The organism is Opitutales bacterium, from assembly GCA_013215165.1.
Classification (GTDB): Bacteria; Verrucomicrobiota; Verrucomicrobiia; order Opitutales; family JABSRG01; genus JABSRG01.
The window spans coordinates 1-56,703 of the sequence record JABSRG010000015.1 but is presented as its reverse complement, the minus strand read 5'-3'; the positions used below and the strand labels follow the sequence as shown (position 1 = coordinate 56,703).

Annotated in this window: 54 protein-coding genes; 31 read left to right on the top strand and 23 right to left on the bottom strand. The window is 51.8% G+C overall.

Annotation, left to right across the window (positions count from 1 at the left end):
• Nucleotides 1-134: 134 nt before the first annotated feature.
• The 3 genes from HRU10_04915 to HRU10_04905 form a co-directional block, all read right to left on the bottom strand.
• The gene (locus HRU10_04915) at nucleotides 135-971 is read right to left on the bottom strand and encodes an amidohydrolase (GenBank protein ID NRA26573.1); all 837 of its coding nucleotides are present in this window, start codon (nucleotides 969-971) and stop codon (nucleotides 135-137) included.
• Between the two features lie 16 nt (nucleotides 972-987).
• Nucleotides 988-1,905 carry a TraB/GumN family protein gene (locus tag HRU10_04910; protein ID NRA26572.1) on the bottom strand — a complete coding sequence of 306 codons (918 nt, stop codon included), beginning with the start codon at nucleotides 1,903-1,905 and terminating at the stop codon, nucleotides 988-990.
• Between the two features lie 224 nt (nucleotides 1,906-2,129).
• The gene (locus HRU10_04905; protein NRA26571.1) at nucleotides 2,130-3,185 is read right to left on the bottom strand and encodes an SAM-dependent chlorinase/fluorinase; all 1,056 of its coding nucleotides are present in this window, start codon (nucleotides 3,183-3,185) and stop codon (nucleotides 2,130-2,132) included.
• 76 nt (nucleotides 3,186-3,261) lie between these two features.
• Between HRU10_04905 and HRU10_04900 the strand changes: the two genes are divergently transcribed.
• Together HRU10_04900 and mutL are read left to right on the top strand one after the other, a co-directional pair.
• Nucleotides 3,262-4,191, top strand: coding sequence for an acetamidase/formamidase family protein (locus HRU10_04900; protein ID NRA26570.1), 930 nt, complete (start codon nucleotides 3,262-3,264; stop codon nucleotides 4,189-4,191).
• Between the two features lie 23 nt (nucleotides 4,192-4,214).
• Nucleotides 4,215-6,020, top strand: coding sequence for a DNA mismatch repair endonuclease MutL (gene mutL, locus HRU10_04895; protein NRA26569.1), 1,806 nt, complete (start codon nucleotides 4,215-4,217; stop codon nucleotides 6,018-6,020).
• Nucleotides 6,021-6,213: 193 nt separating this feature from the next.
• Here mutL and HRU10_04890 read toward each other — a convergent pair whose 3' ends face one another.
• Nucleotides 6,214-7,218, bottom strand: coding sequence for an aldo/keto reductase (locus HRU10_04890; protein NRA26568.1), 1,005 nt, complete (start codon nucleotides 7,216-7,218; stop codon nucleotides 6,214-6,216).
• 54 nt (nucleotides 7,219-7,272) lie between these two features.
• Between HRU10_04890 and HRU10_04885 the strand changes: the two genes are divergently transcribed.
• The 3 genes from HRU10_04885 (at nucleotide 7,273) to HRU10_04875 (ending at nucleotide 9,232) form a co-directional block, all read left to right on the top strand.
• Nucleotides 7,273-8,280, top strand: coding sequence for a DUF1152 domain-containing protein (locus HRU10_04885; GenBank protein ID NRA26567.1), 1,008 nt, complete (start codon nucleotides 7,273-7,275; stop codon nucleotides 8,278-8,280).
• A gap of 33 nt (nucleotides 8,281-8,313) precedes the next feature.
• On the top strand, nucleotides 8,314-8,544 hold the full coding sequence (locus HRU10_04880) for a DUF4926 domain-containing protein (protein ID NRA26566.1): 231 nt from the start codon (nucleotides 8,314-8,316) through the stop codon (nucleotides 8,542-8,544).
• Nucleotides 8,545-8,683: 139 nt separating this feature from the next.
• Entirely contained in the window at nucleotides 8,684-9,232 is a 549-nt protein-coding gene (locus tag HRU10_04875) for a GNAT family N-acetyltransferase (protein ID NRA26565.1), read from the top strand.
• A gap of 47 nt (nucleotides 9,233-9,279) precedes the next feature.
• On the opposite strand, the gene HRU10_04870 is transcribed toward HRU10_04875, so the two are convergent.
• Nucleotides 9,280-9,822, bottom strand: a complete 543-nt coding sequence (locus tag HRU10_04870) for a uridine kinase (GenBank protein NRA26564.1) — start codon at nucleotides 9,820-9,822, stop codon at nucleotides 9,280-9,282.
• Between the two features lie 95 nt (nucleotides 9,823-9,917).
• Here HRU10_04870 and HRU10_04865 point away from each other — a divergent pair, with 95 nt between their 5' ends.
• The 5 genes from HRU10_04865 to HRU10_04845 all read left to right on the top strand — a co-directional run bounded on the left by HRU10_04865 (nucleotide 9,918) and on the right by HRU10_04845 (nucleotide 14,410).
• On the top strand, nucleotides 9,918-11,144 hold the full coding sequence (locus HRU10_04865) for a pyrophosphate--fructose-6-phosphate 1-phosphotransferase (protein ID NRA26563.1): 1,227 nt from the start codon (nucleotides 9,918-9,920) through the stop codon (nucleotides 11,142-11,144).
• Nucleotides 11,145-11,218: 74 nt separating this feature from the next.
• Nucleotides 11,219-12,172, top strand: a complete 954-nt coding sequence (locus HRU10_04860) for a sugar nucleotide-binding protein (protein ID NRA26562.1) — start codon at nucleotides 11,219-11,221, stop codon at nucleotides 12,170-12,172.
• A 25-nt stretch (nucleotides 12,173-12,197) separates the two neighbouring features.
• On the top strand, nucleotides 12,198-13,259 hold the full coding sequence (gene rfbB, locus HRU10_04855) for a dTDP-glucose 4,6-dehydratase (GenBank protein NRA26561.1): 1,062 nt from the start codon (nucleotides 12,198-12,200) through the stop codon (nucleotides 13,257-13,259).
• Nucleotides 13,260-13,316: 57 nt separating this feature from the next.
• The gene (rpiB, locus tag HRU10_04850) at nucleotides 13,317-13,757 is read left to right on the top strand and encodes a ribose 5-phosphate isomerase B (GenBank protein NRA26560.1); all 441 of its coding nucleotides are present in this window, start codon (nucleotides 13,317-13,319) and stop codon (nucleotides 13,755-13,757) included.
• 62 nt (nucleotides 13,758-13,819) lie between these two features.
• Nucleotides 13,820-14,410, top strand: coding sequence for an ATP-dependent Clp protease proteolytic subunit (locus HRU10_04845; GenBank protein ID NRA26559.1), 591 nt, complete (start codon nucleotides 13,820-13,822; stop codon nucleotides 14,408-14,410).
• Here the strand turns inward: HRU10_04845 and HRU10_04840 are convergent.
• From HRU10_04840 to HRU10_04825, 4 genes are all read right to left on the bottom strand, one after another.
• The gene (locus HRU10_04840; protein ID NRA26558.1) at nucleotides 14,407-15,609 is read right to left on the bottom strand and encodes a glycosyltransferase family 4 protein; all 1,203 of its coding nucleotides are present in this window, start codon (nucleotides 15,607-15,609) and stop codon (nucleotides 14,407-14,409) included. The two genes, HRU10_04845 and HRU10_04840, sit on opposite strands and share 4 nt — an antisense overlap.
• 16 nt (nucleotides 15,610-15,625) lie before the next feature.
• Nucleotides 15,626-16,267 carry a phosphoribosylanthranilate isomerase gene (locus tag HRU10_04835; protein NRA26557.1) on the bottom strand — a complete coding sequence of 214 codons (642 nt, stop codon included), beginning with the start codon at nucleotides 16,265-16,267 and terminating at the stop codon, nucleotides 15,626-15,628.
• Nucleotides 16,264-17,817, bottom strand: coding sequence for a uroporphyrinogen-III C-methyltransferase (gene cobA / locus HRU10_04830; GenBank protein ID NRA26556.1), 1,554 nt, complete (start codon nucleotides 17,815-17,817; stop codon nucleotides 16,264-16,266). Before cobA ends, HRU10_04835 begins: the two co-directional genes overlap by 4 nt.
• Before the next feature lie 85 nt (nucleotides 17,818-17,902).
• Nucleotides 17,903-18,781 (bottom strand): AraC family transcriptional regulator, encoded by an 879-nt coding sequence (locus HRU10_04825; protein NRA26555.1) that lies wholly within the window; start codon nucleotides 18,779-18,781, stop codon nucleotides 17,903-17,905.
• 96 nt (nucleotides 18,782-18,877) lie between these two features.
• Between HRU10_04825 and HRU10_04820 the strand changes: the two genes are divergently transcribed.
• Complete coding sequence (locus HRU10_04820; protein NRA26554.1) at nucleotides 18,878-19,693, top strand: phytanoyl-CoA dioxygenase family protein; 816 nt, start codon at nucleotides 18,878-18,880, stop codon at nucleotides 19,691-19,693.
• Nucleotides 19,694-19,756: 63 nt separating this feature from the next.
• Here the strand turns inward: HRU10_04820 and sufT are convergent, their stop codons facing one another.
• From sufT to HRU10_04795, 5 genes are read right to left on the bottom strand one after another with little or no spacing between them, the layout of a single operon-like run.
• Entirely contained in the window at nucleotides 19,757-20,293 is a 537-nt protein-coding gene (gene sufT, locus HRU10_04815; GenBank protein ID NRA26553.1) for a putative Fe-S cluster assembly protein SufT, read from the bottom strand.
• A gap of 6 nt (nucleotides 20,294-20,299) precedes the next feature.
• Entirely contained in the window at nucleotides 20,300-21,631 is a 1,332-nt protein-coding gene (gene sufD, locus HRU10_04810; GenBank protein ID NRA26552.1) for a Fe-S cluster assembly protein SufD, read from the bottom strand.
• Nucleotides 21,632-21,652: 21 nt separating this feature from the next.
• On the bottom strand, nucleotides 21,653-23,065 hold the full coding sequence (sufB, locus tag HRU10_04805; protein NRA26551.1) for a Fe-S cluster assembly protein SufB: 1,413 nt from the start codon (nucleotides 23,063-23,065) through the stop codon (nucleotides 21,653-21,655).
• 39 nt (nucleotides 23,066-23,104) lie between these two features.
• Nucleotides 23,105-23,869, bottom strand: coding sequence for a Fe-S cluster assembly ATPase SufC (sufC, locus tag HRU10_04800; protein ID NRA26550.1), 765 nt, complete (start codon nucleotides 23,867-23,869; stop codon nucleotides 23,105-23,107).
• Between the two features lie 5 nt (nucleotides 23,870-23,874).
• Complete coding sequence (locus HRU10_04795; protein ID NRA26549.1) at nucleotides 23,875-24,342, bottom strand: transcriptional repressor; 468 nt, start codon at nucleotides 24,340-24,342, stop codon at nucleotides 23,875-23,877.
• Between the two features lie 157 nt (nucleotides 24,343-24,499).
• Between HRU10_04795 and HRU10_04790 the strand changes: the two genes are divergently transcribed.
• The 3 genes from HRU10_04790 (at nucleotide 24,500) to HRU10_04780 (ending at nucleotide 27,480) form a co-directional block, all read left to right on the top strand.
• Nucleotides 24,500-25,756, top strand: a complete 1,257-nt coding sequence (locus HRU10_04790; GenBank protein NRA26548.1) for a diaminopimelate decarboxylase — start codon at nucleotides 24,500-24,502, stop codon at nucleotides 25,754-25,756.
• A gap of 104 nt (nucleotides 25,757-25,860) precedes the next feature.
• A complete protein-coding gene (locus HRU10_04785) occupies nucleotides 25,861-26,079 on the top strand; it encodes a hypothetical protein (protein ID NRA26547.1) in 219 nt (72 codons plus the stop codon).
• 495 nt (nucleotides 26,080-26,574) lie between these two features.
• The gene (locus HRU10_04780) at nucleotides 26,575-27,480 is read left to right on the top strand and encodes a LysR family transcriptional regulator (GenBank protein NRA26546.1); all 906 of its coding nucleotides are present in this window, start codon (nucleotides 26,575-26,577) and stop codon (nucleotides 27,478-27,480) included.
• Between the two features lie 279 nt (nucleotides 27,481-27,759).
• Here the strand turns inward: HRU10_04780 and HRU10_04775 are convergent, their stop codons facing one another.
• Together HRU10_04775 and HRU10_04770 are read right to left on the bottom strand one after the other, a co-directional pair.
• Nucleotides 27,760-31,014 carry a ribonucleoside-diphosphate reductase subunit alpha gene (locus HRU10_04775; protein NRA26545.1) on the bottom strand — a complete coding sequence of 1,085 codons (3,255 nt, stop codon included), beginning with the start codon at nucleotides 31,012-31,014 and terminating at the stop codon, nucleotides 27,760-27,762.
• 119 nt (nucleotides 31,015-31,133) lie between these two features.
• A complete protein-coding gene (locus HRU10_04770; protein ID NRA26544.1) occupies nucleotides 31,134-32,219 on the bottom strand; it encodes a ribonucleotide-diphosphate reductase subunit beta in 1,086 nt (361 codons plus the stop codon).
• A gap of 418 nt (nucleotides 32,220-32,637) precedes the next feature.
• Here HRU10_04770 and HRU10_04765 point away from each other — a divergent pair, with 418 nt between their 5' ends.
• A complete protein-coding gene (locus HRU10_04765) occupies nucleotides 32,638-33,285 on the top strand; it encodes an RNA polymerase sigma factor (GenBank protein NRA26543.1) in 648 nt (215 codons plus the stop codon).
• A complete protein-coding gene (locus tag HRU10_04760) occupies nucleotides 33,282-33,710 on the top strand; it encodes a hypothetical protein (protein ID NRA26542.1) in 429 nt (142 codons plus the stop codon). Before HRU10_04765 ends, HRU10_04760 begins: the two co-directional genes overlap by 4 nt.
• Nucleotides 33,711-33,776: 66 nt before the next feature.
• Here HRU10_04760 and HRU10_04755 read toward each other — a convergent pair whose 3' ends face one another.
• Nucleotides 33,777-34,004, bottom strand: coding sequence for a hypothetical protein (locus HRU10_04755; protein ID NRA26541.1), 228 nt, complete (start codon nucleotides 34,002-34,004; stop codon nucleotides 33,777-33,779).
• Between HRU10_04755 and HRU10_04750 the strand changes: the two genes are divergently transcribed.
• Together HRU10_04750 and HRU10_04745 are read left to right on the top strand one after the other, a co-directional pair.
• Complete coding sequence (locus tag HRU10_04750; GenBank protein ID NRA26540.1) at nucleotides 34,003-34,422, top strand: hypothetical protein; 420 nt, start codon at nucleotides 34,003-34,005, stop codon at nucleotides 34,420-34,422. The genes HRU10_04755 and HRU10_04750 overlap by 2 nt on opposite strands.
• Before the next feature lie 152 nt (nucleotides 34,423-34,574).
• Nucleotides 34,575-35,642: a glycosidase gene (locus tag HRU10_04745; GenBank protein NRA26539.1), complete on the top strand. Its 1,068-nt coding sequence runs from the start codon at nucleotides 34,575-34,577 to the stop codon at nucleotides 35,640-35,642.
• Here HRU10_04745 and HRU10_04740 read toward each other — a convergent pair.
• On the bottom strand, nucleotides 35,639-36,004 hold the full coding sequence (locus HRU10_04740; protein NRA26538.1) for a septal ring lytic transglycosylase RlpA family protein: 366 nt from the start codon (nucleotides 36,002-36,004) through the stop codon (nucleotides 35,639-35,641). The two genes, HRU10_04745 and HRU10_04740, sit on opposite strands and share 4 nt — an antisense overlap.
• Nucleotides 36,005-36,078: 74 nt before the next feature.
• Here HRU10_04740 and ffh point away from each other — a divergent pair, with 74 nt between their 5' ends.
• Both ffh and HRU10_04730 read left to right on the top strand, forming a co-directional pair.
• Entirely contained in the window at nucleotides 36,079-37,422 is a 1,344-nt protein-coding gene (ffh, locus tag HRU10_04735) for a signal recognition particle protein (GenBank protein NRA26537.1), read from the top strand.
• Nucleotides 37,423-37,489: 67 nt separating this feature from the next.
• Complete coding sequence (locus HRU10_04730) at nucleotides 37,490-39,106, top strand: TIGR03790 family protein (protein NRA26536.1); 1,617 nt, start codon at nucleotides 37,490-37,492, stop codon at nucleotides 39,104-39,106.
• 82 nt (nucleotides 39,107-39,188) lie between these two features.
• On the opposite strand, the gene HRU10_04725 is transcribed toward HRU10_04730, so the two are convergent.
• From HRU10_04725 to HRU10_04715, 3 genes are all read right to left on the bottom strand, one after another.
• Entirely contained in the window at nucleotides 39,189-39,779 is a 591-nt protein-coding gene (locus HRU10_04725; protein NRA26535.1) for a peroxiredoxin, read from the bottom strand.
• A gap of 98 nt (nucleotides 39,780-39,877) precedes the next feature.
• The gene (locus HRU10_04720) at nucleotides 39,878-40,948 is read right to left on the bottom strand and encodes a hypothetical protein (GenBank protein NRA26534.1); all 1,071 of its coding nucleotides are present in this window, start codon (nucleotides 40,946-40,948) and stop codon (nucleotides 39,878-39,880) included.
• 57 nt (nucleotides 40,949-41,005) lie between these two features.
• Nucleotides 41,006-44,473, bottom strand: a complete 3,468-nt coding sequence (locus HRU10_04715; protein ID NRA26533.1) for a PAS domain-containing protein — start codon at nucleotides 44,471-44,473, stop codon at nucleotides 41,006-41,008.
• 222 nt (nucleotides 44,474-44,695) lie between these two features.
• Here HRU10_04715 and HRU10_04710 point away from each other — a divergent pair, with 222 nt between their 5' ends.
• From HRU10_04710 to HRU10_04670, 9 genes are all read left to right on the top strand, one after another.
• Nucleotides 44,696-45,886 (top strand): phosphoribosylformylglycinamidine cyclo-ligase, encoded by a 1,191-nt coding sequence (locus HRU10_04710; protein NRA26532.1) that lies wholly within the window; start codon nucleotides 44,696-44,698, stop codon nucleotides 45,884-45,886.
• Nucleotides 45,887-45,946: 60 nt separating this feature from the next.
• Nucleotides 45,947-47,008 carry a ferrochelatase gene (gene hemH / locus HRU10_04705; protein NRA26531.1) on the top strand — a complete coding sequence of 354 codons (1,062 nt, stop codon included), beginning with the start codon at nucleotides 45,947-45,949 and terminating at the stop codon, nucleotides 47,006-47,008.
• A gap of 189 nt (nucleotides 47,009-47,197) precedes the next feature.
• Nucleotides 47,198-47,704 carry a purine-binding chemotaxis protein CheW gene (locus tag HRU10_04700; GenBank protein ID NRA26530.1) on the top strand — a complete coding sequence of 169 codons (507 nt, stop codon included), beginning with the start codon at nucleotides 47,198-47,200 and terminating at the stop codon, nucleotides 47,702-47,704.
• 28 nt (nucleotides 47,705-47,732) lie between these two features.
• Nucleotides 47,733-48,236: a hypothetical protein gene (locus HRU10_04695; GenBank protein ID NRA26529.1), complete on the top strand. Its 504-nt coding sequence runs from the start codon at nucleotides 47,733-47,735 to the stop codon at nucleotides 48,234-48,236.
• Between the two features lie 23 nt (nucleotides 48,237-48,259).
• Complete coding sequence (locus tag HRU10_04690) at nucleotides 48,260-48,781, top strand: chemotaxis protein CheD (GenBank protein NRA26528.1); 522 nt, start codon at nucleotides 48,260-48,262, stop codon at nucleotides 48,779-48,781.
• Nucleotides 48,778-49,638 (top strand): HDOD domain-containing protein, encoded by an 861-nt coding sequence (locus tag HRU10_04685; protein ID NRA26527.1) that lies wholly within the window; start codon nucleotides 48,778-48,780, stop codon nucleotides 49,636-49,638. Before HRU10_04690 ends, HRU10_04685 begins: the two co-directional genes overlap by 4 nt.
• Nucleotides 49,639-49,766: 128 nt before the next feature.
• Nucleotides 49,767-50,297 carry a chemotaxis protein CheX gene (locus HRU10_04680; protein ID NRA26526.1) on the top strand — a complete coding sequence of 177 codons (531 nt, stop codon included), beginning with the start codon at nucleotides 49,767-49,769 and terminating at the stop codon, nucleotides 50,295-50,297.
• 16 nt (nucleotides 50,298-50,313) lie between these two features.
• Nucleotides 50,314-51,441 (top strand): response regulator, encoded by a 1,128-nt coding sequence (locus tag HRU10_04675; GenBank protein ID NRA26525.1) that lies wholly within the window; start codon nucleotides 50,314-50,316, stop codon nucleotides 51,439-51,441.
• Nucleotides 51,442-51,603: 162 nt separating this feature from the next.
• Nucleotides 51,604-52,506: an HDOD domain-containing protein gene (locus tag HRU10_04670; GenBank protein ID NRA26524.1), complete on the top strand. Its 903-nt coding sequence runs from the start codon at nucleotides 51,604-51,606 to the stop codon at nucleotides 52,504-52,506.
• Between the two features lie 12 nt (nucleotides 52,507-52,518).
• Here HRU10_04670 and HRU10_04665 read toward each other — a convergent pair whose 3' ends face one another.
• Nucleotides 52,519-53,244, bottom strand: coding sequence for a single-stranded DNA-binding protein (locus HRU10_04665; protein NRA26523.1), 726 nt, complete (start codon nucleotides 53,242-53,244; stop codon nucleotides 52,519-52,521).
• 102 nt (nucleotides 53,245-53,346) lie between these two features.
• Here HRU10_04665 and HRU10_04660 point away from each other — a divergent pair, with 102 nt between their 5' ends.
• Entirely contained in the window at nucleotides 53,347-53,688 is a 342-nt protein-coding gene (locus HRU10_04660; GenBank protein NRA26522.1) for a VanZ family protein, read from the top strand.
• Nucleotides 53,685-55,700, top strand: coding sequence for an NAD-dependent DNA ligase LigA (ligA, locus tag HRU10_04655; protein ID NRA26521.1), 2,016 nt, complete (start codon nucleotides 53,685-53,687; stop codon nucleotides 55,698-55,700). Before HRU10_04660 ends, ligA begins: the two co-directional genes overlap by 4 nt.
• 477 nt (nucleotides 55,701-56,177) lie before the next feature.
• Here the strand turns inward: ligA and HRU10_04650 are convergent.
• Nucleotides 56,178-56,703, bottom strand: a 526-nt coding sequence (locus HRU10_04650) for a group II intron reverse transcriptase/maturase (protein ID NRA26520.1), incomplete at its 5' end; no start/stop codon positions are given.

The window sequence follows — 56,703 nt, the reverse complement described above, 5'->3', positions numbered from 1 at the left end:
TGGCTACGCCAATCGCACCGAATTTAAACAAAACTATTTCAAGGAAATTCAACAAAACACTTGATTGACCGCATACCTGAAATCTGTGGTTAAAAATCCTGAACCGCAGATAACGCAGATGCGTAATAAGCCGCTTAGTGGGGTTTTATCATACTCAGCCAACGCTCTCGATTCGCCTTCATCTGCTGCTCTCGACCAAGCTTAGGAAATACCCTCAATGGATAATCGGTTCCGTACAGGACACGCTTCTGTCCAGCGAGCTGGATCGCTGCTTTCACGGCTGATTCGCTGTAGATCAATGGCCACGCTGCAGTATCGATAAAGAGGTTATTTAAGCCTTTACGAGCTACGGGATTATCCAAAAAGAAGGCAATGCCTCCCCCGAGGTGTGACAGAATAAACTGCGTTTTGGGGTGACGCCGGGCGAGATCAACGAAAGGCTGCAAGGGTGTATCGACTCGCCCTGGATAGGTGCGTCCCACCGGCTCGGTCACATGAAAATTCACCCAACCGTCGCGCTCCCCGATCATGTCCAACACCCGCGCAAATGCGTGATCGGTCAGATCGAACCCTTGCACCTGCGGCAACAGCTCACCGACACCGATAAACCCATCCGCCCAAATCCGCTCCACCCATGCATCGGGACCTTCTTCGTGAACCAGTTGGGGGTGATAACAAGCCAAGGCGTTAAAGCGACCCGGCCACAGCTGCAGGATATCCGCATAGTAGGCATTGTGCAGTCGGCAGGTATCCGCCTGTTCCCAATACCAACCCAACAACCACGCCATCTCCACTCCGGCACTATCCATGTCCTGCAAGCAGGCGTCAACCGAGGCCCAACCCTGAAGGCTTTTCCGACCCGGAGGCGCAACCAGATCTTGCCAATGCGGCTCGAAATGCTTTTCCGCAAAGGCGATCGGATCTTCAGAGCAGGCTTCTGGAAAGAGGTGTATATGATGGTCTACAATCAACAGATTAACCGCGTTTTTATTCCATCTGCCTCACGATAAAGCCTTCGGCCTCTAGCAGTTCTAAGACACTCTCTTCTCCGACCAAGTGACCCGCACCGACGAGTACAAATTCAATCTCGGAGGTCTCCATCCAAGCCCTTATCGAGGGAATCCAAGCCTTGTTGCGGCCAATGAGCAGATCTTCACGAATCTTTCGGAATGCATCCATTTCCTGAACAAGGAGCTTATCTAGCTTCGACACATCGCCGTCTCTCCAAGAACTGACCATATCCTCCAGCATACCAGAAATATCCTGTGAAGACTCTATCGTGTAAGCGATGAGCTTATCCTCATTACCCAAACCAAGCTGTGCGATAAAATCTATCTGCTCTTCGAGGGACTCCAGAAAAAGTAGCTCCTTACCATCGGCATCCGCCTGGGTCAGGTAGGTCTCGTCAACGCCCTTGTAAGAGAAGCCAAGTTTTTGGATCTCTAACATTGATAACATGCTTAAGACGAGGCCGGGTCGCATGGGTACCAAAAACGTGTATGGCATGCCTAGACCCGCACTGTATTCCTTCAATTTCTCAACAGTTTCAGGTCTCAGGTGATCCAGGAGCGTCTCTCCTTGCGGATACGCACCTCGCTTCATGATGAGAGCGGATACACCGGGGTCACTCATCTTCCGTGCATCCGCCTCGAAAGCCAATACATCTGCTTTCTCGTAGGCCTCCTCAAAAGCTGCGGGTAGAGGATAATCCGTCGTACGCAGGACGTGAATCGTTCCTCCAATGTATAGAGTATTACCCTCTTTGGACACCTCCCAGACCGGAGCGCGGGCCAGAGCAGTGTGGACGAAGAGAATAGAAAGCAGGGTAAGGAGAACAAAGCGTGTAGTCATGAAACGCACCCAAAGCCCCATCTTGAGAAACTCAATCTCATAACCTAATTCCATCTCAGGCCGCCAGACTGAAGAATCCGCTAATACACGCCAATGAACGATAATTTTTTGGCACTATGTTTTCCAATGAATCGAGACAGGTGTTTGGTATAACTATCTGCTTAATTCTTTGATGCCTTTAGTATGGCCGGACGGATCCAAATGTAACCGCACCGGCTAAACCTTACGGTAAAAAAGATTCGCGTTAATTAGCGTTCATTCGCGGATAAACCTCTTCCCTAATCCACCCGCGCCAAGCTCAACACGTCCCCAATCTCTAGACCCAGCGCACGCGCCGCCTGGCCGAAATTGATGCAAAAGAGGATGCGCTTATTTTGGCTCACAAATGCGACCCAATCCCCCACAGGCACATCGCTGTAGGTTGTGCCATAAGTGATCTCATGCTGCGCGCCGTCTACCGTAAGCGTAAATTTGTCCCCGACTTCCAAGCCGAGCTGAGCCATATCTGAAGGAGTAAATCCACCCACGAAATTCCCATACAGCGGATCAATGCGAATGATCTCGTTCGAGGCCGCACCGTCAGTAAAGACCGAAGTCGATGCCGGCTCTTCAGTTTCAGCAGTGACATCTTCTCCGAGCACAGGCCGTTCACCAGTTTCGAGCCATGTCATAAGGGCGCCAACAGCCTGGGCATACTCGACCTCGTTGTAGGCCATATGTCCTTCGCGACCCACGATTAACAATAACGGCTCCAGCCCACCTTGAGCACCAGCCACTGTTGCGTAAGCACGCGGCACGGCCACCTCGTCGACATTGGTTAATAAAACGACAGGAACACCCGGCTGATGTTGAATGGGAGCCAAAGGATTACCGTCCTCTTTAAAATAAATGGCGTTACTCATGATGAACGCGCCGTCGAATTCCCCTGGCTGAGCTTCGAGCAAACGGGCAGTGATCGCGCCTCCCATCGAGCCTCCGACCAGGATCTGAGTCTTGGGCTCGCCGAGCTTTCCCTCAACCCAGCTCACCAAATCCATCATATCATCCATAGCGTCTGCTACGATCGGACCATTGCGGCGATACGACGAAGATGCCACCGCCCAACCGGCATCTAAAAGGGTCTTTTGCGGTTCATCCTCCAGACCAAAATAAGCATAGAGCGGATAGTCCTCGGGCATGTAACCATGGGCCAAGAAAGCAACCTGACCCTTCCAAGTTTCGGGTGTCGCCAATCGCACGAGGGCCCCGGTTGGTAACTTGGATTCTTCCACCGTCACCGCAGACGTCCCTAATACAGACAAAACAAAGACACATAGTTCAAAAATCCTTTTCATGTCACACCCGGAGCAAAGGACGGACCGAACCTAGTTTCTCTCTAGCAAAATCGATCGAAATCGCCATGGTGCGTCCATGGCCCATTACCACATCGACGATTCGATCGTCTACAACCGTTGGGATAATACGACAACACCGCGCGTCACGATACAGCCTGGCGATACCGTCACCCTCGACTGTCACGACGCTTCAGATAATCAAGTCGTACCCGGAATCAGCGGCAAAAAATTCGGCCAAATTGATTTTGGAAAAATCCACGCCCTGACGGGCCCAATTGCGATCGACGGTGCTGAGCCCGGCGACCAGTTAGTGATCGATATCCTCAATTACCAGCACCGTGGGTATGCCTGGACCAGTATCATTCCTGGCCTGGGCCTGCTCGACGATTTCGTTAAAGAGCATTTTCTATTTCATTGGGAACTCGAAGACGCAGTCACCCACTCGATGCCGGGCGTTACGCTCGACCTGGCTCCATTTTGCGGAATTATCGGCGTGCAGCGGGCTGAGCCCGGTTCATTCCGCACGCGTCCGCCTGGGACTTTTGGCGGCAACATGGACGTCCGCCACCTCACGGCAGGCACACGCCTACACCTTCCCGTTCAAGTCACCGGAGGGATGCTTTGTGCCGGTGATTGTCATGCGGCTCAAGGAGACGGCGAGGTGTCCATCAATGGCATGGAAGCGCCCATGCAGGTCACTTTTAAACTCGACCTGATCAAGCAAACACCCCTCGCCGGACCCTACTTGCAGACCAGTGGACGCCTCATCCCCGAACGCTATACGCAAAAACCTTTTCACGGCTTTGTTGCCTCACATGAGGATCCTCGCGAGGCGTGCAAAATCGCTGTTCTGCGCGCTATCGATTACATCACGGGGCGCATCCCGGTCTCGCCCAAACAGGCCTATGTCTTGTGCAGCGTGGTGCTCGACTTGAAAGTATCCCAACTGGTAAATACGCCGCTGACCACGATCACCGCCTACCTTCCTGAAGCGATTTTCAATTAGCCTGCCCCATCTGGATCGAACTGATGTCCCGCATCCAAATTCTACCCGACAAAGTCGCCAATCAGATCGCAGCTGGTGAGGTCATCGAACGCCCGGCTGCAGCGGTCAAGGAACTGGTCGAGAACAGTTTGGATGCAGGAGCGACTCGGATTGAGGTCGAGTTTCGCAACGGGGGAAAATCCTACCTTAGGATTGAGGATGACGGCTATGGCATGACTCCGGAGGAAGCCCTCATCTCGCTAAAACGTCACGCCACCTCAAAGATACGCGACTCCAAAGATCTGTTCGCTATAAACAGTTTTGGCTTTCGCGGGGAAGCGCTGCCGTCGATCGCCAGTGTATCGAAATTTACTCTGCGTACACGGCCCAAAGAGGCTCAGTCAGGCACCGAAATTCTCGTCAATGCAGGCCAGGTTATGCATCAAAAAGAAATCGGCATGGCCCCCGGCACCCGCATCGAAGTGTCGAGCTTGTTCCACTCGGTTCCTGTGCGCCGCAAGTTTCTGAAAACTGACAATACTGAGGCCGCCCACATCACTCAGCTCATGCGCCAATATGCCGTGGCTCATCCCGAAGTGGCCTTCACCATCGTCGAAAACGGACGGACTCAATTTCAGTCCCCTGTCTGCCGCGATCTGCGTGATCGTGTGGCAGAGATCTGGGGGCGTCGTATTGCTCGGGACCTTATCCCCGTCGAACGCGAGGAATCGGGCATCCACATACATGGCTTGATTAGCAAACCGGGCGTCGCCCGGTCCACTCGCCAGGAGATGATTACCCTCGTAAACGGCCGCCCCGTCGATAGTCGCGCCCTTTACTACGCCCTCATCGAGAGCTATCATTCATTCATTCCTAAAGGGCGCTACCCCCTAGCATTTCTGACAGTCGATGTGCCCCCCGATGCCGTCGACGTGAATGTCCATCCCTCGAAGCGCGAAATTCGCTTTCGCGACGAGGCCCTGGTGCGCGGCACAGTCATGGAAACGATCATCGGGGTGCTCCGCGAGGCAGTGGAACGCTCGACGCCGGACTTAGGACAGGTAAATCGGGTCGAACCCATTCAACCGAAAACTCCCGAAACAACACCTCAGCCCATTCCAGTCACACCTTCGCCCCGTCCCGTCGCATCGATCAATGTAACTCCCATTCCCCAAGCCCAACCACAACCCGTGCCCAGCAGGCCCGCTCCCGTTCCAGAAACACAGCGTGCAAGAGACACGAATCGAGATAAACCCACCCCAAAAATCGATTGGATTCCCAAAGGCTGGCTCAACGAGCGCTATATGCTCTTCGAAACCTCCCAGGGCCTCATTATTCTATATCCCCCGCGTGCCCGCGCCCGCGTGCTGTATGAGCAGGTTCTGCAGTCGACCTACTCCGAGCAGCCCTCCAGTCAGCGTCTCCTGATCCCCCAACCGCTCGATCTCCCCCCGGTGGCAGCCCAAATTCTGGAAGCGCAGATACCTCTGCTCGCTCAAGTCGGCTTCGAAGTCGAACCCTTCGGCCGCAACTTCTACCGTATCAGCGCCTATCCGAGCTGGTTAGAGGAGAGCGATGTCGATCCCTATTTCCAGGCACTGATCGATGATCTCGTGGGCGGAAACCTAAAAGTTTCCGAACGCCAAAAGTCCCTCACTGCTGACACCCTCGCCCGATTCTCAAGCCGCTTCCGCCTAGCTCGCACGCCGCGTCAGTCCGATCCAGCACAGAGCCACACAGCGCTCGCCACCACCTTACTATCCTGCCAAAACCCCCTAACCGATCCCGAAGGCAAGCCCACCTTCCTAGAACTCAATCACCGAGAATTCCGCGAGCGTTTTAGCTTTTAAGGGAAGAAATCCGCTAATACACGCGGATAAACGCGAATCTTTTGGGGGTGAAACAGGAGAGGTGGTTGGCTTGAATCGATCTAAAGACTTTCAACGGGCGCTAAAAATTAGCTAGATAATCGGACCTCCCGGTCTTCGAGAAAAACAACGGCACCCTAACATTAGCGTGCATTCGCGTCCATTAGCGGATCAATTAATCCTCACCTCCAAACGGATCCGGTAGGCTGACCGCGTGTTGCTCCACGATAGCGGTTATTTTGCCCACCACGCCTGAATCCAAATCGATGCTCGCCGCCTCGGCATTTTCTTCGGCTTGTTGCGCGTTGCGGGCACCACAGAGCAAGTGAGTCACCCCCGGATAGGTGGCGCTCCAGGCGATGACGAGTTGAGTCATCGTGAGGCCCAGTTCCTCGGCGAAGGGCTGCAAGTCAGCGAGCAGCACGGCCACTTTTTCCCGACTTTCGACAGAGAAACGTGGATTGCCATGGCGAATGTCATCTTCGGGAAATTGACGCTCCGGTCCAATTTTTCCTGTCAGGAGACCCATATCCAGCGGTGAATAAGCGAGCACCGCCACATTGTGTTCTTTGGCATAGGGAATGAGCCCATTCTCAACATGACGCATGTCCACCATGCTGAATTTCTCCTGGATGCTATCGACCAGCCCAGCATCGCGGTAGGCGCCTAAAATATCCGTGGATACGTTGCTGACACCGATGGCCCGGATCTTCCCCTCCTGCTTCATCTTGAGGAGTTCGGCCATGGTATCCTCATAGGGCGTAATGGACTCCTGCCAATGCGTTTGATAGAGATCAATCACATCGGTCTGCAGCCGCTTCAAGCTACGTTCTAATTCTTCGCGGATGGCATCGGGCGCGTTGTTGCGATAGACTTTGATCGTTCCATCTGTGAAAGAAAATTCGCCGTCCTCACTATCCCAGCGCAACCCACATTTCGTGGCCAAAATAGCCTTGTCCCGGCGATCGACCAAAGCCTTCCCGACAATTTCCTCCGATACCCCTTGCCCGTAGATTGGGGCCGTATCGATCAGATTTATACCTCGATCAAACGATGCATGAATCGCGCGAATGGAGGCCCCCTCATCCGTGCCACCCCAGCTCCATCCGCCGATTGCCCAGGTACCCACACCTATGATTGAGGTTTCGATTCCGGATTGTCCTAGGGGTCGTGTCTTCATGTCTGCAAGTTTGGGTTTGTGACGCTCAGGGAAGAGTTTCTGCTATAAAGAGCTATGCCTCAAGACTCCCCTTTTCGAAAAAGCATCGTAGAACTTGGCCTAAGCACAAAGCGCGCCCTGATCCTCGGAATCGGTGGAGGCGGCGACATTGTGCAGGGCATCCCGCTCGCACGTCTGTTTCGACAGTTGGGTGTCGAGGACATCGGGATGGGGGGTGTGAATTGCCAATGGTGGACTCCCAATGGCAATCCCCTAGCCGACGAATGGGGCACCGCAGTGATGGGTCCAACGCTTTACAATCTCGATGATCTGAAGCCGGTAGACCGCGTGCAGCCGCAATTGGCATTGATCGACTCGGACAGCCGAGTCGACAAGCGCCGACCCTGCGAAGCAATTTTGGCAGACCAACTCCCCGGCGATTACGTCTGCGTGGGCGGGCTCACAGCAGGCGTTGTCGGCTTACGCGACAGCCTGCAACAATTCGTGAAGGATAAAGGTATCGAGCTGGTCGTCGGCGTCGATATCGGCTCAGACACCTTTACGGACGGGAAAGAAGCGGCACCGGCAAAAACGGCGATGGTCGACTTTTCTGTCATGTCTGCACTCATCCAGCTCGATGTGCCAACACTCTACGGCGTATCAGGCTACGGCTGTGACGGTGAGATGCAGTTGGAGGAGTTGGACGAGCGTGTCGGAAGAGTCATGAAAGCCGGCGGCTACATCGGCAGTTACGGGATTACCCAAGAAGATATAGCACTCATGGAACGCGCCTGTGACACCTATGGCGATCCTGTCGAACCGATGTCTTACAAGGCAGCCCGCGGGGAATTCGGTTTCCACAATGTCTGGACCCATGGCCCCCACGGCACCGTCGTGAAAGTAACACCCTTAGCCGCAAGCATGCTCTTCTTCGACGCCCGCACCCTAGCCGAGGCCAACTCCCGTGGCATCCTAGCCCTGCAAGAAACCCGATCCCTCAGCGAAATCGAAAACACCTATCGCCACACCCTCAACCAACTCCCCGAAAGCCGCATGAAAAAAGTGATGCGGTTTTTTGACTGAAAGATGAGCAGCTACCCCGCATAAATTGAACTTATGATCAAAGAACATGATCGGGTTATTCTCACTGAAGCCATCGAGGAATATGCGCTTGAGGCACGAGATATCGGCGCCGTCCTCCACATTCACAACAATGGATTAGCCTTCGAGGTCGAATTTGTGACTCTCGATGGCAAGACTGCAGCTATCCTTGAGCTATCTGCATCACAAATTCGTTCAGTGGGGAACCGTGAAATCCCCCAGGCTCGTCCGTTGCCCGCTGCATAGAAAAAGCTGGCTCAACCCGGTCTCCGAAAGTCGTGCGTCGGAGGTAACACTTCTTTGGCTAAGGGAGATAGCTGGGAAAAAACGCCCCTAGCATCCTGAATCGTTGCTTTGTGTTAGCGTTCTGCCAAAAAGAGAGTTCATGGAGATAATCAAAGCCGACTTCGCATCGAAACGAGACGCTGAAGCGATCGTCTACCTGGTCAATGAATACGCTCTGGATGAAATGGGCGGAGGCCAATCTCTCTCTGATTTCACGAAAGAGAACCTCATTTCCGAGCTGTCAAAACGACCCAGTTGCGCCGTGTTCATCGCCTATGTCAAAGGCGAGGCCGCGGGGATCGCCATTTGCTTCGAGGTTTTTTCCACATTTAAATGCAAGCTAGTCCTCAATATCCATGACGCCGTCGTCGTGAAAAAATTTCGAGGACAGGGCCTAGCACGCGCCCTATTCGAGGCAGTCGAACGCTTTGCTATCACATCCGGCTGTTGCAAAATGACCCTTGAAGTCCTCGAGGGAAACACAGTCGCGCAGCAGGCTTACCGCAACTTTGGCTTTAGTGGCTATGAACTCGATCCCAAGATGGGGAATGCTCTGTTTTTCGAGAAAGAACTAGATCTTCGCCAGCCGCCAATAATCCAGAAAAAATCAACAAAAGATTCCGCGCTTTTCTGCGTTTTCCGCGGCTGAATCCTGGTGCTATAAAATAGCTGAGCTCGCACCAGATGACCACCCGCTCATTTCACCTCATCCGCCCATTTGCGGCTGGGGAGCACATAGCTTTCGTACATCGGGCGGACATTTTTTCGGAATTGCTCGTGGACGTTGGCCTCGGTACGCCCGCGTTCGCTCACATCGCGGAACAGGCGGCGGCGGTAGCATGCGTCAAAGTCTGTATCTAGATAAATACTGTGGTCGAGCAGCGCCCGGATCTGGGCAAAGTGTAAGAGCAGCATCCCTTCTACGATCAAAATTGGGCCCGCTGGGATGGTAAGCGTTTCCCCGGTCCACGCGTGAACAGAAAAATCGTAAATCGGTGCCACGATGTTTTGGCCACTTTTCCACTGCTTCAGATGCGCGACGAAGAGCTCGACATCCAGAGCATCCGGATGATCAAAATTTCTATCCTCGATGATCTCTCCTGGCTCGGCAGGACGATAATACGCGTCCAGCTCGAGAACAGGCGCACCCCCGAGCTCAGCCGACCACTGCTTTGCGTAGGTGGTCTTCCCGCTACCACTCGGACCGGCAATTCCGTAGATTTTCGGATGTGTCACCATTAAGACAATCCATGAACTGATATAAGAAGAACGCTAGTTTATTGACGATCCCAGACACATTTATTCCTCTCCCGCAGTCATCTGATCACTTTACTATGAAACCGAAAAAAGTAGGCATCCTCACAGCTGGCGGTCTCGCCCCTTGTCTCTCATCCGCTATTGGCGGTCTCATCGAACGCTACAGCGAGATCGATCCAGAGATCGAAATCATCTGCTACAAGAGCGGATACAAAGGCCTCTTGCTCGGGGATTTTTTTACGGTAACTCCAGAGATGCGCGCTGCTGCCTCCACCTTACATCTGTATGGCGGTAGCCCCATCGGCAATTCCCGAGTTAAGCTCACTAACGTCAAAGATTGCGTCAAACGGGGCCTCGTTCAAGAGGGACAGGATCCTCAAAAAGTAGCAGCCGACCAACTGGTAACAGACGGCGTGGACATTTTACACACTGTTGGCGGCGATGATACCAACACCGCAGCAGCAGCTTTGGCAAAATTCCTCAAAGACAATGATTACGATTTAACGGTAATCGGCCTGCCTAAGACCATCGACAACGACGTCATCCCCATCAAACAAAGCTTGGGCGCTTGGACAGCAGCTGAGCAGGGTGCCGCATATTTCAGCAATGTCGTCGCCGAGCACAACGCCAACCCGCGCATGCTCATTGTGCATGAGGTGATGGGGCGCAACTGCGGCTGGCTCACAGCAGCCACCGCGCAAGCTTATCACGACGGTTTAAAGACGAAACCGTGGCTTCCCGAACTCGGCCTGAGCCGCGAACGTCACGACGTCCACGGGATCTTCATTCCAGAAATGGGTTTCGACATCTCAGCAGAAGCCGCGCGGCTGAAGGCGATCATGGATGAGCAGGACAACGTAAACATCTTTATCTCCGAGGGCGCTGGCGTGGAAACGATCGTCGCAGAAATGGAAGCCCGGGGTGAAGATGTCCCCCGTGATGCATTCGGACACGTCAAGCTCGATGCCGTAAACCCCGGAAAATGGTTTGGACAGCAATTTGCCGAGATGCTCGACGCGCAAAAAGTCTTGGTGCAAAAAAGTGGATACTTCGCGCGAGCAGCCGCAGCAAATGTCGACGACCTGCGCCTGATCAAAAGCTGCACCGACTTGGCAGTGGAATGCGCACTGCGCCATGAGGGTGGCGTGATCGGCCACGATGAAGACAAAGGAAATGTTTTACGTGCCATCGAATTTGAACGCATCAAGGGAGGGAAACCGTTCGACATCGACACGCCATGGTTTGACGTACTCCTCGATGAAATCGGCCAGTCGAAGGGCCCTGTAGTGGAGACGAGCCATTAGAGTTTCCATCGATTCATTTTCTCTTCTGAAAAAAGCCGTTGCCTGGGCGTGCTGCAGCGTCAAATTCACGCAACATGATATTTATTCTTGGAGGTAAAGGCTATGTGGGCCAAGCGTTCTGTGATCTGCTGAAGGGCAAAGGCATCGATTTTCGCAGCATCAGCCGCGAAGAACTGAACTATGCTGACGAGGCAACCCTCACTGCAGCGCTCAAGAACGAACAGCCCGACTTTCTCATCAATTGCGCCGGCTACACCGGAAAACCAAACGTGGATGCCTGCGAAACCGACAAGGCCAATTGCGTCGCCGGCAACGCGGTGCTCCCTGGGGTAATTGACGCAGCATGTGGAGAAGCCGGAGTCCCTTGGGGCCATGTTTCCAGTGGTTGCATCTTCTCGGGAAATACACCTGACAGCAGCGGCTTCTCGGAAACATCCATCCCCAACTTCTCTTTCCGCACCAACAACTGTAGCTTTTACAGCGGAACCAAAGCGCTGGGTGAAGAAGCTCTGGGCTACAGCGCCCAAAACGCTCAATGGCTGCACGCCTCCACACCCTCTTGTTACATCTGGCGCTTACGTATCCCCTTTAATCAGGAAGAGTCCCCGCGTAATTATCTTACCAAGTTGATGCGCTATCCGACACTTTTGGAAGCGGAGAACTCCATTTCCCAGCTCCAAGAATTCGTCAGCGCCTGCTTCGCTACTTGGGAAAAACGTCTGCCTCTCGGCATCTACAATGTCACCAATCCTGGTTCAGTCCACACCAGCGATGTGGTCGAGCTTATTAAAAAAGCCGGAGTCCAACTCGAGCAATCCACCGGGACCAACCCCTTCCCAACGGACTACAAATTTTTCACCGACAACGATGAATTCATGACCAAAGCAGCGAAGACTCCGCGCTCCAACTGTGTCATGAACACCGATAAACTCCAAGCTGCGGGTATTAAGCTCACTCCGGTCAATGAAGCCATTATGGATGCCCTTCTGAGCTGGAAGCCCGAAGCCCAAGTCGCTGCCACAGTCTAATCAAAGCGTAAACCATCATTCTCTCATGAACCTACTCGTCACCGGCGGCTGCGGTTTCATCGGCTCGAATTTCGTCCGATGGATCCTCAACAACGAACCTAGTGTAAGCATCGTCAATCTTGATGCTCTGACCTATGCGGGGAATTCAGAAAGCCTTGCAGATTTCATCGATGAGCCACGCTACAAGGAGGTCCATGGAGATATCGGTGATCTGGAATTGGTCTCTCAACTCCTCGGTGAAAATAAGATTGATGCCGTCGTAAATTTCGCCGCCGAATCCCATGTTGACCGATCCATCGATTCACCGCGTCCGTTCTTCGAGACCAATGTCCTCGGCACACTCAATCTCTTGGATGCGTCGCGCCGCTACTGGCTCGAATTAGCGGAAGCAGACCAAAAGGCTTTCCGCTTCCTACACGTCTCAACCGATGAGGTTTTCGGCAGTTTGGGACCAGAAGATCCAGCATTTTGCGAGACGACGCCCTACGCCCCCAATAGTCCCTACTCTGCATCGAAAGCATCCAGCGACCATATCGTCCGCTCGTATTTCCACACCTATAATTTCCCAGTCGTTACTACCAACTGTTCTAATAACTACGGCCCCTTCCAATTCCCGGAAAAGCTCATCCCGTTGATGATCCTCAATGCGATCGATGAAAAGCAACTGCCAGTTTACGGCGATGGGCAAAACGTACGTGATTGGCTCTATGTGACCGACCACGTCACCGCCATCTGGGCAGCGCTAACCAAGGGTCAACTCGGCGAAGTCTATACCATCGGTGGACGCGCAGAGATGAAAAACCTAGAAGTCGTGCAGACTATTTGTGGCATCCTTGACGAGTTGAAACCCCGGACAAATGGCTCGGCATATGCCGACCTCATCACTTTCGTTACCGATCGCCCCGGTCACGACCGTCGCTATGCTGTAAACTCCAGCCGAATCGAAAATGAACTGGGCTGGAGCCAAGCAGAGACGTTTAAATCGGGCATTCGCAACACAGTGTCGTGGTATCTCGAAAACAGCGTGTGGTGCGAACAGATTACCTCAGGAAACTATCAGCGGCAACGCCTCGGCACCTCTGCCTAAAATTGCCCCCTCTTTTCCGTTGCAGCAACGATAGGCTCCCGCCACGTTCTCCGGCCGATGAGCACCGCTAAAAAAATTGCATTGGGAACCGATCACGCGGGTTTCGAGCTAAAGGAAGCCGTGAAAGCTTGGCTGACTGAACAGGATTACGCAGTCGAAGACTTCGGCACACACTCTCCGGAATCCACCGATTACCCACTCTTCGTTCGTCCCGCTGCTGAAGCAGTCGCCGCTGGAAAGTGTGATGCAGGTATTGTGTTCGGCGGCAGTGGAAACGGTGAAGCGATCCAGGCCAACAAAGTGGCGGGAATTCGCTGCGGGCTCTGCTGGGATATCTGGTCTGCCGAAATGACGGCCGCGCATAATAAGGCCAACGTCATTGCCCTAGGAGGCCGTGTGGTGGATGACACCCTAGCGGTTCAAATAGTCGAAAAATGGCTCAATACTCCCTTTGAAGGCGGTCGGCACGAACGGCGCATTGCTATGCTTGAAAAGTAGACAGGGTTTGCAAAACAGGCTCACCCCCATTTCTCTTCAGGATTCAACCTTATTCAAATTTTATGGCCGACGAGGAAACCCAAGAAAAAGACAAGAAGCCCGAGGAACACTTTTCAGTCCTCATCCAAAAGAAATTCCTAGATGAACGTAAGGTGTTTCTGTGGGGCGAAGTGAATGATAAGTCCATGCGCGACTGCACTGAGAAATTTCTCTACCTCGAAGCGGACGCGCCCGGCGAGCCCATCACTTTTTATATCAATACGCCCGGAGGTTCCATCACCGCTGGCATGGCACTCTACGACACTATGCAATTGATCACGGCCCCAGTGCATGTCGTCGTCACTGGCATGGCCGCATCCATGGGCTCGATTCTTCTGAGCGGCGCCACCAAGGGGCACCGCTACCTCTATCCGCACTCACGCGTGCTTATCCACCAACCCCTCATCGGTGGACGTATGACGGGGGCAGCTTCAGATATTCACATCCAGGCTCAAGAGATGGAAAAACTGCGCACGGAGCTGAATGGCATTCTCGCCGAAGCATCGGGACAACCCCTGGAAAAAATTGAGCAAGACACCGATCGCGACTTCTACCTCAACGCGGAAGAAGCAATTGAATACGGCCTAGCCGACAAGATCGTCGATAAGGTCTAGTTTTCAGCCCCGCCGATAAAGTCGATTATATCTGCTGCGCACGCTTCCCAAGTGCGCAGCTTTCTTTGTACGACTTCTTCACCGAGGCGCGCGCGCAACGCCGAGTCAGTCAGCATCTCTCGGAGCCCATCGGCAATTGCTGAAGCCGAAGTATCGCGCAATACGTGACAGCCGCCCGCAGCCACGACTTCACTCAAAGAGCCACAAGGCGTTGTGAGCACAGGTTTGCCGTGCACCATGGCCTCGATGACTGGCAAACCATAGCCTTCATACAGTGATGGATATGCCACAAAATCCGCCTCGGCATAGGCTTGTTCGACCTCCTGGTCAGAGACGACGCCATCCCATCTCAAGGGGTAACCTCGTTCCTGAAAACGCCCAATAGCATCGACGATTTCCTCACCGTCCTCCCGGCGTAATCCTCCAACCAAACGCAGTTCGAAATCATGGCCCTCCTCCCAGAGGTAGGCCGCGCCAGAGAGCAAAGCCAAGTGATTCTTGCGCGGTTCAAGCGTCGCAACGCAGGTAACAATAGGGCGTTTGCCACGCACCTGACGGACTGCCTCGTTTGAATTATCAGCACCCAGATAAACGACCGTCCTGCGTGGCCAGGAAGACTCAGAAACACCTCTGGAACGCCAAAATGACTCGAGATCTGCCAAAGAAGCCTCACTCACGGCGATCACTCCATCCATATCGAGGAGAGAATCCATATAGTTCGGATAACGTATCGCTGTTTTGGACGTCGCCCATTCGGGAAATTTCCAAGCGATCGCATCGTGAAAAATAGCATAGCAGGCTGCTGAACTTGACGAACGAATCCGCGCCATCTCGGCTTGAACCTTCTCCGAGTAAATCTCCGGGAATAAGACAAAATCGACACGCGGACGCTTCTGGAACCAATCCACACGATATCGCTGAAATAAGCCGAAGAGTTTCTGCCTCCCTGTCCATCGGGGACGACGACGTGAACTCGGTCGCACCTGTCCGGTCGGGTGCAAGCAATTCATTTCCTTTGAATTTAAACTGCGCCAACGTGACTGGAAGAGGTCAAATGTGAGCAGATCGAGATCGGCGACATACCTCCTTAGCTCGCGTGACAGATTGCGTGCAACACGCTGTATACCCGTATTACTCGTTGTGTGCGACGTGTGAGAAACATCGATGGCACCAACGAGCTGTTGAGGATCCGAGCGCATCGTAAGTCCTTCAGATTTACGAACGCAGTCGCTCGAAGAGGGTCTCAAGGAGCTGTAGATCTTTGACACCCGGTTCCATCTCGACACCACTATTCACGTCAAGAACATCGGCAGCCGTCTCGTCTCGAGCTGCGATAATATTGTCGGGATTGAGGCCGCCGGCGAGAATCCAGCGTTTGTGATTATAGAGAGCCTGCCATGTGTTAAATCGCTCCCAATCCCCTGTTTTACCCGTCCCGCCATGTGCGTCTTTGGAGTAGGTATCGGTGAGGACTGTGTCAGCAAATTCTAGGACCACCTGCGGGAAAGGCTCCAGGGGCGGCACGCGCGGCGCTATCCAGAGTTTTTCTGGACTCACAATACCCGCCCATCCCGCGAGAGATGCGAGTCCGATCTCGTAGTCTGCATGGATTTGGAAAAAATCGAATCCAGCATCGCGATAATGCTCGAGATCATCCGTCCCAGCGTTCACGTCAACGACCACGCGCTTCCCCTCGGGTATATGCTCCAATAAACCCTCAGCGCGCTCCAAAGACACACACCGTTTCGACTTTCGATAAACGATGATACCGATGTATGCGGCCCCAAGCTTAAGCGCGTGCTCAATATCCGCCTCGCGCGTCATACCACACACCTTGACTGCCACTTCCCTACTCATGATTCGACATCCTCGATCAATACCTCAATCAATGCATCCAAGCTAGAATTCTCGGCCTGCAAATCGATGGGCAAATCATTATTCGCCAGCGCATTCGAGGTGATTTTGCCCATAGAGACATGTTTGGGAGGTGTAGAACCCGGCGCGCGCTCCAGTTGTTCGGCGTTTCTTGCCCAAGCCTTAGCAGTACTCGAACTCGTGAAGAGCACATAATCCGCCCCATTTTCACAATACGACTGCACGGCTTTGTTATTCAACAAGTCTATCAGATCAGTAGCATAGACTTGGAGCGTGTCCACAATAGCCCTGCCCTCTTGCTCTAAAGACTCAACGAGCGTCTCGCGATTTCGGTTTCCCGTAACTACTAAGACATTAGCACTGTCCAGACTATCCGTGGCGACGAGGGCGTCTGCTAGGCTTTCCGCCACAGCTTTTTCGGGAATTAGATCTACAGCTAAGTGATAAGGGTCCACCTCACGCGCAGTTGCTTGACCAATACAGGCAATACGCATCCCTCCAAAACTCCGTAGGTCCTCAAAAGCACGGAAGAATAGATCAAAAAAGTAGCGTGCACCATTCGGGCTCGTGAAGACGATCCACTCATAATTTGCGATTCCGGCAAACACTTCACTCACGCTGGCTGGGTCTGTCTCAGCGCGGGTCTGAATCATCGGAATTTCAAGTACCTCGGCACCGAGACTCGCCAAGCGGCTGCTCAACTCACTAGCCTGGTCAGTTGCGCGCGTCACCACGACACGTTTGTCAGCTAAAGGTCCAGTGCTGAACCAATTGTAGCGTTCTGCCTGGGATACAACGTTGCCAATAAGAATTACCGACGGGCTGGCTATGCCCGCGCCTTCAACGACACCGGCAATCGAGTCGACGGTCCCGAAGACTCGTCGCTGATAGGCGTAAGTCGCCCATTGCACAACAGCGACAGGCGTGTCACCTGAACAGCCGCCCTCGATCAATTGTTCCACAATGCGTGGTAGCGTAGACACACCCATATAGACCGCCAAGGTACCCCCGCCCTTCACTATACTGCTAAAATCTACTCGCAGGGTATCACTATCCGGAGATTCGTGCCCAGTCACCAAAGTCACACTCCCACTAAAACGTCGGTCTGTCAGGGGAATACCCGTATAAGCGGCAGCACCAAACGATGCAGTCACGCCAGGCACGACTTCAAAAGGTATATCGGCCGCCAAGAGCGCCTCGATCTCTTCACCTCCGCGCCCGAAGATAAACGGATCCCCGCCTTTGAGTCGCACCACCATCTTGCCCTGAAGCGCCCGATCCACCAAGATCGATTCGATCTCAGCCTGAACCGCAGACTTCTTGAGCCCCGGACTTTTCCCCACATCAATGTGCTCGCAGTCTTCGGAGGCCCAGTTGTGAATCACCGGATTGACCAAGTAATCGAAGACAAGCACATCACAGCGCTCGATGAGGGCACGTGCTTGCAGGGTCACTAGTCCAGGATCACCGGGGCCAGCGCCTACTAGAAATACTTTTCCAGGAGCGTAAGAAATAGGAGGCAATTGAGTCACTGAAAGAAAATATACTGAATGAATTTACCTTTCCACAACCTCTCAATCCATGAATTAACTTGATGAGTGAGTTGTGCCAGCCCTTCTAAACGATTACACCACGACGAAATTCACCCGGAGTCTTGCCAATATGTTTCTTGAAACAGCTATGAAAATGATGGGCGTGATGAAAACCACATTCATAAGCGATTTCTTTAATGCTTAGACGTGTTGTTCGGAGCTGTTCACTCGCATGATCCACCTTCAGGCGAGTGAGGTAGATCTTAGGCGTGGTGCCCATATGCTGCTTAAACAGCTTTCTGAACTGCGTCGGGGTGAGTTGTTGGGCCTCGGCGAGCTGATCGACAGTATAATGCTCCAACGGATCTCTGTTCACCTCTTCGATCACAGATGCAATACGCGGGTCGATATATGCGATTTGCTTGGATAGAGACCAGCCTTCTTGTTCGGATTTGAACAAATTAATGAGTAAGAGACCCATGGTATATTTAAGCAAAAGGAGCCCTTCCTCTAGAGCTTTATCAAAGAGATGGGTCGCAGTTCGAAATCGAGCGATCCAAGTATCGAATGAAGCGTCTGGGAATTTGGCCACTCGTGCTGCCACACGACTGAGTAAGGACCGTCCAAAAGAATCACGGATATGACAATGAATAGAGATTTGTTCGAGCTTAGCATGACCGTCTTTCAGTCTCAACGCGTGCCGAACGCCTGGTGGAATAACAATACAACTCCCAGGCGATGCGACCAAGGTCGGATGGCCATCTAAAAACAATTCAAGTTCTCCCGCTACAGGAATGAGGAAAAAAGTTCTTCCGAGTGTCCGCCAATCCAAGTCCCACGGCGCTTCATTATACCAGTAGCAGGTCGAGATCGGATCGATAGAGTAGGAACGCAATACCAAAGCAATCTGATCCGTGAGTGAGCCTTCGAGATAGTTAGATAGGTAATCAGGTCTTTGCGGCACAGTTTCGTTTTGTGTAATTTATCTGCGATTTATTGCCTTCTATGGCGATTTTTTTGCGTTTTTATTTAATTCATGATTAGTGCTAAATCAAAAGAAATGAAAACTCACCTCACTGCAGACGAATGGGCTCAGTATGAACAAGAGGGCTATCTCGTCCTCAAGGCTTTAATTACTCCAGACTGGATCGAGCGTCTTCAGAACCGCATCGACGCCATTATGCTTGGAAAGGCCGATACAGACTATGATTCATTATTAATGCAGCTAGACAGCGAAAATGGTGAATACGACAGCGCCGGAAAGCAGTCATCAGGATTCAAGGGTGCAACCAGAAACTACCGTAAAATCCAGGAACTTGAGTGGGATGCCGAATTTCTGAATCTGATGCGTCATCCGCTGTTTGAGGATGCCTGCAACCGCGCTTATGCGAATTCCGACGTAAGCTGTTACCGAGCGATGTTTATGAACAAACCAGCAAAACGCGGCACCTTTCTTCCCTTTCACCAAGACCGTTGGAATTTCCTCGACCGTGACCAAGAACTGACAGTTTGGGTAGCATTGGACCCAGCGACGCGAGAAAACGGGTGCGTTCAGGTGATCCCCAGAACCCATCGGGAATTGATAAACCCATCACACGCTAGCGGATTTCTAACAGACGGGCAGGCCGCTGAGTTTGCGCCAGAAGAAAAACGAGTTTATGTCGAGCTTGAGGCGGGGGACGTCGTCCTCCTACACAATCACCTAATTCACGGCTCCGACCGAAACCACTCCTCCCAGTCTCGCCGCGCGTTTAGTGCGTGCTTTATGGACAGCACGACACGACACTTGAAAAACCAATTAAAGACCTACCCCGTGATCTTTGGTGAAAACGCGATTCAAGCCAAAACAAGGGAAACTACTCTGTCTCAGTCTTGAGGTGCATGGAGAAATTCGATGTCCAAAACTCAACAGCGATTTGAGATTTGGACAGGTGAGACCTCAGACTAACCCAAGCATCATCTTGCCCTCTTCAGAGATCATATCTTGGTTCCAGACCGGATCCCAAACAATCTCTACTGTCGCGTCGGAGACACTGGCTAGGGCCATGATTTTGGTGCGGGCATCCTCTGCAATCGTAGGTCCCATTCCGCAGCCGGGTGCCGTGAGGGTCATGTCGACATGCACGGTGTAGGCGTCGCCGGCCTCACTCACCTCCATATTGTAGACGAGGCCCAGGTCTACGATATTTACGGGGATTTCAGGATCATACACCTTCCGCAGCTGCTCCCAAATCTTATCGTTGCTGGGAGGACCATCTGCTTCGCCTTCTTCCACCGCATCGGCAACGACTTCTTCTCCGAGCGCGTCGGCATATTCGCTAGAAACGCGATACATGCCATGGTCGCTCATGATGGTAAAATTTCCGCCCAAGCGGTGGGTAATCACGACGCGGGTACTTTCAGGAAGTGTAAACGGATCTCCCTGAGGGATAAGGGTGGCTTCAATATCGCGTGAAAGGATACGTTCGTCAGTCATAGCATCTTAGGATTTAAGGTGTCTAAATTTGTAATTCATCAGGGATCGAGCGAACTCGGCGAGCGGCTCGTCATCCATTTTAGTCAAAATCTCGTCGAGAAATCCGTAGACCATCAACTCTTTGGCTGCATTCATGGGAATACCGCGCTGGAGGAGGTAGAAGAGCTGTTCCTCATCGAGCTTTCCAGTGGTCGCGCCGTGGGAGCACTTCACATCGTTGGCATTGATTTCCAAGCCAGGAAGCGCATGAGCTATTGCCGTGGGGTCTAGGAGAAGATTGCGGTTAGTTTGATAAGCATCGGTTTGTTGAGCATCGTCGCCCACACGGATCAAGCCGGAGAACACTGTCTTCGCATCATCCATCAATGCATTTTTGAAGAGGATTTCGGAAAAGGTGTTGGGTGCTGCATGCGTCTGGAAGGTACGCTGGTCGTATTCTTGGTCACCAGAAGCCGCAGTAATGGAGAATATTCGGGCATCGGAACCTGAACCGAGCATATTTACCTGGTTCTCATAACGTGCTTTTTTTCCACCCAGGTTGACGGCGGTGCTCCGAAATTGAGCGTCGCGTTCCACAAAGCTCGAATCGAGCTGAAAGATGGTGCTCCCGAGATCCATGCCTTGGATAACCGAGCGACTGACCCGGGCACCTTGCCCCACGTGGGTATGGGCTCCAGCAACCACCAGATTACCAGTTTTGAGAATCTTGGAAAAATAGCCCTCAACAATCTTAATGGAGGCATTGTCCTCAGCGACGATCAAGGTATGTGGGAAAATGGCCAAGTGATCTCCAGCGACTTCATGGACAATGATTAGGTCCCCCTCGACCTCAACCCCCTTAGGTATGTAGATAAAGGCTCCCGAGCGCGAAAGAGCCCGATGGAGGTATTCAAATTTCTGGGATCCAAGCTCGGTTGTCTTCTGGTGCAGCCAAGACATCACCTTATCCGGGTGGCTCAAGATCGCTTCAGAGAGGGGAGCAAAGATGACACCCTTGGCCGTCAACTCATCTGCCAGCGGACCATGCGCATGAACCTGCTCATTGCAAAAGTGCAATATGGCAGCTGAAGGTAAGGCTGCTAGCTTACTAGCGCTCCGAGAATGATTCTCTGCCTGACATCCGGATGCGGGTTTAGAGAGGTTCAAAAGGTTGCGGTCTAAGGAAGAAAAACGCCAGTTTTCGTCTTTGCGCGAAGGCATGGGAGCATTCTGGTATTCTTTCCAGGCTGCTACACGTTCAGAGCGAACCCATTCAGGCTCGGCATGAAACTGTTCTTCGATGAAGCTCAGTCCATCCAGCTCCCCGACGCTTGGAGATGTAGGTGATTCGACGATCATATAACAAAGTGTTGAGGGAAATTATCCGACCGAGCCTTCCATCTCCATGTCGATGAGTCGCTTCAACTCGACGGAGTATTCCATCGGGAAAGCTTTGATGAGGTCGTTGACGAAACCGTTTACCGCCAGACTCATAGCTTGGCCTTCATCGAGACCGCGTTGCATCATATAGAAAATCTGCTCTGCGCTGACCTTCGAGACCGAGGCTTCGTGTTGGACAGAGTTACCATCGCCGGTGACGGATATCGCTGGATAGGTGTCGGTGCGGCTGTTGGTGTTGATAAGCAGGGCGTCACATTCAGTGTTGTTCTTACAGCGCTTGAGTTCTTTAGGCATATGCACCAACCCGCGATAGGTCGAGCGACCCTCACCAATAGAAATAGACTTAGCAATGATGTTGGAAGTGGTGTCGTCGGCCAGGTGGACCATCTTAGCTCCAGTATCCTGATGCTGCCCATCATTCGCTAAAGCAATGGAGAGCACCTCACCGCGCGCACGTTTTCCTTTCAGTATAACGCCTGGGTATTTCATGGTGAGGCGGCTGCCGATATTGCAATCAATCCACTTCACCTCCGCATCTTCTTCTGCCAAGGCGCGTTTCGTCACCAGGTTGAACACGTTATTCGACCAATTTTGGACAGTGATATACTGAATTTTGGCGCCTTTGAGTGCAACAAGTTCAACCACTGCCGAGTGCAAGGTAGAGGTCTCAAACTTCGGCGCAGTACAGCCTTCCATGTAAGACACCTCCGCGCCTTCGTCTGCGATAATGAGCGTGCGCTCAAACTGGCCGAAGTTCTCAGCATTGATACGAAAATAGGCCTGAAGCGGTTGTTTGAGTTTCACGCCCTTGGGGACGTAAATAAATGAACCCCCAGAGAACACGGCGCTGTTGAGAGCCGAGTATTTGTTATCACCTGTCGGGATGACTTTACCGAAATAAGGTCGGAAAATCTCTGGGTATTTGTTCAAGGCTTCAGTCGAGCCAAGAAAAAGCACACCCCGTTTCTCCAAGTCTTCTTTCATACGGGAGTAAGCCGCCTCGGAATCAAACTGTGCTTCTACTCCAGCGAGAAACTTGCGCTCATTCTCAGGAATTCCAAGGCGTTCAAATGTCTCTTTGACATCATCAGGCACATCATCCCACGAGCGTGAGGGCTGCTGTCCTTTGGAGAGGTAGTAGCGGATTTTGTCGTAGTGGATGTTGTCTAGGTCCTCAGTCGCCCAATTCGTAGGGTCGGGCTTGCGACGAAAGACGTCGAGTGCCTTGAGGCGGAACTCGCGAATCCAGTCAGCGTCGTTTTTGACATCGGAAATATAGTTGATGGTGTCTTCGCTGAGACCCACTCCGGCGTCGTATTTATACTCCGTCTCGTAGTGGAAATTCCCCTTATCCAGATCAAGCTGGCTGAGGGTATCGATTTCGGTAGCCATGTTTGGTTGCCTCCGTTGAAATTTAGCAGTGAGTGGCCGTTATGCGATGGCGGGAGCCAGTTCGTCTTTGACCCAGCCGTACCCTTTTGCTTCCAGTTCACGAGCCAGATCGGGACCACCACTTTGCACGATGCGGCCGTCATACATCACGTGAACGACATCAGGTACGATGTAGTCGAGCAAACGCTGGTAGTGGGTAATAACCAGGAAGCCGCGATCCTCAGAACGCATCATGTTGACCCCATTGGCGACCACCTTGAGGGCATCAATGTCCAAGCCTGAGTCGGTCTCGTCCATGACACACATTGTCGGCTCAAGCATGGCCATTTGAAGCACCTCACAGCGCTTCTTTTCACCACCTGAGAAGCCTTCATTCACCGACCGCGCCGTAAACTTCCTATCGATTTTGAGAAGATCCATCTTCTCGTATAGTTCCCGGTAGTAAGCTGGCGCGTTGATTTCTTCGCCTTCGGGTAGGCGTGCTTGACGCGCGGCACGGATAAAGTTGGCAATCGTGACGCCAGGAATCTCAATCGGATATTGGAAGGCTAAGAACAGGCCAGCGCGGGATATCGCGTCAGGCTCGTCCCCGAGAATTGCTTTGCCATTCAAATAGGCTTCACCGGAGTTCACCGTGTAGTCCTCATGGCCGGCGAGCACCTTACAAAGGGTACTCTTCCCTGTTCCGTTTGGTCCCATGATCGCGTGAACCTCGCCCTTGGGCACATTCAGTGTGAAATCTTTGAGGATCGGCCTATCACCGATCGAGACATTGAGATTTTGGATGTCGAGTGCGTGAGTCATCGTGATTATGAAGTTTCGGATTTAGATTGAGCCTGAGGTGCCGTCGGCGTGGCGTCGGGGGACTCACCATTGAAAGACAGCTCGAGGTGGTTGATTTTGAACCCGGTGGGCATTAGTTGTTCGAGAAATTGAACTGCGTTTTGTGGAAGGTTGACGTCGTAAATGCGGCCAGTGCGATCGCAGTGAAAATGAGCGTGGGGCCTGAGGTTTGGGCAGTAGCGCGTCGGCTGGCGTTCGAAATTCACCATGCGAACGAGATCCGCTCCCACCAGTGTCTCCAGGCAGTTGTAGACCGTAGCCAAAGAGATAGATGGCATGTCCTCCTTGGCTCGAACGTAAACTTCATCCGCGGTCGGGTGATCTCTCTTGGAGAGGATGATCCCATAGACATGCTCTCTCTGTTTCGTGGAGCGCAGGCCCGATTTTTCGAGACTTTTCTCGAGTCGGATTTTGAATTCGGGTTGAAGTTTCATGGACAATCAGCTGCAGAATTAGATTTGTAATTAGAACGATTCTAAAAATGGGCAAAGTCAATGGACGGGTCAAAAAAAATGAAACTTTTCTCCTGAGCTATTCCACTCGAATGGTGACAAAACGGTTTGATATTTCCACCAGCCCGACAGGATATTGATTACAATCATGGAAACTCTTCGCTTTCTCACCCCGGAATTAGTCCGTTCGATCGCCACAGAATTTGGGACACCGAGCTATGTCTACGATGAAGCTACGCTCGAGCAACGTGCCCGGGAGGCCCTCAATTTCCCCAACGCCTTTGGCCTCACCGTGCGCTTCGCCATGAAGGCCTGCCCCAATCGCAATATCCTACAATTAATGGATAACTGGGGGCTCTCCTTCGACTGTAGCTCCGGCTACGAGGTCCAGCGCGCTATTGCTGCTGGCATTTCTGCTGAGAAATTAAGCCTCAGCACGCAGGAACTCCCGGAAAATATCGGCGAGATCCTCGATCGGGGTGTGCATGTGAATGCGTGCTCACTCAGCCAGATCGAAAAAATTGGACAGGTCCGCCCCGGCCACCGTATCGGCTTACGCTTCAATCCTGGCCGAGGATCGGGAGGTAATAACCAGACCAACGTCGGCGGCCCGGCATCGAGCTTCGGCATCTGGTATGAGAAGCTTGGGATCGTGCAGCAAATTGTGGAAAAACATAGCCTGGTCGTCGACACCGTGCACACACATATTGGCTCGGGCAGCGACCCCAAGGTCTGGCAAGAAGTGGCTCATGACAGTATGGAGCTGGCGATTGCCTTTCCAGAATTGACGCATCTCAACCTCGGTGGTGGCTACAAAGTAGGCAGGATGAGCAGCGAAACATCGACAAACCTCTCCATTGTGGGTGCACCCGTTAAAGAAATCTTCGAGCAAGTTGCTGCCGAGACCGGACGTAAACTACGCCTAGAAATCGAGCCGGGCACATACCTAGTAGCGAACGCAGGAGCTCTAGTAACCACAGCCTGCGACATTGTAGATACTGGCGAATCGGGATATACTTTCATCAAGGTCGATTCCGGGATGACCGAGCTGCTCCGTCCCTCACTCTACGGTTCGCAACATCCGATCGTGGCGATCCCATCCCAGCAGCACGATGTCACACATGACTACATCATAGTCGGGCACTGCTGTGAATCGGGAGATCTCATCTCGTGCGCACCCGACGAGCCAGCTATTCTAAAAACACGCACGCTCGCTGAAATCCGCATCGGCGACCCAGTCGTAATCGAAGGCACCGGAGCCTACTGCTCTGCTATGCCAGCCAAAAACTACAACTCCTTCCCCGAAGCCGCAGAAGTGCTCGTCAACAAACACGGCATCGCTCGACTGATCCGTAAACGCCAAGACCCGGAGGCGATCTGGGCAAATGAAGTGTAGACAAGCCCCCTAAGATACACCCCAGCGTTACCCAACTTGGTGCCCAACACTTCGCCTTCCCGGGTCACACGTCCCTGAAACAACGCGATCTTCCAGACGTGGAAATGATCGGTTGGCAAGACACTCTGCAGGCAGATAACAAAGGACTTATGCCCCATCTTCATGGGGATGCCTATGCAGTCTGTTTCATGCGTCGTTGCACCAATTCCTGGGACGCCGAAGGCAAGCAATATAGTTTAGAGCCCAATGACATCTATATTACGTGGCCGCATGAGCTTCATGGTGGAACCCAAGAGCGTATGCTGAAAAGTGAAATTTTCTGAGTAATTTTCCGCCTAGATTGTGAACGAGGGAGCATCGGTCTGAGCCCAATATCGGTTCGAGAGATTGATGACCAAATGAGAGCCATCAAACACATATCAAAACGGCGTCACACGCACTGATCTGCTCTAATTGGGAATTCAAAAACCTTTTCACCGCCCGCGGGTGTTCAGTGGCATTTGTTGTTTTTTGTGCCATCGGGTGCCGAGCTGGGGCTCGGTATTCCCAGGAATTCTAAGCGCGTTGCCCTTGTCCTTCCTTGTCTCTGGTTAAGACTATTCTACATCTTAGGGTTTTTTCGGTGTCTACGTCCGGTTGTCCTCCCTTCCAGAGTTCTGCGCGCGACAGATTTCCTGCAAAATGCGCAGATAACCCACGAGTTTGGTCTTATATTCAGATGAGAAGTGCTGAAATATGCTTCGACAATATTAGCTTCTTTCAATGAATAAAAATGACATTGATTGATTTATGCATGAGCTTAGATCATTAATCAACGTATGAACCATTTGGAACGAATCCACTTTGAGATCATGCGCGCTGTCGACCAACAAGGAAGTATGACCGCCGCTGCGGACGCCTTGCATCTCACTCAGTCCGCGCTGAGCCACAGTATGCGCAAATTAGAAGACCAGTTGGGGGTAAAGCTTTGGCATCGCGAGGGTCGACAGTTGCGTCCCACACAGGCTGGGGCACATTTACTAAAGACTGCAAAACGGATGATTCCACAGTTTATCCACACGGAGGAGCGGCTGAAACAATTTGCCAGCGGCGAGCGTGGCTCACTCCGCATCGGCATGGAGTGCCATCCCTGTTATCAGTGGTTGCAAAAGATCACCGTGTCTTATCTCCGCGACTGGCCATCCGTCGATCTCGATGTGAGGCAAGCGTTTCAATTTGCAGGAGTCGGCGCGCTCTTCGCGCGTGAGATCGATTTGTTAGTCACACCCGATCCATTCCGCAAAAAGGGACTCATTTTCGAACCGGTGTTTGATTACGAACAAGTCCTCGTGGTCGGGCCAGATCACCCGCTCAAAGATGCGAGCTATGCGATTCCTCGGCAATTGGGTAAGGATACGCTATTTACTTATCCAGTCCCTCAGGAACGCCTTGATATCTACACCCATTTTCTCGCCCCGACCGGTATGACCGTTCGCAAACAGAAAGTCGTCGAGACGACCGAAATGATGCTTCAGATGGTAGCCTGTGGTCGAGGGGTGGCGGCGCTGCCAAGATGGTTGGTAGAAGAGTATTCCAGCACATACCCTGTCTTCCCAGTGCGTCTCGGCAAAAATGGTGTCGCTAAACAAATCTTCCTTGGAATCCGCACCGAAGACAGCGAAGTAGACTATCTAGAAGCGTTCCTCACACGCGCTCGGGAATACCGGAACGATTCAGCGGACTAAAGCATTTTGCATTTAAATTGGCGTATCACGTTCGAACTACTTTTTCGACGGCGACGAAGCGCCGCCCTCCAGAACAACCCATCCATCGCGCTGAGGCATAGAGATAGCATTCCGAGAAGGAAGAAAATAAAGTTTGTCTCCATAAAGTCGGTGGAAACTGCTGAACCGTGTAAGCCAGAAAGCCGCTCCGAATTACTTCGAAGCGGCTTTCCTGTATAGGCTAGGGAGTTTAAGCCTAGCGTTATTTCAGTCCTGTTTGCTTGCCGGTTTGCCGGGAATTTATTGGCATGCCTCGCATTCTTCGCCGTTGCGCATCGCTTCGATCGAACAGGCTACTTTTTCTGCCTCAGAGTAAACCCGGTTGGTGGGTGCAGGTTGCGCCGCTTTTTTTAAGGATACCGTTGCTTTTTCAATGCTAGAGGCACCGAGCGTGCGCAGGTAATAAGTAGTTTTTAGGCCTTTGCGCCAAGCAGAGCGATACATGTGCGACAGCACTTTCATATCCGCTTCCTTGAGCCACAGATTTACCGACTGACTTTGGTCAATCCATTTTTGGCGTCGAGCAGCGGCGTTGACTACATATTCGTAGGAGATTTCAAATGAAGTAAGGTAGCGCTCCTTGATATGCTGAGGAATCCGCTCTATGTCGGTGAGTTCACCGTCAAAATACTTGAGTTGACCGATCATGTCTTCATCCCAGAGACCTTCTTTTTTCAAGTCGCTTACGAGGTGAGCGTTTAGAACGATAAAGTCCCCTGAAAGATTACTCTTCACAAAGAGGTTCTTGTAGGTCGGCTCAATGCAGGGGGACGTGCCCATGATATTCGAAATCGTGGCAGTGGGTGCAATCGCGAGAACGTTGGAGTTACGCATTCCGAATTTAGCAATCTTGCTACGGAGCGGTTCCCAATCCATCTTGCCCCCACGCGGTACATCCACTGTGTCACCCCGTTCCTCCTCAAGCAGATCTAAGGTGTCTTGGGGTAGCATACCTCGGTCCCATTTGGAGCCTTTGTAGGTGGAGTAAGAACCACGCTCCGCTGCCAAGTCACAAGAGGCCTCATAGGCGTAGTATGCGATGGCCTCCATAAACTCGTCATTGAATTCGACGGCAGCATCAGAGGCGAAGGCCGTTCCCCGCTGATAGAGCGCGTTTTGCAAGCCCATCACACCGAGTCCGATGGGACGATGGCGTGTATTGGATGTCCGAGCTGCGTCAGTTGGGTAGAAGTTGATGTCGATGACGTTATCGAGCGCACGGACCGCTACTTGGATGGTGTCACGCAGCTTGTCATGGTCGATGTTGCCATGCATGTCCAAGTGGTTGTCGAGAATCACAGAGCCGAGGTTACACACAGCCGTTTCATCATCGCTGGTATTTAGGGTGATCTCAGTGCAGAGGTTCGAACTGTGAATCACACCTGCATGGTCCTGGGGGCTGCGGACGTTACAAGGATCCTTGAAGGTGATCCAGGGATGACCGGTTTCAAAAATCATCCGGAGCATAGACTTCCATAGTTCGATGGCGGGGACCTTCTTGCCAAAAAGTTCACCACGCTCGGCTTTGGCTTCGTATTCGACGTAGCGGTCTTCGAAGGCCCTTCCGTATAAATCGTGTAGATCGGGTGTCTCACTCGAACGGAAAAGCGTCCAATGCTCGCGCGCTTCCATACGCTTCATGAACAAATCCGGAATCCAGTTGGCCGTATTCATATCGTGAGTACGACGTCGATCATCTCCGGTGTTTTTGCGCAGCTCAAGGAAGTCCTGAATGTCGTTGTGCCAAGTCTCTAAGTACGCACAACCAGATCCGCGGCGCTTTCCGCCCTGGTTGACTGCGACAAGCTGGTCATTATGTAGCTTGAGGAATGGGATAACGCCCTGGCTCTCGCCATTAGTTCCCTGAATGTAGCTGCCCGTACCACGCACGCTGGTCCATGAACCACCGAGGCCCCCAGCCCATTTAGATAGGTAAGCATTTTCAGCGATGCCCCGGGTCATGATGGACTCAATTGAGTCGTCGACTTTGTATAAATAGCAGGAAGACAACTGGGAATGCATCGTTCCCGAATTGAATAGAGTCGGTGTAGAAGAGCAGAAACGGCGGCTCTTATAGAGAGAGTATAGCGAGGAAATGCGGTCTTCCACTCCCGCGATGTCCTCGCCTATGAACAGCCCCATAGAAACACGCATCCAGAAAAACTGTGGAGTCTCCAGGCGACGGGCAGGCGTGGTCTGCTTGTCGACAATCAAGTAACGATCATAGAGAGTTTGGATGCCAAGGTAATCGAAGTCCATGTCTGCGGACGGATCGAGGGCATCAGCCAAGGCATCGATATCATATTTCAACAACTGAGGGTTGTAGCGTTCGATCTCAGTTCCACGCTTGAGCGCAGTTTTGAAACCCTTCCGATGGGCCTCCTTGAGACCTTCGATACCGTCGCGGACAATATCCCACTCAAGCACTTCTTCATAAATGAAGCTCAGGAGAATACGCGCGGCAAATTTGGCGAAATCGGCGTCCTTCTCGATCAGTGTCTTAGAATTGAGGATTACTGTTTTGTGAAGATCACTGACCTTCATCTCCGGAAATAAAGAACGCCGTAGCTCAGTTTCAATCTGCTCTGCAGTGAGGCAGAGATCCAAGCCAATCATGCCATACTCAATACGCTTCTTCAGATCGACTCCGTCCCAAAACTCGGTGGAGCCATCGTCGAGAGTCACGACGATCATGGAGTCCTGACGCGCCTCATCGACCTCAACGTTATCAAGCTCTTCGCGGACACGAGCGCGGTGGGCACGGTATAAGATGTAAGCCTCAGCAACCTTAAACTCGCCCGCGCGCATCATTTCCTCTTGAACAATATCTTGTACATCCTCGATATTGATAAAGGATTGTCGCAGATTTCTTACGCGATCACTGACAGCTTCGGCGACTCCCACCGCGGGTTCTGAATCCATCTGGAGCGAAAGGAATGCTTTGCGGATAGCGATCTCGATCTTACCCTGGTTCCATGGCACCACCTGCTTGTTGCGGCGGATAAGGCGCACAGCCACATCCTGAGCCGGTTCTAGTTGATCGGTCGACGACGTGTCAGAATCAAAATGATGCGCCCGCCCAAAGACGAGTGAACGCGCCACATCATGGGCATCGCTCTCGATGAGGGTTTTCTCGATGAGTAGGAAAAGGTCGTGTTGTGATAGGTGGAGTGAACGCCCCTGCTCAATCTGCCCCGCTAATTTTTCGCCTACCAGGGCCACTACCGTATTCACCAATGCACGGTTACGGGCAGTATAAATATCGTCTTCTTTACGTGAAAGCAGAAGATCAGTTACCGCCTCTCCAACAGTTTCTGCGATATCGATATGGCGCAAGGTGCGGTTCTTACCCTTATCGTCGATGGTGATGTCGGACTGTGGGAAACGTGCGGTGTCTATGGTCTGTGACCAATCAAACCGGGGCTTTTGCTCCCGGGGAGTGGAGACGAGGCGCTTGAGGGCGCGATCTTCCTCGAATGTGGTTTTTTGATACATGAGCGGCGTGGTGCTGAAAAGGCCTCGAAACGAGGCATAATACGGAGTAAAAAAGGAAACGGATGGATAAGGAAAGGCGCCTAACAGGGGCGCCAGAAATACATAAAAGCTGGCGCGGACTAAAGATCGTCGTCGTTATCAATAACCAACGATGATGCCTTTTGATATTCGGTGACGCGGCCTTCGAAGAAGTTTTGCTCCTTCTTGATATCCATCATCTCAGCCAGCCATGGGAACGGATTTTGCGCCCCATGATGGAGAGGCTCTAAGCCTACGGATTCCAAGCGGCGATCGGCAATATAATCGATATATTGGCAGAACTCGTCGGCACTCATGCCGACACTGCTCACCGGTAGACAGTCTCGAATAAACTCTTTCTCGAGTTCGACGCCCTCAACCATGGTATTACGCAAGTCACGTTGGAAATCCTCCGTCCATACATCAGGATTCTCTTCGACGAGGTCATTCAGCAATTCGCGGAAAAGCTGAATGTGGTTGGACTCGTCACGCAGCGTGTAGCGGAACATTTGTCCAATCCCCGGAAACTTGTTCTGGCGATATAAGCTGAGCACCATCCCGAATAGACCGTAGAACTGCGTGCCCTCCATCACCTGACCGAAGACAAAGATATTTTTGGCAAGGCGTTGTTTATTTTCGGTAACTGTAAGATCGATATCGCGACGCAGCGCATGTGAGGTGCGTGTCACGAATTCGTTCTTCTTTAAAATAGTAGGAATCTGAGAGAACATAGCCTCACACTCATGGGGATTGATACCCAGTGAGCTGATCATATATAGAAGACTATCTGCATGAATATTTTCTTCATGTGCGTGGCGCCCCAGAACCAGCTTGAGCTCAGGCGCGGTGACGAGCTCGCGGACCACGTGCAAGATGTTATCTCCAACGATCCCCTCCGCAGCGGAAAAATAGCCAATGCCCATCATGATGATCCAGCGCTCTGAATCGCTGAGAGCTGCCGCATCTCGCCACTGCTCCACGTCTTTCTGCATCGGAATATCTTCCGGCTCCCAGTGATTGGCCTTCATCGTTTTATAGAGCTCATAAGCCCATTGATACTTCAGAGGCAGCAGATTGAAGGTCATCGTATTGCGGCCATTTATGATCTTTTTGGCGGCAAATGCCTCTTCGGCTTTGTCTTGATTGAGATTGAAGGACTTTTTCCCGACGGTGTAAGTTTTTTCCATAAAGAGCGGTGGGGTGTATGAGGGTTAGATGCTTAAAAATGAGAGATGCGGGGTGAGCCCAAATTGATAGGTTTTGCCCGAAGCTGACGGTTTGCTATTCGGTAAATTTGTCAATGAGCACCACAATATATAGGGGGATTAATCAAAAATTCACACAATATATTGTGAAGGTGACATTTTTTTTGCAAAAGCAGGTAGGATTCCCATTGTCGGAAAATCTGGTGATTTTTCGGAGATTTTTTGAGTGAAGGGTAATATGGCAAATATGTGACGGAAACGTCGTGACCTCAGCAAGCGATGGTTATTTTTCTTCTCCACACTGTTCACATTTATTCACAACCGAGCCGGAATTAACGACGTTTGAATACACTTTTCTCTAGTATGAAACTTTTGCTTATGGCTGGCTTTTTCTCATTTGATGATCACAGCCTACGCCATCGACAATTTCATACCCTGGCAGTTTTTTGGATCAAACGCCTTGGCCCCCAAGTGCATGGATAAGGAAGCGAAAAAACCCGAAACCATCGACGAGAGTGCTCTCCTAATGGCACGTATTGCCAAGGGAGATGAGGACGCTATCGCCCAGCTCATCGACCACTGGAAGGGGCCACTCATTAACTTTTTCTATCGTTCTGTTCGCTCTCGGGAACTCTCGGAGGATATGGCTCAGGAGGTTTTTATTCGTCTTTATAAAGCAGCTCCGCGCTACCGACCTGAGGCTAAATTTTCTACCTATCTTTTCGCTATCGCACGACGTCGCCTCATCAACGAGCACCGGCGCAATACCCGGAAACCTTTAGAAACCTTCGATCCCAAGGATTTGGGCCATGTGCACGGACAAGAGTCCGACAACATTGCTCTTTTCGAAATCGAAGAGGCTTTTGATTCTGTTCTCGATACCCTACCGGAAAATCACCGCAATGCGATTCTCCTCCTCAAACAAAAGCAGCTCAGCTATCAAGAGATAGCTGAAGAACTGGATACTACAGAGAGCTCTGTGAAAACATGGATTTTCCGTGCTCGCCAAAAGATTAAAGAATCCCTGAAGAACTTCACACAACAATGAGAACAAGCCAGAAGCCTAAAAAGCTCACTGATGAGCAGCTTGACGACTTAATTGATTCATTGCTGACAGAGCGCGTCGAACCCTCTGCCGACTTTACTGCACGTGCACTGAACAAAATTGGATCAGAGAGAATTGTCCAGGGCCCCTGGATCTCTGCCAAGTCCTGGGTAACTCTAGTAGGCACGATGGCAGCAATCTTCGCCATCGTCGTCGGAATGCGCTTCGGTTTAGCTGACAGCGAAACCCTACAGCCGATTAATAATAAAGTATCTGACAGCACACCTGATGTTGTTCCTGCCACACCTTTAAACGAGGAATTACAGCCTGAAACCATTTACGATGCTGAAGAACTGCTTGAAAATCTTGCGCCTCTGCTCAACGACAATGATATACTTACGGACTTGAATATGTTGCTCGAATCCTGATTCTACCAGATTTATCGCCTAGTGCTCGTGCTGGGTGAATTCATATATGCTCCGCTGTTTTCTCAGTTACATTTTATTAGGCTCGCTCATCGCGGGCCCATCTGTGTTCACAGGGCTTTTTGCGAATGCGGATGCTCCTGAACCTCCAACAATGGTTCCACCGCCACCACCGAGTTTTGTCCCTGATTCAAAGCCACCTTCGGCACCCCCTCCTCCCAGGCCAACGTCTAAAGCGCCCACTCCAAACGCAGTCGAAAAATCAGCAGTCACCGACAACACTGACACGACAAACATGTCGCTTGAGCAGCTCCTTGAGCTTCCGAATGAGCGTCTACTCGAACTCCGAGCAACCATCGACAAGCTTAGCGAGTTATCTCCTGAGGATAAATCTAAGCTCAAAGCACGCTTGAGGGAATTGCGAAGTCTCGAAAAAGCTGAACGTCAAAAGCAACGTGAAGCTTATGTGATGAAGCGGGAAGTAGAACGCCAAGCTCGGCGCATGTTTCTTAAGGAAATGACGGCAGAAGAGAAAAAAGCATTTCAAGCTGAGCTCAAAACACTTGATAAAGAAGCACAGTGGAAACTTCGCCGTGAGCATGCCAAAAAGGCTTTGGAGGATGAAGGGTTTCGAGCGCGCGCTGAAGAGGCTGCACTGGAGGCCATCTCAAAACGCAAAAAAGACGAGAGTGAGAAAAAGAAAAAGGCAGAGTAAATCGCCGTTCCACTACTTCTTGAAATTCCCATGATTCTCATACCACCTGCAATCAGGTGGTTTTTTTATGCCCTACAAGAATCCATTTGAGAAACTCCAGAAGCCTGAACAACCTCTCGCACTTTTCTGGATCTCAAGATTTACATCTTACTATGACTCTCACAGACGAAAACGCTGTCTCTCTTTTTAAACGCCATCCACTGAACCCTGTGGTGCGCCCTGAGGGCAAGGGCTGGCGAGGGGCGGTGACCTTCAATCCAGGTGTCATCAAAAAGGATGGAACTTACTATCTATTCGAGCGCTGCGCTGGTAATTTACGTCCCTTTCATTGCTACATTGGGCTGCAAACCAGCAAAGATGGCGTTCATTTCGAGCCTGCATCTGACGAGCCGGTGGTCTCCCCAGTGGATCTCGGTTCTGAGTATGGATCTGTCCAAGATCCGAGAGTCACAGAACTGGAGGGAAAGTATTACCTGACAGTCGCTTACCGTCCCTATTCTTGGGCATCTATTCCAACTGGAGTCGGAGTGCCTGAGTCCTACCAAGTCGATTACCCTGGGTTCTCAGGTAAAGATGAGGATAACCAAACACGTTCAGGCATGTTGGTAAGCGAAGACCTCAAAACCTGGAAATTCCACAGTTGGATATCCCCGAAAGAAATGGATGACCGCAATGTCATCCTCTTTCCGGAAAAGATTGCTGGTAAGTATTGGGTGACCCGACGCCCATCAGATTTTGTCGGCACTCAAGCCAATCATGCCTCAAAGCCCAAAGGCGTCATGATCTCCCACTCTGAAGACCTTAATACCTGGTCCGACCCCGAGTCCCTATTAGAACCCGCTTTCGATTGGGAGGACAATCGCCTCGGTGGCTCGACACCTCCTCTGAAGACCGAAGCGGGTTGGCTCCTTTTTTATCACGGAGTACAAAACATCGACCCCGACGTCCGCAAAGTATGTTACCGCATGGGAGCTGCCTTGCTAGATTTAGATGACCCTAAAAAAGTCATTGCGCGCAGTCCCTACCCCCTCCTTCAACCTACTGAGTATTACGAGAAAATAGGCCTCTACATTCCGAATGTTGTCTTCCCAACTGGAAATGTGATCGAAGACGGAAAAATACGGCTATACTATGGCGCATGCGACACCGCTATCTGCCTAGCGGAAGCTGGGTTGAGCGACGTGCTCAACTTCGTGCAATCTTTTCCCGTCGAAAATTAATCGAGTAGATAGAGACGGACAGAAACAATGCCTTCGTCCTCCATACCGAGGGCACGCGCGGCACGCCGCGACAGATCAATCACACGTCCATCGACAAATGGACCGCGATCATTGATCCGTACCGCCACCTCGGCTCCATTGTCCTCGCGAACAACGCGTACCCAAGAACCAAAAGGCAGTGTCGGATGTGCAGCGGTGTAACGGAAGGGCATGTATATCTCCCCGTTTGCGGTTTTTCTGTAAGCAAATCCTTGGTCGTAGAACGAAGCCACTCCCGACTCGTTCAGACTGCCACTGCCGGAGCACCCCAACAGAAAAATGAGGGATAACACACAGAACGCCATAGCTCTCAGGGGAGTCATTTTTTGATGATTAACACAAAACACCGGTGGCTCAAGCTTGCCGTGCGCCCTCGGTCTCTCCAACCTGCAGTTCTATGCTGGAAAGCTTGACCGAGAAAATGTCTGGAGCCCTGCGCTCAATACGGGGCCTAAACAAGATCACCGAGGACAATGTCGGCGAGGCACTCAAGGAGGTGCGCGCCGCACTACTCTCGGCCGATGTACATTTCAAGGTCGCCCGCGAATTCATCAAAGCTGTAAAGGAGAAAGCACTCGGGCAGGAAGTAATCAAATCAGTCAATCCTGGCCAACAGATCGTCAAAATCATCAATGACGAGCTCATCGAACTATTGGGGTCTGGTGATACCGAACTTAAGGATAAGCGCCCCCTCAAGGTCATGCTCGTAGGTCTACAAGGTGCGGGAAAGACGACGATTGCGGGAAAGCTGGCAAAATTTTTCAGTAAAGAAGACAAGAGGACAGCCCTCATCGCCGGCGATATCTACCGTCCCGCTGCAATCGATCAGCTTGAAACGTTGGCCCAACAAACCAACGCCACCTTCTACGCGGACCGCGGAAATCAGGATGTCAGCAAGATTGGCAAGCAAGGCCTACAACATGCGCTCGCTGCCAAAGCAGATGTAATCGTATTCGACACCGCAGGGCGGCTTCAGATCGACACGGAGATGGTCGAAGAAGTCAAGCGGCTCAAAGAGACCATCAATCCTGACGAAATTCTCCTAGTAGCAGACTCTGCGCTGGGTCAAGAGGCCGTTAACGTCGCCAAACACTTTCACGAAGCTCTTGAAATCACCGGCATCGTATTGACCAAAATGGACGGCGATGCCCGAGGCGGTGCCGCTCTATCGATCAAACAGATTACTGGCGTACCCATCAAATTTGCTGGTGTTGGAGAAAAGGTCGAGGATCTCGAACGTTTTCATCCCGACCGCATCGCTTCGAGAATCCTGGGTATGGGTGACGTGGTGTCGCTCGTTGAAAAGGCCCAGGAAAACATAGACCAGGCTGAAGCTGAACGCCTGGCTGAGCGCATGAAGCGGGCAGAGTTCAACTTTGAAGACTTCCTCGCCCAGATGAGACAGATCAAAAAAATGGGGTCGCTCGGTTCAATTATGAGCATGATGCCTGGTATGAGCGGCATCGAGGTTGGAGACAAAGAAGAGAAGCAAATGGGAAGGACCGAAGCCATCATTCTCTCGATGACCATCAAGGAACGTCAAAATCCCAAGCTGCTCAATGGCTCGCGCCGCCTCCGCATTGCAAATGGAGCCGGGGTTCAAGTGAAAGACGTCAATCAGATCATCAAGCAATTCTCCCAAATGCAGAAAATGATGAAAATGATGAAGGGCTCGAAAGGCAAAAAGATGATGAAGCGGCTCCAGGGCATGGGCGGCGCCAGCGGGCTCGGCGGCTTTTAGGCTCTATCATCCAGATTATTGCTAACTCTTCGCAAATTTCTCAATTAAGTGTCGTCTAATTTGCGTAATGCACGGGTGCTGGAAACGATACCTCATACTGTGGCTATGGTCGCTGAACGGCGTCTCGATAGCCTCGGTAGGGGATTCTTTTTCAGAAGACCGGATATTTATTCTCTGTAATGCGAGCCTTGAGGGCTCGGTCCATGTCGCTCGACACTACGCACAAGCGCGTGGCATTCCTGAGCAGAACATAGTCTCTTTGGACCTTCCTACAAAAGAGAGAATTTCGGCACGATCTTTCATCGATTCGGTCTACAATCCAGTCGTTCGGGCATTGATAAAAGCAGGTGCCCTCAATGCCACCTTACTCGAAACGCAGGATAGGTTTGGCCGAGAGCAAATCATAGTCTCAGGCCACAAGATAGACTTCCTGGTTACCACGTGGGGAGTTCCGCTCAGCTTCGGCAACGATGCTTCGATTGTGGCAGCAGAAAACCGTGATGTCCAAAATGAGTTTAGGAGAACAGGCGGTGCGGTAGATGCTGAGCTTTCACTCTTACCTACCAGTGGACTACCCATGACTGGGATGTTTCACAATCCGGTCTTCTCTCAGAAGGAGCCTTCAAAGATCCAGCTACGCCAGATCATCCGAGTCAGTCGCTTGGATGGACCCGATCCAGAGACAGTCATCTCCATGATCGACCGCACCCTTGCCGCAGAGCAAACTGGGCTCTGGGGGCGTGCATGGATCGATCCCGGGGGACCCCATAAGGATGGAGATACTTGGCTTGAACAAGCACAACAAATCTTGAGCGACACGTATTGGCCGTTCGCGACTAAGCCGGGTAGGGAACGTTTTAAGTCCACGGACCGCAGCAATGCTCTGGCGATCTACCTGGGGTGGTATACGGCGGAAACCGATCCTGTATTCATGCAAAAGGGTTTTGAATTTCTCCCTGGAGCCGTCGCTGTGCACATCCATAGCAATTCAGCGCCCACTTTGCGCAATCCAAAGAAATGGACTGCCGGCCTCATCGCCGCAGGGGCCTCCGCGACCGTGGGCAATGTCGCAGAGCCTTATCTCGAAACCACACACCAGCCTCACATCCTTACTGTTGCCCTTACATCGGGCAAACTCTGGGGGGAAGCCGTATACGCATCGATTCCCTTTCTTGGCTGGCAGAGCTTTGCCATCGGGGATCCGCTCTACCGACCCTTTGCACACGGAGGCAACCCGAACTGGTCAGACCCTTATTCGGTCCTCCGTGTATTTAATAAGTTAGCAAAAGATGATGCACCCATAGAAAAATTTCTTGAAGCCGATTCGATGTATACAGGATCCCGACCGGCTCCAGCCATCGATCTCTTCATAGCACAGTCTTACTTAGAGCGCGGAGGAAAAGGCCGAGCATGGGAGCGCCTTGCAACTTATGTCGACGACCCGAAGATACTCACTCAGTCTCTATCTGACCTCTGGCTGGGTCACGAGATCATCCAATGTGTATTCGCTACTGGACGTTCTGAAGACTCACTGACGCTCGCAGACAGTCTCATCCAGGCGGCACAAGACTATCCCGATTTCCTTTCCTACATCGCAGGTCGATGCCTCTCAATTGCGGAAAGCTACGTCGATCTAGAGCGCATCGCAGCCTGGAGGCCGCTGGCGGAAGAAGCTGGCGAGTAGACAGTAAATACGATCGTTGCAGCCATAAAAAAACCCTGGCCGTTCTGACCAGGGTTTTAGAAATTAAAGGTAGAATGAGACGCTACACACTCGCCGAAAGGTAGGCTTTCACGCCATCGGCAGTCGGCGTCATAGCGCTTTCACCTGGCTTCCAATCGGCAGGACACACCTCACCGAACTCCTCAACATGTTTGAGCGCATCGACCAGGCGGACGAGCTCATCGACCGAGCGACCGAGGGGAAGATTATTCACCACCTGATGTTGGATCGTGAAATCCTTATCGATCAGGAAAGTAGCTCGGAAAGCGACCCCTGCCTCGTGCTCTACACCGTATGCCTGGCAAATTTCGTGTTTCACGTCAGCAACAATGGGGAAGCGCACAGGACCAATGCCTCCTTCGTTGATGGGAGTATTGCGCCAAGCGAAGTGAGTGAACTGCGAGTCAATCGAGACGCCAACCACCTCAACTCCGCGCTCCTGAAATTCTTGGAATTTTTTGTCGTGAGCGATGATCTCGGTAGGGCAGACAAAAGTAAAATCAAGGGGCCAGAAGAAAAGCGCGATATGCTTGCCCTTAAGATCTGAAAGCTTGAAAGACTCGTTGATGGAGCCATCGCCCATGACGGCGGCTGCGGTGAAATCGGGTGCGGTCTTGTTGACTAAGATGCTCATTTTAATATCGAGAGTTAAGACTTAGAAGACTGGACATGCTCCTCTATCTTTCAAGTTGTATCGCTAATTCTTTACATGCTCTGAGTATGTAATGGCCACTAGAGGTCGCCGTAGGGAATGAGTAAATTCTCATCCTCAACAGACCGGAGCTGCTCCTGTATCATAGAGATGCTCTCAGTGACCAGGTCTCCCATGGAATTGGCCCGTAGAAAAGCCGCTTCCTCATAGTGTTCAGCAAGCGAGTCTCGGAGGGTGAGCACGTGCTCTTTAGGAGCCAGATCCGCTGAGCGCATAGCGATCAAGAGATCCTCTAGGCGCTCATCCACCAGCTCGATTCGTCGTTGCATCATAGCGAGCTCTTCAACTCGGTATTGGTAGACCGTAGTGACGTCGATCATATCCATACAGTGCTTCAGGAGCGATGCATTCTCTCGGAAGAACTGCGGTAGATAAAAATTTTTCCGGCCTTGGTAGCTCTGCTGATCAAAGTCCATGGCTCGGATACGTATCTGAGACTCCTCGATATCAGGCGTCACGTTTACCACGAAATTATAGCTCCGCATGTCGCCCAAAAGCTGGATAAAACAGCGCTCGTTAAACTTGACCAATTCCTTCGCCAGCCTGACCCCGTTTACGTGAGGCCCATCTAACCAATCACGAATAAATACGTCACCCGGCACACCGACGATATGCTCCTCGATGAGCGTGTTTCCATGGGTTAGGTAGTGAATTCGATACGGCGAAAGAAGATGTTCTATTTCGAGACCGTAGACGCGGGAGGCATCCGCCTTTTTAACGTAATAGTAGTCCTGGTTGTCATTATGGGAATTGACGACCCGTATGCGAAATGGCTTCGAATTGCCGAAAGTGCAGTAGTCGATCCGGTCGACATAGAGGTGGGACATCCACTTGCTCGAACGCCCCGTCTTCAGGATCGAATAAATTTCACAAAGATCACGGTAGAGATGCGACTGTTCCTCCGGAGTATAGGCAACAGACTGCCAGTAAGTATCCTCACCATGCTCATCATACAGTGGAGCTGCTACATGAAAAGATGATAGCCGCTCGTAAGTGACCGGAACTGTCACAGCTCGACCGTAAGTTTTCAGGTAGTTCTCTAGGAGACTGCCCAAAGCATAGACAGGCTTTTTCTTTATGGACTGACCCATAATGATGAGCCGTCAGGATAGACAGCTCGCTAATCTTGGCAAGGCTGGTGAACGACTCTAGCGCGAGGTTCGGCAGCGTTCCTCAACAAAATCATGTGCCTCTTTCAAGACCTCAGCCATCGACTCAAGCCTGAGTGGCTTTGTTAGAAACCCTCGCATGCCCGAACGACGCACGCGTTCGTAGTCTTCCTGCATCGCATTTGCTGTAAGAGCACTGATGTATGGCGCATTATCTCCCTTTTCACGAAGGATATGGCTGGTCGCTTCAAAACCATCCATCTCAGGCATCTGTATATCCATCAGCACGATGTCGAAATCCTCTTCCATTACTCTACTAAGCGCTTCACTACCGTCATTCACCACCTCGACTGGATAACCCAACTTTGCGAGCATCAGCGTGCCAACCTTCTGGTTCACCTTATTGTCTTCAGCCATGAGGATGCGCAGGGGAAAGGAGCGGGCGAAACTCTTGTCGAGAACTGTAGCCATCGGAGCCCCATCTTCTAAGTCATCCGTTACTGTAGCGAAATGCTCTCTGAGCCTTTGAAGGAAGACTGCGACCAAAAGAGGCTTGCGAACTAGAAAATCAAATAACCCTCGTGGCCACAGTTCAGGGTGTTCGCCCACGCCCACGATTTTCAGCCCTTGCGCACGTAGACACTGGATTTTCGCTACCTCGATCTCCGTTTCTCCCTGGCGGTCCAAATCCACGAAGCAGATATGCCGCATATCCTTAGACAGCGGCTCCTCGGGCTCCAAGTTTTCTTCAACTACACGCATCGAACGCTCCAACATTAAACTGAGCGATGTCCGCAGACGTCCCTCGATCCCATGGTAGTAAACGAAGCAACCAGGAAGCTCTACCGACGGAGGCGTAACAGCCCGTTTAAGGGGAACTGTTAAAGAAAAAGTACTACCTACCCCTTGTTCGCTAGCAACAAACATCGATGCGCCCATCATTTCTGCAAGGCGTTTCGATATCGCTAAGCCCAGACCAGTACCCCCAAACTTACGCGTCGTAGAACTATCCGCTTGAGTGAAAGATTCGAAAAGTAATTCCTGCTGCTCGGGCGAAATACCAATTCCGCTATCTTCAACTGAGAATCTCACTTCGATGACTTCGGCTGAATCAGAACTCGCCATGTCTACACGCAGCAACACGTGACCGTCCTCCGTAAACTTGACGGCATTCCCCAGAAGGTTGACTAAGATTTGCCGGATTCGAGTCACATCTCCCAAAGCCTGTGTTGGGATATCTGGAGACACCTGTGTGACCAATTCCAAGGACCGCTGACTCGCTTTTTCAGAGATGATCGAAACCGCCTCATCTAGGCATTTGAGCAGAGGAAACTCAACCGATTCCAATTCGACCTTACCTGCCTCAATTTTCGAGTAATCGAGGATGTCATTAATGAGTGAGAGCAAGGCATCACCACTACTTACCACGGTATCTAGATAGTCTCGCTGAGTCTCCGAAAGCTCAGTGTCGCGCAGTAGACTGGACATCCCAATCACCGCATTCAGCGGTGTGCGGATCTCGTGGCTCATCGAAGCCAAGAAGGTACTCTTGGCCTGGTTTGCCAATTCGGCTTCGAGGGCGGCTTGATTAGCTTGAGTCAGCGCCGCTTCCAAATCGTCATTGAGCGATTCAGCTCGGGCCTGAGCCTTAACTGCGATGGTAACGTCCATATTTACTCCGATCAGTCGGAGAGGTAGGCCATTATCATCATAATATACCTCACCATAAGCATCGATGACGCAGAGCTCCTTCTCAGGATGGATGATGCGAAATTGCGACCGATATCGCTTACGCTTAGAAACCGCCTCGTAAGTCCGATCTCGGACCATCTCGCGATCATCCGGATGAATCCAACTCATCAGCGCTTCTGGATCTGCCTCAAACTCTTCGCGCGTCCGCCCCCACAACTCCAAGACTAAATCGTCAAATTCAAGTTTATTGGCAATGATATCCCACTGCCAAATTCCCATTCCTGCAGCCCTCTGTGCCAGGTTAAGGTAGTCGACCTGTTGCGCTAATTGCTCCTGAGCCGCCTTGGCACTGGTGATGTTTGTATGAGTGCCCACCATCCTACTAAACCGTCCCGACTGATCCGTGAAAGCCTGGCCTCGGCAGAGTATCCAGAGAAGACTGCCATCCCGATGACGGAAACGAGTGGTGTGCGCGAAGGGCACACCCAGCACAAAATGGTTATCCAGCGCCTTGTTGAGGGATCTCAGATCAGCAGGAGCCACCAATCCCTTCCACGCCTCTATCGTATTTGCTAACTCATCGTCCTCATACCCTAGAAGGCGCTTCAAACCGGGGCTCAAAAATACCTCATCCTTCAGCAAGTCCCAATTCCAGAAACCATCTGTAGCATGCTCGCCCAGAGCACGAAACATCGATTCGCTCTCTTGGATTTTTAGGCTCGTCTCGCGTTCTTGAATCGTGTCCTGTCCGGCAATATAGACGAGGCCCTTTTTCGGCTCAACACGGATATTCCAATGAACGACTCGCACCTCACCCCAAGAGGTAAGGATACGGAATTCGCAATTAAGTGGCTCCTTTACCTGACGCTGCCTTGTGTAGCGCAACACACTTGCGATCTGTCGCCGATCTTCCTCATGCGCCAAGTCACGCAGACGGCGTTCCTGGAGCTCCGCCAGTGTGAATCCTGTAACTGAAGAAAACGTGCTGTTGGCCTTAATGATACGACCGTTCTTCTTACACACAGCGAGAATACTTGGCGCCAGCTCGAAAAACTCATCAAAGCGCTCGATCTTCTTGGAGTATATACTCTCTTTTTGCTTGCGCTGACTTATCTCTCTGGAAACCAAAACAATCTGTCGGACACCTTGATCCCGGATCAACGAAGTACGCCCTTCAAACCATTTGCGCTCACCTTTGATCGTCAAAAAATACTCGAGTATCTGGACCTCTCCGGTGCTCAAAGTCTGATCGATAGCTTGCTGAAGTTGTCCCGCCTGCAGTGGAGGTAGGATGTCATGAATGCTCTTTCCCTCGAACTGTTCCAAATCTACCACCAACTGCGAATACTCCGACGTGATGACATCGATGTAATTTCCATTCGGATCGAGCAGTATGATGACATCAGGGTAGTCACTCAGCGACTGAGCTATACGCTGAGCATTTCCGGATAGGCTCAGTGCATTGCCTTCCACGGCTAATACGCTGGTGACCTCCAGCAAGTAACTCGTGTCAAAGGCATTTCCTTGAGACATGCGCCGGAATACCCAGCGCATATCGAGGCCAGAAAGACAAATATCACATAGCTTCTTTTCTCCCGCGGCAGCCTCCGCTCCCATGAAGTGGCGCACAGCTTTTTCCCAACTATTACCCAATGCTCGACCCAACTGCTCGATCGAAGTTGCAGATTCTAACCCATCCCAGCGCCCTGCTGTTTCGGCAGACGAACTGAGCACGGAGCCCGCGGCGTCGACTAGCCACGCCCCGTCAATACGGTCGGAATGTGCTGGGTGTTTGGTCTTAGAATTGGGTTCCACGGAAACACTGGGAAATTGAACAGACGGTATAGTATTCGACCTCCGACTGCTCGATCTTCATTCAGGCTTTTGAAAATCTCAAATTCGCGGGGTGTGATGAAGGCATGGTGTTAAGTCCACGAATTTCACCTTCGACATCGTCGGACAAGATCTTCAAAACCCAAAAACCGGCCCAGCCAATTCCAATTGGAAAAGTCTAAAACCCGCACACTCACCCATACCATGCCAGTTTCTACATCCAGCCGTTATAGCAGCCGCGGAGTTTCAGCAACCAAGGAAGAGGTTCACGCTGTCGTAGATTCCATGGATCGTGGCTTGGTCCCCGGTGCTTTTTGTAAAGTTACCGCCGACTATCTTACCGGCTCTCCTGAAAAAGCGAATATCATCCACGCGGACGGTTCAGGAACTAAATCGATATTAGCTTACCTGCACTATCGAGAAACTGGCGACCCTTCAGCGTTTGCCGGCATCGCTCAAGATAGCATCGTGATGAATCTTGATGACCTGATTTGTGCAGGTGCTGTGGATAACATCCTTTTTTCGAGCACAGTTAACCGAAATGCGCGGAATTTCCCCGGCGAGGCCCTTGCCGCTTTGATCGAAGGCAATGAAGCATTCCTCCAGAAAATGCGCGACCTCGGTGTGGGTATTCATAGTGGAGGCGGAGAAACTGCTGATGTGGGCGATTTGACTGGAACGGTCACAGTCGACTCCTGCGCAGTCTGCATCCTTGATCGTGACAAAGTCGTCGATAATGACGAAATTCGTCCCGGTTTAGCTATCGTCGGCTTGGCGTCTGGTGGGCAGGCCAGCTATGAAGACTCTGAAAATAGTGGCATTGGCAGTAACGGTCTCACGAGTGCACGTCACGATTTACTGAATGGTTATTACCGAGAGACTTACCCGGAGACTTGGGACCCCAATACCGATTCGGAATTTGTCTACTGTGGCCCACATAGTCTAAACGACCCCTTGCCTGATTCTACTCAGACCGTCGGGCAAGCCCTCCTGAGCCCCACCCGAACCTACGCTCCCGTCGTTAAACAGCTACTCGCCGAATTGCGCCCCTCAGTCAAAGGCCTCGTCCACTGCTCGGGTGGCGGACAAACGAAATGCATCCGCTTCGGCTCCCAGGTTCATTTTGTAAAAGATAACCTCTTCTCGACGCCGCCCCTCTTCAAAACGATCCAAGCCGCCAGCGGAACGAGTTGGAAAGAAATGTATCAAGTCTACAACATGGGACACCGCTTGGAGATATATTGTTTGCCCGACGCCACAGACGCAGTCATCGCAGCGGCCCAATCGTTTGATATCGCAGCCCAAGTCGTCGGCTACACCGAAGCAAGCGCGCGCGAGGACCGGGCAAATCACGTCACGGTAAAAGATGGTGGCAGCGTGCATACCTACGCCTGAGTTACGCCTTTCATCTCCGGCGATTTGATCGATCCAACAAGCCTCCTTTATTGTGCGACCATGAAAGGCATCATCATGCTCAACCTCGGCTCTCCAGATTCAACAGAGATAGCCGATGTCCGCAAATATCTTAAAGAATTCCTACTCGACGGCCGCGTGCTCGATGCACCCGAACCTATACGCAAACTTGTCGTCAACGCCTTCATCCTCCCCTTTCGCCCCAAGACTTCAGCTGAGGCTTACAAAGAAATTTGGACCGACGAAGGATCCCCACTCATCGTCATCAGCCGAAAATTACGCGACGACATCGCTGCACAAGTCGATATCCCCGTTGAGCTGGCCATGCGATACGGCAACCCATCAACACCGGATGCTGTTCAAAGGCTCGTCGATATGGGAGTGGACGACCTCTACATCATGCCGATGTATCCACACTATGCTATGTCGAGCTACGAGACAGCGGTTGTCCACGTGATGGATCAGATTCGAGAGCTGAAGCCGGAAATGAAAACCACGCTGCTTCAGCCCTATTATCAAGACCCGCAATACATAGAGGCCTTAGTCGAAAACATACGCCCATATTTAGAAGCAGACTACGACCGCCTTATCTTCTCATACCACGGCATACCCCAGCGCCACTTGGTCAAAGGAGATCCATCGCACAACCACTGCATGCAAACCCCCGACTGCTGCAATGTGTGCAATCCGGCCCATGCCACCTGTTACCGACACCAATGCGCTATGACTACTGAGAAGGTAGTCGCCGCTCTAGAGCTTCCTCGCGAGAAATACATGATCACTTTCCAGTCGCGTCTGGGGCGTGAACCCTGGTTGCAACCCTATACAGACAAAACACTCGAGGCCTTACCCGATCAAGGGGTGAAAAAGGTAGCCATCCTCTGCCCTGCTTTCACTGCGGATTGCTTAGAGACGCTTGAGGAAATTTCAGGAGAAGGACGTGAGATTTTTTTGGAGAACGGTGGAGAATCTTTTACTTTCATTCCTTGTCTCAACGAACAGCCGCTTTGGAAAAAATTCATCCTCGACCGCATCGCTGCTTTTGTGTCCGGAGAGTTAGAGCCCGCACGTCTGACCGAGCCCGCCTACGTTGCTTCGAGCTAGATAAAGAGCGCACGGAACAGCCAACGCCGTAAGTTGAGGGACGTGCACGTTAAATCCTATTTTTGGGCTCGAATCACCCGAAAAAACCAAAGCCACAGACGCTCGATAGGGAAACTATCTTCGTAATTTCGAAATCTCGGTAAAGATATCTGACATCCCCGCGACTTACTAGCACGAGAACCTTTTTGTATGAGTGCTGTAGCAGAACGTCCCCAATCACCGAGCGCCAAATTCAGGCCCGAGAAGTATCTGAGCTTCCAGCTCGCAGAAGAGACTTACGCTATATGCGTCGAACAGGTCCTGGAGATCATACAAGTCCAGCCCGTTACGCCAGTCCCTGATAAACCACACTACATCAAGGGCGTCATGAATTTACGGGGTAAGGTGATTCCCGTCGTAGACATGCGGCTCAAATTTCAGCTCGGAGACGAGAGCACGACAGAACGCACCTGTGTCATCGTCGTCGAAGTGGCTCACCCTGAACAAGGAGCGACCTCAGCCGGACTCATCGTCGATGCTGTCGACGAAGTAACCTTTATCGCCGAAGACGCCGTCGAAGAAGATCCCGGCATCGGATCGACTCACACCACGGACCACGTCATGGCACTCGCCAAAATAAGAGATAAGCTCGTATCCATCCTCGATATCGACCGAGTCATTCTCGAAGAAATCTTTGATTCAGTGGAAAGCTTCTGAACTGATGATACAAGGCATTTTAGCAGGCATGTTAACAAACATCGGGCGTAGTATGCTCGATAATGTAACGAAGAGCGCTGCATCAGTATCCGATTCACCAGAGGCATCGCCATTCGCGGGCATCCTTGAAAGCAAAAAGATCGAGAGTGCACATACGCTGCAGGAAATTCTACAAACCCGTCCCGACATCGGGCATGCAAAGCTCCTCGAGATCGAGCAAACCCTCAAGATGGAGATCGTCTCGAAACATCTAAATCTTACTGGCGATCTGAAGCCTCTATCTGTCGGAGAGTGGAGTATTCAAGAAACATTCGACAGCGCCCATAGCATGCCGACCTACACGGTCACGGACAACTACGGGCACTCCCTCAAATTTCGGCCTCAGTCGGCTGCCTACGTTCACATCGAACTTATCCGGGATATCCAAGACCATCTGCATCACAACAAGCGGCTGTCCCCTCCACCCTTCGCCTCACCTGCGAATCACTCATCATCGCCCGCATTCACAGTACCGCCCTTCTCCCGGGCTTAACCCATCAAAAATCTTTATAAACCGTGGCCGGAGCACCTACCCTACTAGGCATTTTCACTGAGCACATCGTCGTTGGAGTCGGCGACATGGCTGTTTCCAATAACACGAGCCAGGTCATCAGCACCTATGCACTCGGCTCATGCATCGGAGTCATCGCATACGACCCGATCGCTGAAGTCGGTGGCATCCTCCATTTCATGCTGCCAGACTCGACGCTGTCTTCTGAGAAAGCACAGTCCCGCCCTTCTATGTTCTGCGACGTCGGCATGAAAGCCTTTCTCAGTGAATTCGAATCCATGCGGTCGAAACTCGTGAACATGAAAATCATGATCGCCGGGGGCGCATCTGTAATTGGGAAAAGCGACTTTTTTAAAATAGGATCCCGCAACCAGGAGGCCATCCATGCTTACCTGGGCAAAGTGAATCTAAAAGCCCAGATCCAAGACCTCGGCGGTCTGAATAATCGAACCGTCCACCTCAATATGAAGGATGGCACTGTGAAAATGAAAACACCAACCGCTAACAAAAAGTTTAGCCTGCTATGAAAGTTGCTGAGCTCATCAAAGACATAGATTCCATTTCGCCTGCGCTGCAAATCTTACCGCAGCTGATGGACCTTCTACGCGACGACAACGCCACGCTCGACGACATTATCGCGCTGATCAAGCTCGACGCGTCACTCTCAGCACAAGTGCTGAAAATTAGTAACTCTGGCTACTATGGTCTCACCACCGGAAGTCTCGAAGCCGCTGTTAATCGTTTAGGGCAAAGAGAAGTCTATAAAATAGTAGCCATCGTTTGTGGCAAAGAGTCTCTCAACAAACCCGTGGAGCAATACGCTATCGACGATGGCGAACTTTGGGAAAACTCGGTCGCAACAGGCATCATCATGGAAAGCCTTTCCAAACGACTGGGAGAAGAGCATGACATCGCCTACACCATTGGCCTACTTCACAGCGTCGGGAAGCTCGTCATCGACGAGAAAATCGAAGGCGGGTACGCACAAGTTTACGACTACGAGAACAAACATGGCGTCACCCTCATGGATGCTGAGCGCCAAGTGCTCGGATTCACTCATGCAGAACTTGCAGGCGAACTCCTCCAGGCATGGAACTTTCCCGAAAACATCTACCATCCAGTAGCTCACCAATATGAGCCGAGCAAAGCAGATAAACATGAGAGATATGCACTCATGATCTACCTAGCAAACTACTTGGTTGCTGCAATCGGTATGAACTACGGGAAAGACGCTTGGGCAGTTTTCGGCGAGGACGATGCAATCACCGCACTCAACCTCTCCGAACTCGATATCCAAGAACTCATCCTCGAAGCACATGCTGCCATCGATGAAGTGAAGGGAAGCCTCTTACCCAAACGACCAGTCTCCGCGCCCGAGTTTTGAAAAATTCTCACGTGATTCAAAGTTATCATCAAGAAACACACACCGCGCGACGACTTTACCACCATCCCCAAGGCCGGATCGAAAGAGAGCCTGAGCCTTGAGAACACAACCCGAATTTACAAAAGCGTATGGATACAACCGTTCCCTTCTCAGCAGAGAATCTCGACCGCATGATAGACAATGCCGTCGACAAGTTCTTCGATACCATGCTCCCGGGCAGCATCGTTAGTTTTCAAGAAGCACACACAATAGAACCTGGATCGAGTGGTAACGAGGAGGACGACGGCCTCGCTGACTCGGTGGTCGTCAGTATGGTCGGTTTTATAGGTAACCTAAATGGCGTGCTCTACCTCTACATGCGTGACCACCTTGCACGCGATGTCACCTGCCAATTTCTCGGCCTAGAACCCGACGAGCTTGACGAGGAGCCTGACGAAACAGTCAACGACGCTCTGGGCGAAATGGCCAACATGATCGCCGGCACCTTCAAAAACGGACTCTGCGATGAGGGTTACAACTGCCGCCTTACCATTCCATCCATCCTGCGCGGAAAACAATTCTCGGTGGAGACCACTTCTGAAGTCATGCGCCGCATTTTCACATTCAAAGCTATGGGAGACACGCTCACCTGCGATCTCCTCATGAAACCTGCTGAATAATTAACATACAACCATCATGGGACTCAAAGTACTTACCGTAGACGATTCCAAGGCCGTTCGGATGATTGTGAAGAAGGCCTTCAAGACCTTCGACGTAAACATTGTAGAAGCTGCTAACGGAGTAGAAGGCCTCGCCGCCGCCGCCAAGGAAAAGCCAGATCTTATTCTTCTCGACGTAACCATGCCCGTCATGGATGGCGTAGAGATGCTGACCAAGCTCAAAGCAGACCCGGACCTGAAAGGCATCCCAGTGATCATGCTCACTGCCGAGGCGGGACGCGAAAACGTCATGAAGATCGCCAAGATCGGCATCCGCGATTATGTCGTGAAACCTTTTAAAGAAGAGTCGCTTATCGACAAAGTGGGTCGGGTGATTGACCTACGTCCAAAGGAAGAAAAGCAGACGAAACAGAAAGGTATCGATGACAACTGCTTCATTCTCGTTGTTGACGACAAGCCTGCGATTATCGATCAAGTATCTCAGGGACTCGGCGGAGCAAATTGGAAGGTAGCAGGTGTCAAAACGACGGGTGAAGCCATTGACTATTGTCAGAATAACAAGCCCGACGCCATCATGATCAGCTTATCGCTCCCGGAAGAATCAGCATTCACGCTCTTCCGCATCTTGCGATCAAACATGAAGACGAAATATATTCCTATTTTCGGTCTAGTCGTGAAAAGCGAAACACACTTACAGCAACAAGCGACACAGAGCGGCTTTTCCGCTATCGTCACCAAGCCCATCGACTTCGACGAATTGGGTAACAAACTTGCCAAAGCGATCAACCTCGATACTTCCAAACGCTACTTTTTCCGTGAAGGTGATTTCTTTATTCTTCAACTACCCGCGGATCTCACGCCCAACCGACAAAACGAGATCACCGGCTATCTCAAGCCGCAGGTGTCCGAAGCGGTCGATGCTGGACTGACCAAGGTAGTGATTGATGCCACCGAACTAAATGCATTAGACACTGGAGGACTGAAGCTCCTCATCATGGGTAACGATTTATGTAAAGACCTGGGACTCTCACTCTCTATGGCTGGTAGCGAGAAAGTCATCGAGGAATGTAAGAGCTACGCCGAGTCCAAAGACTGGGTCATGCACAGCTCCTTAGAAGATGCGAAGGCTGCACCCGTCGCCTAGCCCTCATATATCAAACTCTTCACAGACAGAGGCTTCGCGGCATCGCGAAGCCTCTGTTTTTTGGTGCGAATTGCAATTGAAGTAACCCAAGCGCTCGCTCGTCGCGTCCCAACGAATCTTCAAAAAAATCAACTGGCTCAGCTTCCTGCCGACTTTTTGAGCATGCCCACCACACGAGAGCCCTGGACGGACGAAGAGATCGTTGCCCGCATTGGCAACTGTCCCCGCCTGGCGTCGTTGAGCAGTATCAACTCCGCTCTCAAAGAACTGATTTCAGCTGAAGACTCCGTTACCTCACAGATATCGGAGATCATCCGCCGCGATCCTTCGCTGACTGCCCGGCTCCTGCGCCTGGTAAACTCTGTCTTTTTCGGCCTCTCACGCAAAGTCACAAATATCGAGGAAGCCGTCTTCTACCTCGGCCTGCGACAGATACGCGAACTGACTTTAGCCACGCCGGTCATCGAAGAGCTCAATAACCTGAATAAAAAGTATGGCAACGTGCAGTGGGACCACCTTTGGCAACATAGCATTGGGACGGCCATCCTTACACGGGAAATCCTGGCACTGACCAATACCCCCTTCGAAGACGATACCGACTACATCATGGGCCTCGTCCACAACGTCGGCAAAATCGTCATGGCCTACGTGTTTCCAGAAGAATTCAGTGAGCTCGTTCGATTTGAAGCAGAGAGCCCCATCGCCTTCTGCCGACGAGAACGCGAGTTACTCGGGGGATGGGATCATGCTATGATCGGCGCCCATTACTTAGAGAAACATAATCTTTCTGAGGAAGTCGTCGAAACCGTGCGCTATCACAACACGCCATCGCGTGCTCCAAACTATGCAAAGAATGCCGCTGCAGTACACATCGCTGATGTCCTGTTGCGCGCATCGGGCATACCCGACATCGAGAAGACTGGGACCATTCCCGAGTCTAAGTGGACTCGCTTGGCTGCCTGGCGCATCCTTTTCGGCACAGATAATTCCGAAGCCCGCCTCTCCATCGCATCCCTCAAGCACACGCTCAATCGTATGCCTCAGATGCTCAAAGAAATGGTCTAAACGACGGTATATTCAGGCATTCAACAGCCCACCAATCTGCTTTTCTGCCGCCTCGGCCCATCCGCGATTCGCCACGGGACTGGCAGGACTCGGGTGCAATACCCGACCAATCTGGACATCCATACCGTCTAGAGCGCGCTTTGCCTGCTGTTCAGCAAACACCCCGACACCAATTAACCACTCCGGCTCGAGTAGCTCCACCAATCGCCTCAAATGTTGGTCGCAGGCCTCGAACAAAGGAGCACTCTCCGCAACAGGCAGTTTATCTGGCGTGCGATTACGACTACTCGCCTCCATAAAAACCAAGGGGCAATAATTCGCCACCCAGTGGTCACGGAAGAACGCATCTGCCTGACCAAATTTATCTCGAAAATAGCCCCACAGGCGCGCACCGCTGACCTCAGATTTTTCGCAAGCAAAGCCCACAATCGGACGCTTGGGATGCTCCGGCTCGGGCTTTTGAATAGGCACATTTACCCCGATCCAATCCCGGGAAAGAGCGACTTCTCCAAACGGCACTCCCGTTTGAGACATACCCCAGGGCCCAGGATTCATGCCAAGAAAAACAACACGCTTCTTACCAGAAATGCTGAGATCGATATAGCGCTCATGACCCGCTCGGGCATAGACCAACGGGTTATAGACATAGGCGGTGGGCTCACCAAAGCGTAACGCATCTACATCGTCGGATAAAACGCGCGCCGCGCGCTTTACTTCTTGGGCCAAAGATTCTGACATGCTCATACATTGGAACCGCCACAAGACAGCCCAAGCACAAAGGACAAATCCCGCTCGAATAATCGAAGACGCCGCGGTTGGCTCTGGGGCACCACACTCTGTTTGGCAATCACAGCGCTATCCAGTTTTCCAGGGGTCGGCGTTACCTCGTTCGAGTTCCCTCATCAAGATAAGCTGATCCACTATTTAGTATTCGGCCTTATCGCCACCGCTTGGCTACGCTGGTTGCGCACACGTATGAGCGTAAAAAAGGCAGCGATCGCCGCATGGAGCATCACCGCTTGCTTCGGCCTGACTGATGAGATCCACCAAGCCTTTGTTCCTGGACGAACCATGGATGTTCTCGATTGGCTAGCCGACGCACTCGGCGCATTGACCGCCGTCCTCGTTTACACTTACTGGCCCTTGTATCGCAACTTCCTCGAATGGCCTCGACGCTCATGACCCCGACCCAACGCAATCGCCTCTCCGACCTCCAAGTCCAAGTCGCCTACCATAACGAACGCTATTTTCGAAACGCTGCGCCCGAAATCTCCGACTTCGCCTATGATGCGCTGAAGCGTGAGCTGCTCGAGCTCGAAGCACTGTTACCCGACTCCGAAGCATCGACCTCTCCAGCCCAGCAAGTCGGAGATGACCGGCTCGATGCCTTTACCACCGTGGCACACCGCGTGCCGATGATGAGCTTGGACAATACCTACAACCAGGAAGAGCTCTTCGCCTTTGACGAACGCCTGCGCAAGCGCTTCCCAGACACCGAAAAACTTCCCTACGTGATCGAACCCAAAATCGATGGAGTAGCCATCAGCCTCACCTTCGAAAACGGAACATTCACCCGCGCCGTCACCCGGGGTAATGGAATCGAGGGAGATGACATCACAGAAAACGCACGCCTCATGATCGACTTCCCAGAAGTGCTCACGGGCGGCGAAATTCCAGAATTTATCGAGATTCGTGGGGAGATCTATATGACTTACGAAGAGTTTAATCGGATCAATACCGAGCGCGACGCCAGCGGCAAAACGCGCTATGCCAACCCGCGTAATTTGACAGCAGGATCCGTCAAGCTTCTCGACCGCGTCGACGCACGCAATCGCTCGCTCAATATGATCGCCTACGGCATGGGCACCTGTGAACCGGCTGTTTTTATAAAGTTGAGCGATTTACACCGAAGCCTTGCAAACTGGAATTTTCCCACCAGCCCGATGGTCCAGCAAGCCGAGGGGATAGAGTCGGTTTGGGAAGCGATCCATCACCTCGACCAACGCCGCGCTGAATTCGCTTATCCCACCGACGGTGCCGTCATCAAACTAGATCCACTGACTTGGCAAAAAGAAGCGGGAGCCACGGCCAAAGCCCCGCGCTGGGCCATCGCTTACAAATTTGCCGCCGAGCAAGCGGAAACCCTTCTTGAGGCAATCGATGTTCAGATAGGACGCACCGGCAAACTCACGCCAGTCGCTCATTTAAAACCAGTCCTCGTAGCTGGAACGACGGTTTCACGAGCCACGCTGCACAACGAAGATGAAATCGCGCGCAAAGATATTCGTGTCGGCGACACAGTAGTCATCGAAAAAGCCGGCGAGATCATACCGCAAGTGATCCGGGCTATCACCGATCGTCGCGATAGCGCCTCACAACCGTTTTCGTTCGAGGCGCTCCTTGAAGAGCGGGGCATCGATGCTGAGCGCATTCCCGGCGAAGCTGCATGGCGGCTGAAGGATGCTGATGCCCCCGAGATGTTGCGTCGTCGGGTCATCCACTTCGCCTCCCGCCCATGTATGGACATCGAGCATGTAGGGGAGGCCGCCGTAAACATGCTTTTTGACGCAGGCCTAATCGAGGATGCATCCGATCTCTATCGGCTGCGAGTGGAAGACATCGAGCCCCTCGAACGCTATGCGCAAAAAAGCGCTGAGAATATGATCGAGGCCATTTTAGAGTCGAAGAAATGCGAGCTGTGGCGCTTCATCCACGGATTATCGATACCCCACATCGGAGCACAATCGGCCAAAGATCTCGTCCGTTTCTTTCGTTCTGTTTCGGCCATCAGCGCAACGTCTGCTGAAGACCTTGAAGCCGTCGACGGAGTGGGTGCCATCGTCGCGGAATCCGTGCACACCTGGTTCAAAGACGAAGCCAACCAAGCGCTCATCGAGCGATTTCGCCAGCACGGCCTCGAGCTCGCCCTGCCCGAGCGAGAAGACTCGGGCACCCTACAACTCGATGGTAAAACTGTCGTGATCACAGGCACCTTGCCCAGTCTCTCCCGTGACGAAGCAACCGCTCTCGTAGAACAGGCAGGGGGTCGCACATCAGGTAGCGTAAGCAAAAAAACCGACTACCTGCTCGCTGGAGAGAAAGCTGGATCCAAACTGTCCAAGGCAGAGAAACTCGGAGTCCCGGTCATCGATGAGGCAGCATTTCGAAGTTTGATCGCGAGTGACGAGACTTAGCGCTCATCGCGTTCAATCCCGCTGAACACACACCAACATGTGAGTATTTATCACTGCCACCCCATTGGAATTCTAACTTTTTTTAACCATAGATTTTACGGATATACACTGATAGAAAGTATCTGTGAGTGCCGTCCATCAGTCGAGCGACTCGACGATCCGCACCCATTCACGAAGCCCATGTTTACTCGATTAAGAAGGTGGGGACACTGTGCCAAAGCATCCGCGTTTTTTATGTCGATTTATATGCATTCACAGAATGCGTCCTCTCGTCTGAGTCAAGACCCTCTTTCGACCGTCGATCAAAAGGTAGCCAGACACATGCATTTTAAATATCTGTGCCCATCTGTGTTATCTGTGGTTCAGTTTTTCAACCAGTAGAGTAGAGAGCAACAAGCGGCTTTCGCCAACTTGTTGCTCCCCCTCATCGAACCGGACGTGCGGATTTCCCGCATCCGGCTCTCCTGTAAACGATCGTCAGGGCCGATAAAGGCCGAGGTCTTGGAGATACTGATAGTGACTCATACCCCCAGGGCGGTGGTATTTGCGCTGACTGCGGCGGTTTAGATGAGTTACCATACGATTGCGGCTGTAGAGCCCGAGGTCGCGGAACGCTTTGCGTGGATAACCATACTCGAAGTAACCGCACCAGCCTTTGAGGTAGGTGTTAAGATCTTTCACAACGGCGGGAGTTGGTTTGTAACACATACGCGGTCCGGTTTTCTCGCGGATCACCGCACGCGCTTTGGCTTGGGACTTCTTGGAGGGGAACACATTGAGGTAGTCATGAGAGCGACCGTACAGGTCGCGATCATAACGGAATGTGAACCCGAGGAAGTCTAGGCTTTCGCCTTGTTTAAGCCGCACCACGGAGGTTTTCTCACGATTAATACTCACGCCCAGCCAGCGTTCCAAACGCTCTGCTATCCATTCATCCAAGCGAGACCCTTGGTACCGGGCCATTACGACGAAGTCGTCCGCATAGCGCACCAGACGTGCATTG

Excerpts from the sequence above, each read along its gene's own strand:
- HRU10_04910 (NRA26572.1), bottom strand. The coding sequence starts at position 1,905 with ATGGAATTAGGTTATGAGATTGAGTTTCTCAAGATGGGGCTTTGGGTG.
- HRU10_04905 (NRA26571.1), bottom strand. The coding sequence starts at position 3,185 with ATGAAAAGGATTTTTGAACTATGTGTCTTTGTTTTGTCTGTATTAGGG.
- HRU10_04900 (NRA26570.1), top strand. The coding sequence starts at position 3,262 with ATGGCCCATTACCACATCGACGATTCGATCGTCTACAACCGTTGGGAT.
- mutL (NRA26569.1), top strand. The coding sequence starts at position 4,215 with ATGTCCCGCATCCAAATTCTACCCGACAAAGTCGCCAATCAGATCGCA.
- HRU10_04890 (NRA26568.1), bottom strand. The coding sequence starts at position 7,218 with ATGAAGACACGACCCCTAGGACAATCCGGAATCGAAACCTCAATCATA.
- HRU10_04885 (NRA26567.1), top strand. The coding sequence starts at position 7,273 with ATGCCTCAAGACTCCCCTTTTCGAAAAAGCATCGTAGAACTTGGCCTA.
- HRU10_04880 (NRA26566.1), top strand. The coding sequence starts at position 8,314 with ATGATCAAAGAACATGATCGGGTTATTCTCACTGAAGCCATCGAGGAA.
- HRU10_04875 (NRA26565.1), top strand. The coding sequence starts at position 8,684 with ATGGAGATAATCAAAGCCGACTTCGCATCGAAACGAGACGCTGAAGCG.
- HRU10_04870 (NRA26564.1), bottom strand. The coding sequence starts at position 9,822 with ATGGTGACACATCCGAAAATCTACGGAATTGCCGGTCCGAGTGGTAGC.
- HRU10_04865 (NRA26563.1), top strand. The coding sequence starts at position 9,918 with ATGAAACCGAAAAAAGTAGGCATCCTCACAGCTGGCGGTCTCGCCCCT.
- HRU10_04860 (NRA26562.1), top strand. The coding sequence starts at position 11,219 with ATGATATTTATTCTTGGAGGTAAAGGCTATGTGGGCCAAGCGTTCTGT.
- rfbB (NRA26561.1), top strand. The coding sequence starts at position 12,198 with ATGAACCTACTCGTCACCGGCGGCTGCGGTTTCATCGGCTCGAATTTC.
- rpiB (NRA26560.1), top strand. The coding sequence starts at position 13,317 with ATGAGCACCGCTAAAAAAATTGCATTGGGAACCGATCACGCGGGTTTC.
- HRU10_04845 (NRA26559.1), top strand. The coding sequence starts at position 13,820 with ATGGCCGACGAGGAAACCCAAGAAAAAGACAAGAAGCCCGAGGAACAC.
- HRU10_04840 (NRA26558.1), bottom strand. The coding sequence starts at position 15,609 with ATGCGCTCGGATCCTCAACAGCTCGTTGGTGCCATCGATGTTTCTCAC.
- HRU10_04835 (NRA26557.1), bottom strand. The coding sequence starts at position 16,267 with ATGAGTAGGGAAGTGGCAGTCAAGGTGTGTGGTATGACGCGCGAGGCG.
- HRU10_04820 (NRA26554.1), top strand. The coding sequence starts at position 18,878 with ATGAAAACTCACCTCACTGCAGACGAATGGGCTCAGTATGAACAAGAG.
- sufT (NRA26553.1), bottom strand. The coding sequence starts at position 20,293 with ATGACTGACGAACGTATCCTTTCACGCGATATTGAAGCCACCCTTATC.
- sufD (NRA26552.1), bottom strand. The coding sequence starts at position 21,631 with ATGATCGTCGAATCACCTACATCTCCAAGCGTCGGGGAGCTGGATGGA.
- sufB (NRA26551.1), bottom strand. The coding sequence starts at position 23,065 with ATGGCTACCGAAATCGATACCCTCAGCCAGCTTGATCTGGATAAGGGG.
- sufC (NRA26550.1), bottom strand. The coding sequence starts at position 23,869 with ATGACTCACGCACTCGACATCCAAAATCTCAATGTCTCGATCGGTGAT.
- HRU10_04795 (NRA26549.1), bottom strand. The coding sequence starts at position 24,342 with ATGAAACTTCAACCCGAATTCAAAATCCGACTCGAGAAAAGTCTCGAA.
- HRU10_04785 (NRA26547.1), top strand. The coding sequence starts at position 25,861 with ATGATCGGTTGGCAAGACACTCTGCAGGCAGATAACAAAGGACTTATG.
- HRU10_04780 (NRA26546.1), top strand. The coding sequence starts at position 26,575 with ATGAACCATTTGGAACGAATCCACTTTGAGATCATGCGCGCTGTCGAC.
- HRU10_04775 (NRA26545.1), bottom strand. The coding sequence starts at position 31,014 with ATGTATCAAAAAACCACATTCGAGGAAGATCGCGCCCTCAAGCGCCTC.
- HRU10_04770 (NRA26544.1), bottom strand. The coding sequence starts at position 32,219 with ATGGAAAAAACTTACACCGTCGGGAAAAAGTCCTTCAATCTCAATCAA.
- HRU10_04765 (NRA26543.1), top strand. The coding sequence starts at position 32,638 with ATGATCACAGCCTACGCCATCGACAATTTCATACCCTGGCAGTTTTTT.
- HRU10_04760 (NRA26542.1), top strand. The coding sequence starts at position 33,282 with ATGAGAACAAGCCAGAAGCCTAAAAAGCTCACTGATGAGCAGCTTGAC.
- HRU10_04750 (NRA26540.1), top strand. The coding sequence starts at position 34,003 with ATGTCGCTTGAGCAGCTCCTTGAGCTTCCGAATGAGCGTCTACTCGAA.
- HRU10_04755 (NRA26541.1), bottom strand. The coding sequence starts at position 34,004 with ATGTTTGTCGTGTCAGTGTTGTCGGTGACTGCTGATTTTTCGACTGCG.
- HRU10_04745 (NRA26539.1), top strand. The coding sequence starts at position 34,575 with ATGACTCTCACAGACGAAAACGCTGTCTCTCTTTTTAAACGCCATCCA.
- HRU10_04740 (NRA26538.1), bottom strand. The coding sequence starts at position 36,004 with ATGACTCCCCTGAGAGCTATGGCGTTCTGTGTGTTATCCCTCATTTTT.
- ffh (NRA26537.1), top strand. The coding sequence starts at position 36,079 with ATGCTGGAAAGCTTGACCGAGAAAATGTCTGGAGCCCTGCGCTCAATA.
- HRU10_04730 (NRA26536.1), top strand. The coding sequence starts at position 37,490 with ATGCACGGGTGCTGGAAACGATACCTCATACTGTGGCTATGGTCGCTG.
- HRU10_04725 (NRA26535.1), bottom strand. The coding sequence starts at position 39,779 with ATGAGCATCTTAGTCAACAAGACCGCACCCGATTTCACCGCAGCCGCC.
- HRU10_04720 (NRA26534.1), bottom strand. The coding sequence starts at position 40,948 with ATGGGTCAGTCCATAAAGAAAAAGCCTGTCTATGCTTTGGGCAGTCTC.
- HRU10_04710 (NRA26532.1), top strand. The coding sequence starts at position 44,696 with ATGCCAGTTTCTACATCCAGCCGTTATAGCAGCCGCGGAGTTTCAGCA.
- hemH (NRA26531.1), top strand. The coding sequence starts at position 45,947 with ATGAAAGGCATCATCATGCTCAACCTCGGCTCTCCAGATTCAACAGAG.
- HRU10_04700 (NRA26530.1), top strand. The coding sequence starts at position 47,198 with ATGAGTGCTGTAGCAGAACGTCCCCAATCACCGAGCGCCAAATTCAGG.
- HRU10_04695 (NRA26529.1), top strand. The coding sequence starts at position 47,733 with ATGTTAACAAACATCGGGCGTAGTATGCTCGATAATGTAACGAAGAGC.
- HRU10_04685 (NRA26527.1), top strand. The coding sequence starts at position 48,778 with ATGAAAGTTGCTGAGCTCATCAAAGACATAGATTCCATTTCGCCTGCG.
- HRU10_04680 (NRA26526.1), top strand. The coding sequence starts at position 49,767 with ATGGATACAACCGTTCCCTTCTCAGCAGAGAATCTCGACCGCATGATA.
- HRU10_04675 (NRA26525.1), top strand. The coding sequence starts at position 50,314 with ATGGGACTCAAAGTACTTACCGTAGACGATTCCAAGGCCGTTCGGATG.
- HRU10_04670 (NRA26524.1), top strand. The coding sequence starts at position 51,604 with ATGCCCACCACACGAGAGCCCTGGACGGACGAAGAGATCGTTGCCCGC.
- HRU10_04665 (NRA26523.1), bottom strand. The coding sequence starts at position 53,244 with ATGTCAGAATCTTTGGCCCAAGAAGTAAAGCGCGCGGCGCGCGTTTTA.
- ligA (NRA26521.1), top strand. The coding sequence starts at position 53,685 with ATGACCCCGACCCAACGCAATCGCCTCTCCGACCTCCAAGTCCAAGTC.